Origin of the sequence: Corynebacterium sp. CCUG 71335, assembly GCF_024454075.1 — a bacterium.
Classification (GTDB): Bacteria; Actinomycetota; Actinomycetes; order Mycobacteriales; family Mycobacteriaceae; genus Corynebacterium; species Corynebacterium genitalium.
Map to the genome: position 1 here is coordinate 1 of NZ_JAGPYY010000014.1, position 56,453 is coordinate 56,453.

Consider the following 56,453-nt stretch of genomic DNA (forward strand, 5'->3'; position numbering starts at 1 on the left):
GAACTCGTCACTGAACTTCCTAGGCATGATCCAATCCTCCTCTAGAAACGATCGGAACTAAACCCAGGACACTTCACGTCCGACCGGAGATCGGTGTTAAACGGTGCGTAGTGTGCTTCCGTCTTCCTCCGGACCGCTAGTGCCCGGCATCGAGGTCAGTGATACCGAGTTTGCCGAGAAATCGGCGATGGTGGTCGCTTCGTATGTCCTCAGCGGAGCCGTTAGCACGGGGCAGGAGCTTGTCTACGATTTGTTGTCGCTCGTCTTCAGTTGCGTTTGCAAGTACAGCTGAAGCTAGGTCGGATTGGGCACTAAAGTGACCGGCTATGTCGGGGCGAATGCAGGCAACGATTTCATGCTCAATCGATTTCGCCGCCGCATCGACCTTAAGACGCATTTGCTGTGCACTAATCACTGTGTTCTCCTCGTTCGTCGTCTCTACGCGCTCGCGGCTATTGGCGTGCTACGTGCCCATTCGGTCCAGGGCTCTGTCCATACGGGGATTTACTCCCCTGAAATGCGAGTTTTTGACCCATTGCAGTTCAGGCGCCCGGCGGAAGAACTTTTTCCGGACGCCGTCTGCGATGATCATGAGCTGCGCAGAGCGCACGTGCTCGCCGCTCAGGCGCAGAGCACGGTTGATGTGGTGGATGTTGTCGGGTGATGCCGTTTCGCTGAGCAAGTCTGAATCGTCGTTGAGTGCCCGCTTCCCTTTGGGGGAGTCTTGTAGCAACTCCATGTCGTCCACGACGTAGGACACATCGATGTCCTTGATTCCAAGCGCGATGAGAAACCACGCGATATAGCGTGCGCGTGGGTCGGCAAAGGATCGCTCGGCAAAGGGGCGCAGGAGTGAGACTACTTCAGAGATCTCCTCCTTTGACGCCTCTGCTCTAAGCAACGATGAGTACGACACGTTAAGCTTCAGTTCGCCAGCGAGATCGGGTCGAACCTTCCTCACGGCCTCGTACGAAAGAGAAATTGCTGCAGCATTATTCTCGCCGGTGGAATCAATCACGCGTTGTTCAATTGGGTCAATGTTCTGATTAGCCAATCTGTCACTCCATAATTGCTCTCGAGCCGCTTGCGCCGGCAATCTCATTCTCCGTTAGCCTCACGAGCACAAGGTCCGGATTAGCTGCAATTTCATCTCTTAGCGGTTTGGACAGGTGGGTCTCCGGGGGCACCACGACATAGTATCTAGCATTCGGGTCTCCCTCACTCCTCACTTCCGTCAACGCATCCTCGAATTGAGGCCAATGGCCTTTATTCAGATTTCGATGGAATTTCGCCTCTACGATTGACCCGTTATTTAACCTCAGATCAGGGATACGTTTTTGATCGCCAACGTAGTAAGGCTCGCCTCGCGGTTTGTCTGGATTAAACTCGTTGTCGAAGAGCTGCATTGCGATATCCTCACCCAATGTTCCCTTTTGGTTGGGTGTCTTTTTGTCCAGATGCTTTTGGAGGTCTTGATCCTTGACCTGTTTATAAAGACCCAGAAAGTCAATCTCATGCGCTGCGTGGCTAACGTACGCTTGAGCAGACCCGAGAGAGGGGAAGACGCCTAAGGGATCTTGGGCGTTGTAGATTCCGGCAGACGGGTCGTAAAAGCGGAACCTGTTGTAAGCCCATCCTGATTCGGAGTCTAGGTATTGGCCGGCGTACAGCAGCGGAGAAACGTCGTCTCCGTACCATCTGCGAATTCCGTACAACGATTGTCTAGCGTGGCCGGTGATTACACCCGCATCGGGGTCAATGAGCTCCTGGGGGGAACCCGCCAAGTCGCTCATTATTAGAGAGAATCGCGACTCGATTTCACTGCCGCGATAAGTTGGTGCGTCTGATCTGCCGGCAGCGGCACTCAGCGAACAGATGTGGGTCGTCCGGGGAGGTGGCTAAGCGGAAGATAGGGGCGTCCGGTGCGTCTTCGTGGAGGTTGAATGCGCGAAAGGCGTGGTAGGTGTCGGCTTGGGTGAGGATGGTGAACTCGGCGACTTGTGCCCCGTTGGCTGTCAGTGCTTTCCGGATGGCGGGTGCTTTGTCTTTGTTTGCCACGAGCGCGTCGAAATCCTCAGTCAGGCCAAATTGGGGCAGGTATGTACCGTCCGTGTCGTAATGCACTTCGAATGCCTCTAGGGCACGACCGTTGATGTCGTTGAAATCTTGGCATTCGACGAACCCCAAGTAATCGAATGCGTCACCGTAGTCGAATGTCGCTGAACCGATGGTTGATTCGATGTCGTAGCACCTCATGGTTTGATCAACCTACTTTCTACTTCTCTCGGAGGGTAAGGCTGCGTCCGGGGCGCGTTCGCTTATCGACGGCCGACCGCTAGCTCTTATCTGGAGTTTCGGGAAGCCATGGTTCGACCGGGTTGGTGTTGGTTTTCCGGATTTTAGATTGCAGTGCTTTCAGCATTGCGGCATCGCTTGGTGTTGTGGCGGTTTCGGCGATGGCGTCCCAGTGGTGTTGGTGGCCTTTTGTGGCAAAGAGGTATTGGAGGAATTCTTTGATGGTCTCCCGGTCGGAGTCGTTGTCTTCTGTGCGGTGGTCTGTTCGGTAGAGATGGAGCATGCGGTCGAGGAGTTGCGGGCTTTGTCCGGTGAGGCGTTGAAGACTTTTGAAAATGGGGAACCGGACCGCGATGCGTGGTTCTTTGAGGTAGCAGGCGGCCAGGGTGTCGAAGTGGCTGTGGTGCCATGGTTTGCAGTGCTCGTCGATCACTTGGGCTAGGGGAGCTGCTGTCTCGATGTCTGCGTCGGCGTTGAGGTGCTCTGCTAGTGCGGCGATGTAGCTTTTGAGTTCTTCATCGGTGATGGTGTCGAATCGGCCGGGTAGTTCAGTCGGTGTGGTCATAGTGGGCAGGTTTGTTAGTTGAAGTAGACGGCGACTGCGTCACCGCGATCGCGTGCTGCGGTGTAGAAATCAGTGAGGGTATCGATTGGGTCTGGGTCGTCGAATTCGTCCGGGTCGAGGCTTTCGAGCGCTGCAGCGTATTCGGTGACTTGTTCGGGGGTGGTGATGCGCATTCCGTCGGTGAGGTCTTCGCCGTCCCAGTCGGCGGTGCCGAAGACAATACCGCTTGCGGTAGAGGGATCCAGGGTCTCTGCGAGTGCTTCTATCGTGTCTTCGAATGCGACGTCGATGTCGGTGATTGGCCGGGACTTGTTTTCGATGGAGTCTTTGATGGCGGTGTGACGCTCGGAAGCGGCTGCGCTGTTGAGGTGGGTGTAGTCGTCGGCGTGGAAGGCGATGTAGATCGGGATGATCATGAGGTTTCCTTTAGTTGTTGGTGTTGTGTTCTGGTTTTCCGGTGACGCGTTTGGCGTCGTCGAGGGTGGGGATCCAGGGATTGACACCGTGGCGTTCTAATTGGCGTTGGGATTTTCCCGCAATGAGTGTGATGAATTCGATGTCGCGGTCGGTGTCGGCGGTCTCGGCGATCGCATCCCAGTGACGCTGGCGTCCGTTTTTGATGAAGAGTGTCTGGAAGTACTCTTTCAGCATTTCGTTGGTTGTGCCGATGCTGCGGTGGTCGGTGAGGTACATCTCCAGCATCCGGTCGAGGTATTTTTCCTTGGTGCCGGCAAGCTTCTTGAGCGAGAAAAACACCTGGCTGCGGAAGGCAAAATGCGGTTCAGCGTAGTAGCACTGCTCGAACTGATCGAATAGGTAGTGGTGCTTCGCCTTGAGGAACTCATTGACCGCGCGGACGATATCCGTTTTGTTCTCAACGTCAAAATCGTCGAGTTGGAGCACTTTGTCGAGACCGTTGACGTAGTGCTCTAAGAGCTCGTCTGACATTGTCTCGTGCCTGTCAGGCACCGGTGTGTGAAGTCCCGCTAGTTCAGCGACTTGTGTCGCTGTGTCGCCCGGCATGGATGACTCCTTTTACGAATTTGGATGTCCTCGATATTGACGAGCCTAGTGTGGGTTTGTCCCGTTATGCATCTGCGCATCCTATGTACGTGGCAGCGGGCGAGTCTCGTTTATTGGGTCCAGTGAGGTGTTCCCAGAAGATGAACTCGTGGGGTGAGTCCAACGAGGGGTGCTTGTCACTGGTGGTCGCTTTTCCAGATGTCCAGGAGTTGGTTCTCTGTGTAGGCGTAGTCAGGGTCGAAAGATTCAACGGTATCGATGATTCGCTGCTCCCACCGCAGCATGATTGCTTCCCCTATGGGTGCGATCGGCCCGGTGGCACCATCGATTGCGGCATCGAGCACGATGCCGGCGATAGTCAAGCTCGGGCGCAGCCAGGTGTGGCCGTCGGAAAGTTCAAGGTATTCGCGGCACGCCTCCAGAGCTCTGAAGGGGTCGCTGAGCCATTCGTGGTTCATTTCCGCGGTGGCCCATAGGTGCAGTGCACGCGCCTCGTCGTCCGCGGGCGGGGTGCCGGCTGCCTGTGTGAGGCGGTAAAGATCCAGCGGTGGGTAGTTCGCCGCCAATGCGTCAGCGAGCCGCATAGCGCCCCATAGGGCGACGGGGGAGTGCTCGAGCACAGCGTTGGCATCGCCCGCGGTGATCGTCCGCGTGCCAGCCAGGTTCCGCGCTACGGCGTCGATCGTGGCGAGGTGAACCTCCGCGTCTTGGCTGCTGGCCAGAATTTGCTTGGCTTCCTCCCAGCCGAGTGGGTGCGATGGGGTGGGAAGCTCCGCTCCGGAGAGGTACAGGCCGATGGGGATGGTTGGAGGGACTGTGGGGTTCATCGTGTGTGCTTTCTGTTAAGCGGGCTAGCGAGGACGGAGCATGGCGTCCGTGCCCTAGCGGTCTTCAAAAGCGTTCGGCGCTGTACCTTTTACCTGTTCGAAAACAAAATCCCTATTCGAAGTCCGGGGATTCCAAGTCGAACTAGAACCCGCTACTGGTCCTGGTTATTAACGAATGCGGAGCATTCAAAGATCTTTCACCACTGCCTCGTTACAAGGACCAGCGACTTCTATCCAGCAGGCAGTTACGCGCCCCGAGTTTAACTTCAGTTGGGGCCGACAGTGGTGCCGTCGGGGAGGTAGATGGTGGAGTCTCCGCTGATTTCGACGTAGGCGAGGTTGTGTTTGCGTGCCAGTGTGGGGGCGAGTTCGTCTGCACCGGGCATTCCGGAGCATTCGAGGTAGACGCTGTGGGGGCGGAGGTCGTATTCGGCGGCGTCGGAGTCGTCTTCGTCTTCATCGTCGTCGAAGATGGGGTCGTTGAGATCGGGCATGGTGTCGGTGATCTCGGTGTAGAACGCGGCGATGTTGTCGGTGCATTCTGAGGGCTTTTCGACGGGTTGCTGGTTGCCGAAGTCGTTGTCGAGCCAGCTCATGAATGCTTCGTGGGTGTCGCACGGTACGTGGGTGGGGTCGATGACGAGTTGGTTGTAGCTCAAGACAGGTTTCCTTGGTTTGTCAACAAGCAGGAGGATAGAGGGTCTAAGCAATATTGGCCCTCTCCTCCATGCCCGAGTAGTCCATGTTTACCGGTTGCGAACAAAATCGCTTACTACAGCGCGAACATGCTCATGCTGCTGTGCGGGCGTCGGCTCGTCGGGTCGCGTGGGGCGGCCACGAGGGTTGATTAGTTTCTCGTAGTCCGCAGCATCAAGCCATTGTTGTGCCCCCTCGTAGTCCCCGGCATCGAGGATGATTAGCAGTTCCGCATATGGGTAATGCCATAACTTAAAGTAAGGGCCGTCGAGTACATTGCGTAAATCTCCTCGTTTATCGAGGAGATAGGACTCTATCTGATTGAGGCCGGGCTCCAGTTGTTCGATGGCGGAATCCCAGTCAGGCCCACAACCGGAGAGTTCGAGGGGAATTTCCTCAGTGTCGAATATCGAGCGTTCGACGGGGGCAAGAACCATGGCGGCGTGATTGCCCCTAGGCACTATCGGGGTTCCAGCGTAGAACGATTGATCCAGCTTGGCCAGCTTCGGAAGACGAATCCACGGTTCAAGGGAGGTTTTCGGGTTATGTTCACCGTAGAAGGATGCTGAAGCTTCGATTACGATCTGGAGGTCGTCCGTAAGATCTTTTACCCAGCTCGGGAACCGCCCCTTACGAACGTATCCGTGCTGCTCGAACCAGGGGTCTGCCCCAGCGAAATGCGGCGGCTTTCTCGGCGACATTTTTTAGCGGATCCTTTCTAAGAGGTTAACCAGGTTTTGGCGTGAGTTTATTTGGTCTGCATGTATGACATGGTACTGGCCAGTAATTTCATCTCCACGCCTTAGACCCAGCTTCAGCAGCTTCTTCGAATCCCTCGTCCGAACGGAAACACTGTTGCCGTTACCGAGGGCCTGTTGCGTTACCTTTTGGGGATTTGTGAGTTGACTACCCCCCGATTTGACTTCGATGAAGTGCAACGATCCATCCTTGCCTTCAAGTACATAGTCAACTCGGCTCCCTCGACCCAGCTTGCTACCAACCGGTTTGACAGTGAGCTGCTCCGCTACGCGAAGGTCGGGGGCGTGGGCTGAGATCATCGTCTTAACCCGTTTCTCGTACAATTTGCCCTTCTTGGCGTTGCAGAGAATTGTGCTTTTCAAGCCAAGCAAATCGACCCAGTAAGCGGCATGATCTACGTAGCCCTGTGCGGAGGCAATTCGCGGCTCGACCCCCAAGGGGTCTTGAGCGTTGTAAACACCGGCGTTCGGATGGTAGTAACGGAATCTGTTGTATGCCCAGCCGGATTCAATGTCGAGATACTGGCCCGCGTAGAGCAGCGGAGTTGTAATGGTGCCGTGCCATTGGCGTACCCCATATAGAGTTTGAGAGCATCGTCCGATGATTGAACCGGTTTCCGGTTCGACTAGTTCCTGAGGGGAGCCAGCAAGATCCGTCATCAACAGAGCAAAGTTGACGTCAAGGGATTGCTCACCCGACACGGCTAGCGTGGCGTTGTGTGCCGGCTGGCGGTTACTGGCAGACTGGCGCTCCTCGTGCGAAAGCGCAGATAGCCGAATCTGCCCCGTCACATGGCGTGTGTCTGGGTCTACGGTCCAAAAGTACCCGTCCCCGACCCTTCGCGGGCTGGTTGGACATTGGCCGGGGTCGGCCTGGTTCTCCACAAAACCCTGGTCAGTGGCCGACACGTCGAAGGTAATTTGTTCAGCTATTAGCTGATCGCCCGCGTGGAGAAAAACGATGCGCTGGCGAACTTCGCCTGAGTGCGTATCCACACGCTCCTTCGCTACGCGCCGACCATAGGGATCGTAAATGTAACGGTAGCCAATGCCGGGTTCGTCAGACGATGTAAAACCGATGGGTTGTTCGCCATTCCCGTAGAAGAACTGCTGAACTAGAGGTTTGCGACTGATGCGCTTGGTGGATGTCTGCGTAACACGGCCTGCGCTGTCGTACTGGTATGTCGTTCGACCTACGCGGGTGGGGAGCGTGCCGGTAAAGTCCATGCCGGTACTTGGATTGGTTGGTGGTTCGCTGGGCCTAGTGACCGTTCCCCTTTTGTCCGAAATATCGGACTTAGGGTCGCTCTTAATGTCAATGTTGGTGAGGACGCCCGCAGTGGAGAATCCGTAAGTCTCTCGTGTGCTCGTGAACTGCGGCGAGTCAAGATTCGTATGCAGGTCCCTTGAAGCGGATGGCGTGTTGGCTTGATGCACGCCATCAGAGAAGGTGCCTCCCGTGGGTTCGCGAGAGACCGATACAGCGCGTCCGGCTGCGTCTAGGTCGAAAACGGTGGCTCCGCGCAAGTGGTCAGTTATGCGTTCAAGGGCTCCGTCGGAACGCCACTCATAGTGCCGTGCTGTTAATTTCCTTAACCCGCCGGGCACATGGGAGTCCAACAAACTTAGCGTATCCGCAGTAGTTCGTCCGCGATCATCAGTTTCGATTCTGCGAATCACTGAATCTACGGCGATATAGTTTCGAATCCCCCGTTCATCTACACCGTAGCTCAACTCAGTCACCGGTTTGACCGAAGCGGAATCTTTCGGCGTGTACAGGTGCGTGCTTGACGTTATCTCACTAGCTTCATTGCGGAGATAGGTTGTGGTTAAAGAATCACCCGAAGGGAGAACGACGTGCTCGGCGGATAGCGCGTCCGCATTGTCGAATTCAACTTGGAATTTGGTGGTTTCACCGGACTTAAGGCGTAAGGTTTCAGCGATCGCACGACCATATTCGTCTAGCGTGTATTCGATGGTGGCTTGTGGCCCTTCGATTCCAAGTAGACGGCCGTAGTCGTCGTACTTGTAAGAAGTAACTCCGGCTCTATCAACAACCTCTTCGATACGGCTGCTTGGATCTAGAGATAGCTGAGTGGTTCCGGCCGGGGTGGTAGTCGTTGTTGAGAGTTCGTCGGGGTTGAATGAGTTGATAGTTGCAATCCCGTTATAGTCTCGTTCTTCTACCACCGCTCCGTCGAGGTTGTACGAGTACGACCATGAGTTGCCGTCAGCGTTTACAAGCTCTACAAGTTCCATCTGGGAGTTGTAGATGAAGCGAGTTACAGCACCCGTCTCATCCGTTGTTTCCAGCGGTTTATCAAATGCGGTGTAGGCAGTAGTTGTTTCTGCACCATCCTCATTCTTGGTACTAACTGGGTTGCCCTCCCCGTCGTAAAGAACAACCGAGGTGCTGCCATCTGGAAGCTTTGTGGTGGTGGGCCACCCTTCAGGAGTGTATTCGACCGTGGTGACCGCGCCGACAGGATCTATCGTTTCAGTGATCAGGCCTCGCACGTTACGCACAAAACTCGTCCGTCGTCCCGCGGCATCCACCGACGCAACTAATCGTCCTGCATCATCGCATTCAGTACTGGTGAACGTGCCATCAGGGTTGACAATTCGGGAAGGCACAATACCGGTGGGCCGGTATTCCTGCACATAAGCAGTTGTTGCTCCGGTCGGTGAAGTCTCCGACTGGACGATGCCGAAGGCATCTACAATGTACTCAGTTGCAAGGCCGTCCGAGGAGATTATGCGCGATGGAGCGCCCCATGATGCAGGCTCCATGTAGGAACGAGTTCCATCGGGGTGTTCGGTGGCGGTAATAATTCCATCATCGTTGTAGGTATAGGCGGTAGTCGCGCCAGCGGAGTTCGTGACAGAAGTGCGCTGATGATACTTATTGAAAGTGAAGTCCTCCACGACGCCTTCAGGGGTGACGATACGCCAGACGTCACCAGCTGAGTTCGACCGGAACACACTCGGACGGATGTCACCGAGGAGCTCGTCACGCAGCCACTCCTCGGGGATCGACCAAGAGTTATCATCGCGGAATGAAGTACGACCACGCCCGGTCAACCCCGCAAATTCCAGGCCACCTTCCAGCAAAGCCCGGTACAGTGGAAGATTTTCTAGTCGCTTCAGGTATTCGCTGATAACGCCGTCGCCGATAGTGAGCGGATCATTCTCGAATTTTGCTGCCGTTTCGATTAGGACACAGACTTTTCCGCCTTCTGGTGCATCCTCACCGAGGTCTTCAGTCCAGTAGAGAACATTAGGGAAAAACCCACCTGTACCGACTTGTGAGATGACTCGACCACAATCGTCGAATCGGTAAACATAGGAAACACCATTTCGGTCCGTCCATCCGCAAGGGCGGCCGTAATCGTCGTACTGGAACTGCAGGGCTCCGTTTCCAGAATTGATAACGCGGATCAGCTGTCCATGTGGATCGTATTCATAGGAGATTAAGCGTTCCGGGTCTTGATCGCGATGGGTGGTTGGGTTCGATACTGAAATCTCCGCGACCCTGCCCACTACTTTGTCCCAGGTGATATGCAAGACTGTGTCGTCTGACCGTCTGAGTTGTGTCATGTAACCGGTGGCAGTGTCCCAGCTGTATTCGATCGATGCACCGGTGTGATGGACGACCGAGGAAACACCTACGTCGATGCCACCTCCGAAATGGTTAGCCAGAGATCCGGTCGGAACCGTCGCAGCGACGTAAGCTCCTCCAATGGACGGTGACTCGTCAGGGATTCCGGTAGCGGGTTGAGAGTGGTCCTTAATATCTTCATCCAGGTCGAATAGCCTGAACGTGTACGTTAGGCCCAGTTCAACGGCTCGAACACGGTAAGCACCATCACCAAAAGATAGGAGCCACGGCGTATCAACGCCGCGCACCTCGGACCCATCAACCGGAGCGGGTGGAAAAGTCACAATTGCGCCCTCAGGGGTTAGCATGAGAACCTCGCCGTAATTGATCTGCAAACGGCAGTCAATACTGCTCACCCAACGCGGGCCCAGTGCCTGGCCAAATGCGTGCGTGGAGTAAGCGCAGCGCGTGACCGTCAAAGGCAAAATACCTTCGATGAAAACATCTACGTCTTCATCGATCATGGCGCCTGTAGCCATGTCGATGGGGTCGCCTCGTTTGACGATCTGTTTGAGGGCTCGTCCTGCCGTTTGCCCAAGCTTTCCGCCTGGGACCATGTTCAAAACGGCATCGACGGCAATTTCTTTCCAAGACACGGCACCCGAGGCCGCAAGCCCCGCCTTCAAGAGAAGCCCCACAGCCGTCATTGCGAGACCTAGCGGAGCGCAAACCAATGCTACGACGGCTCCGACAGCTTGGAGGATGTCAGCAATGACTTTGAGTGTCTCAGAATGCTCGACGAAAAAGTCTTTGATCGAGTCCCAGGCCTTCTGCATGTTGTTGGGATTCTCGGCGTAGCTTTCGCGTGCGAGACCGTTGATGACGCCGACCTGTGTTTCGACGTCTTGTTTGAGCGCGGCCTTGATGCGTTCGGCATCGGCGATATCGGCATCCCAAAGCGTTTTGGCTTGTTGGTAGCGGGCATACGCTTCAGCGGCTTCGCCCGCACCCGGTCCTCCCAGGACTGCCGACCCACCTGCACGGTAGAAGTCATCTACCGCGTCGTTGACTTCACGGTGGTGCCGGCGTGCGCTTTCGGTGACCCGATCCATGTCGATCTTGTGGCCGGCAAGAGCCTCGGCATATGCCCTGATCGCATCACCCACACCGGTGTGTGCGTCGCCGGTGGTGGTCAGCTGAGATGGGAAGTGCGCGTTGACGAGCTCGCGGTACTTATCCCCCTCATCGCCGAAGAACCGACTCGCATTCAGTGCCTTCATATCGCTTGAAGCTTCGATGGCGCTTTGTCCGAAGGTGCGCCACTCACCGGCGGATGCATGCAAAGTTCCGGTGTCGCCGCCGATATCGAAGTGCTTACGATAGTAGAGGTAGAAAGCTCGCAGGCGAGTCGGAATCATGAGACCGTAGATCCTTTGTTGTGTCACTGGTTGGTCACCCGCGCCGAATGGGAGGCGGGGTGACCGGTCTTTGGGCGGTTTGGGTGAAGCGGGGGCGATGAGGGGGGAGCGGTGAAGGGAGTCTTATTCGCCGGAAATGGAGCGGGCTGCCCGGTTGCGTGTTTCGGCGACGTTCGAGGTGTTGTCGTCGAGTGCTTCGCGCACCTGGCCGAGGATCATCTTGATGTTGTCGGCGGCGCTGTTCCACTTGCCGTGGATGCCTTGGTAGTGCTCTTGCTCGGAGCCTTCCCATCCGGCGGCGAGCTTGTGCATGTCCGATTCCATCTCCATGAGGGTGGATTCAATATTGTTCATCACGGAGTTGAGGTCGTCAGCGGCTTGTTCCGCATCGCTCATCTTGTATGAGTACACAGACATTGTCGTGCTCCTTTAGTTGTGTGTCGGTGGAGGTGTGGTGGGTTGCAGAGGATTGAAGCTTTGCGCGGCTAGAGGATGGGGGCTTCGTCGAAGTTCATGCCAGCAAAACGCTGGTTCAAGTTGGACGTCTGCTCTTCTTCGCCGGCCTGGTAGTCCTTGCCCGCTTGCTCCACTCGGCCAGTGAGCTGCTCGAGTGCGTCGTTGATGCGGTCCATGTTCTCGCGCCATGCGGTGGTCATGTTGTCCCAGGCGCCGACCGAGGTGCCCTTCCAGGAGTTCTTCAGCGGCTCAATCGCGGTCATGAACTGTTCAGCTTGGGTCTTCAGCTGGGCGTGGTTGTTCTGCAGCGAAGATACGTGGCTCGAAACTGCTGAGTGCTCAACCGACATCTCATTGGATGCAGCCATGATGGATCCTTTCGTAGGGGGAGGGTAGTGATTGTGTTGGGGTGTTGCGCGGGGGGTTAGGGAGTTCCTCGGGGCAACGATTGCGGTGTGTTATGCATTCTCAGATCACCTAGCTCATCTCGTTCAGCGCGTTGAGAACTTCTTTGCGCAGTTCGGTGTTGCCGTCGTTGATGGAGTCAAGGGTTTCGGCAATCTTGCCGAGCAACCCGCCGATATTCCCGGCGGCCGTTTGCCACTGCCCGACAAGATCCAGGTGTGAGTCGTACTCGGTTCCGTCCCAGCCTTCGCTCAATGATTGAACGCTGGTGTCGATGGACTCGATGCACTCCAGAATGATCTGCATCCTGGTCCGGATATCACTGCTTGCGTTGTTAGCAATGGCTGTGTCAAAGGCGAACTCGTCGGCGTTACTCACTTGGAATCGCCCCCTCAAGGTCTCCCGCCATTTGCGAAAGCGGCTTTTCAACGTCTGAGTCGAAGTTGGACACCAGCTCTGCGATTTTTCCGGAGGCTTCTCCCATGACCTGAACATTTTTGAGAAGTTCGCGGCGCGATTGGTACCACTCCTCGTGGAAATTCCTTACGGCTTTTTTGATCTCGTCACCGTGAAAGTTGTCAACGCCATCGCATCTCTTGGCTGCTTCTTCGACCGCGGACATCTGCTTTTCAAGGGATTCAAGACGTGTCTTGAAGTTCTCGAGCTCCGCAATCGGCACTTTCCAGTAGTTACCCATCAGCATGTACTCCTTCAGAATCAATCAGCACACGACGCGAGCCGCCTTCGTGCTCTTCCGTGGGTTCTTGTTGCTTTTCTTCGGCGGTTTCTTCCACTTCACTTGAGTGGCGGTTCTCGGTCTGGTGCTCAGGCGCATCGCTCGCGGGCTGGTCCGGGCGAGCGATCAAACTGCTGGTCACGCGCTTGACAATGTTCTTGGTGTCCTCGCTGGTTTCAGCCGATGGTGCGGTGGCTGAGATCACCGCGGTCCAGGTGGTGGACGCAATGGGCAAGAACGCCTGGTGGGTGTAGGCCGTGCGGCGGTCAGTCACGGGACCGGTGAGGGATTCCGAGCTGCGCAGCACATAACTTGCGCCTTTACCAGTTTGCTCCACGGAAGTGTCGTCGCCGCCGAATTGGTTCTGAGCGGACATGACGCTGGCTGTGTTCGGAGACGAGTCCACCCACCGGATGAGCAGCGTCACAGCAGCCACCACGCCGCTTTCAATTCCCGGGAAAACCAGTGCCAGCAAAGTGCCGGCTTCGCGTGCCTGCTTAGCCATGCTGAGCAGGGCCTCTTTCATCTGCCGCCGCTCAGCGCTGGACAAACGCACTCCAGGGACAAGGTCATCGTCCCGCAGCAGATTCGCCACAACTGAATCCGTGCGTGACGGGTGCAGATCCACCAGACGCCAGTTCAGCGGGAGCGACACCGTCCACGTGAACGGCGGCCGCGGCGAGTCAGGCGGTAAATCCAATGCAGGCGAGACAGAAGTAGCGCTCGATCCCATACCCCAAAACCTTCCGATCGAAACCAATCACTGTCCGGGTAGCGCCGTGCGATGCAAACGTGCGATGCATAAGCGCCTCGGCATATCGACGCAATGAAGCTTACATCAGGCTAAGGCAATATGCGCCACGAGTGAGGAAAGGTTAGCGGATTGTCAGCATGCGTTCATGTTGGTTCGCCCTGATTGGCCTCGGGGAAATTTATGACGAATTGTTCTCCGGCATCGCGACCTGCACCATTTCGACCTGGCCGGAGCGTCCGACCCATTGCGCGCGGCCAGCGGGCAGCCGCTTGAGGAAGACCTTTGGATATACAGCGCCTTCCTGCCGTTCACCGGAGTGCAGAACACCGGCGGCCCCTGCTTCGCGGATAGCCTGAATGACTGGATCGTAGCCACCGCGGGCCATGCCGCTGGAGCGCCGTGCAACGATGACGTGCAGTCCGACATCTGCCGCTTGGCTGATGAATGGAATTAGGGGGCGTAAGGGATTTCCACTGCCCTCAATGCCGTCGATGTCATCGACCAAGACATAGAGTTCGGGACCGGACCACCAGGAGCGGGAGCGCAGTTGCTCCATGGTGATGTTCTTGCCTGGCAGGCGGCTCTTCAGCTCTTCGGCGAAGGCCTTGGCGAGAGTGTCGCAGCCTTCGCGAGTTCCCGCGAAGCCGACGAGGAACTCGTTCGGCACCGCCCCCAACAGTCCGCGGCGCAAATCCCACACGCCGAACATGACTTCACCGGGCTGCTTGTCCTGGATGATCTCGGAGATGTAGGTCCGCAGAGTCGTCGTCTTGCCGGACTTGCTGTCACCCACGATGAAGATGTGGCGCTCGTCGCCTTCCGGATCAAAACGGGCAGGGGTGAGGGTGGTTTCGGTGAGTCCCAGCCGGACAGGGGCAACGCTGGGGAAGTCCCTGCGGAGCTGTGCGAGCGTGACCGATTCCGGCAACATGCGCACCGCCGGGGCACCGGGTTTCGTCCAAGCTTTGGCGATGGCCTCGACAGTGTCCTGTGGGGAGGTGGAAGTGGCGGGCGGTGCGGCATCGATCTGAGGCAATGCGATGTGGCTGTAAAGACCGTCACCGGTGACAGCGCGCCCAGTGGGTTGACCCTGCAAGCCCTCGGCGACTTTCTTGCCCATTGCTGAGTCGATGGGGTCGTTGAGTTCGAACTCCAAGCGCGTACCGATCACCGCTTGCAGTGGCAGACGGAAGTCAGCCCACCGGCCGGTGACGAAGACGACGTGCACACCGTAAGCCAAACCACGTTGGGCGATCTCGGCGATCTGGTCGGAGAGATCGTCGTAGTCCTTGCGGAGGGTGGACCAGCCGTCGACAGCAAGAACGATGTCCGCGGCAGGAATGTCGGTGAGCAAGCCTTGCTTGTGCATCTGGCGCATCTCGGCGACTGTCGAGATCTTGTACGTCGCGAACATTTGCTCGCGGTAGAGGAGGAAGGTCGTGATCTCGGCGACGGTGCGCCGCAGCTTGTCTTCGTCGAAACGCGTGGCGACGGTTCCCACATGCGGCAGCCCCTCCAAATATGTGAGGCCAGACCCTGACATGTCGATGAGGTAGAAGTTGACGTCTTCAGGGGTATGGGTTAGCGCCGCGCCTGTGATGAGGGAGCGCAACGCGGTCGTTTTTCCGGATTGCGGTGCACCCATAATGGCCAGGTTTCCGCCGGAGCCGGACAGGTCCAGCGTGAATGGGCCCTGCCACTGCTCAAGCGGTTTGTCTTTGATCCCGATTGGGATGACCATGTGCCCTGCCGAGGGAGCGATGAGGCCGCGGTCGGAGGTGACCTCGGGGCGGCCGATCACCTCATTGAGGTTCATCTGCTCCGGCAACGGTGGCAGCCACACCTGGCGGGTGCGCGGTGCCGCTGAGGTGAGTCGTTTGACCACGAGGTCCAGTGTCGTGGGAACCGCTTCTTGCTCCGTGTTCGCACGGCGATCATTGATCTGGGCGGTGAAGGTGTGCTGGCGGGCGCGCAACCACTCTTCCGTCGTGTTGACCAGGTCGAGCGGCATGGGCACCGGCGGCAGCTCGCGCTCGTGGGCGCGTTCGATGGCCTCGTAGGGGCCGGAGACGTAGGCAGCTTTGAAGCGGTCGAAGATGTCGGGGTCGACTTTGAGGAAGCCGGATCCTGGGATGGGCGGCAGCTCGTGGGCGTCCGTTGTGCCGATAGCCGCGCGGGATTCCTGAGCGGAGAAGGTGCGCAGACCAATGCGGTAGGACAGGTAGGACTCCAACCCGCGCAGGCGGCCCTCCTCAAGGCGCTGCGAGGCGAGCAGGAGGTGGACGCCGATGGAGCGGCCGATGCGGCCGATCTGCACGAACAACTCGATGAACTCCGGCTTGGCGGCCAGCAGCTCACCGAACTCGTCGATGACCACGAACAGCACGGGCAGCGGGTCGGTGAACTTGCCCTGGGCGCGCAGTTCGTTGTACTCGGCGACGTTGGCCAGGTTGCCGGCTTGCTGGAGCACGCGCTGGCGGCGCTGGATCTCGCCGAGGATGGAGTCGTGCAGGCGGTCGACAAGGCCCGCGCCGTCCTCGAGGTTGTCCACGATGGCCGCGGTGTGCGGCAAGGGTTCAAGGCCGGCGAATGTCGCACCGCCCTTGAAGTCCACGAGCACCAGCGACAGCTGGTCCGGCGGGTGGCAGATCACCTGCGAGAGAACGAGGGTGCGCAGGACCTCCGACTTACCGGAACCGGTAGCACCCACGCACAAGCCGTGCGGGCCCATGCCGGACTTGGCGGATTCCTTGATGTCCAAGTTGACGGGCTCGCCGTCGGCGCCGATGCCGAACGGCACGTTGAGGAAGTCGCGCGTCGGGCGCGGGCGCCATGCGTCAGCGATGTCGTAGGTGGCGAAGTTAGCTACCCCAAGCATGTCGTCGAGAGCGATGGTGCGCTCGAGGGTGGCGTCGGGAGCGGCGTCCTCGACCAGGCGCAGCGGGGAGATGCTGCGGGCGACTGATTCGGCGATGGCGGGGGAGACCTCGTCGAGCACACCACTGTTGCCGCCGTAGAGCACGCGCTCGGCGTAGCCTTTCTCGCCCTCTTCCGGCTCGCGGATCTCACCGCGGTCGAGCAGCTGGACAGTGAAGGAACGGTCGGGCTGCAGCAGCACGCGCACATCGACTTTCGACGGCTCGTTGTGCTGGAACTTCGACGTGGCCAACACGGTGACGCGCGAGGCTTCAAGCGAGCGCATCCCGTCGATCTGCCCCGAAATCTGCCTCCCGTGTGCTGAATCCATGTCCAGCAGGATGAGGATATGGGGCCGGTCGATGGTCACCTTGTTGTAGCGGGAGCGTTCCTTGACTTCCTCGTCGCGCTCGGTGAGCTCGTTGATCAGCTCCGCTGCGGATTCCGCGTTGAAGGAGACATTGCGTTTGCCGATCGGCCCGTCGAACTCCTCGGGGGAGAGCAGGTGGGGAAACCACAGGGCCCACAAGCTGTGGTCGGTGTTATCGGCTAGCGGCAGCGCCACGTGGAAGCGGACGTCGTCGGGGGCGTGGAAGATCGCTGTTTGGCTGATGATTGCCCGCGCCGCCTCCGTGGTCAGCTCCGGCGGGCCGACGAGCGAGACTGAGCCCCGCGCCGGGATGGCGATGGGTAGCCCGTCGATGCTGCAGGTGCGCCGCATCATGCGGTCCAAGTGCGCCTGAGAAATCGGCTCGGCGACCTGCATGGGGTTCGTCGCCGGCGGCACGTCGAGCCCGCGGGCGAACGCCCCGGTGCCGGTGCCGATACGGGTGACCATGAAATCTTCGTCGTTGGGGCGGCGTTCCCAGAGGCGGTAGGGGTCACGGATGACGTCGACAAGCGAGCGCGGATGCGGGTGGCGGGTGAGAGCCTCGACTTGCTGCGCGCGGGCGAGGTCGCGGATTTCCACCTCGATCTCTTCGAGGTGCTCCAGGAAGCGCTCCCGTTCTTCCTCTGCCTGGCGGCGGGAACCCGTGCGCTGGCGGATGAACATCAACACCGCGCCGAGGATGACCGCCACGAACATGATCGAGCCAATGGCCATGCGGATCGGGTTGCCCGACGACAGCATCATCAGCATCATGCCTGTGCCGGCTATAACCGGCATCACCAACATCATCACATTGGCGGTGCCGCCGCGTGAGCGGATCGTCGGGACGGGGGCAAGCCGCAGCGGCTTCTCCTCCGGAATCGTGCGTTGCAAACGAGCCGGACGGTGGACAATGCGGGTGCTCATCAGCCCCTCCTTAGTGGTGCTGCGGTCGCGTTGTTGTCTGGGCGAAAAGCGGGCCAGATAGCTGAGTCTACGATGAGTGTTAGATTAGTGTCCCATGAGCGATGTCTTCGTCCGCGTGAGCATCTTTTATGGAGGGCGGCAGCTCGACGTGAGTTTGCCGTACAACCGTCCAGCCGTTGACATCGTCGATGATGCCGTCGAATTGTTCGACCGGCACTCCGGTAACCCGGAAGGCGGCCCAGATTCCCTCACCTCCGCCGACACCTACACATGGGTTCTGTCATCGCCGAAGACAGGTGTGATCGACCCGCATTCCACCTTGGCTGAGCACGGCGTGGAAGACGGCAGCAAGCTCTACCTCACCCGCCGCCAGGAGGCCGCGCGCACGCCATTTGTCGACGACGCGATCGCCGAGGTGCGATCGACGGTCGGTTCCGCGCAATGGGGATGGTCCGGGCCGATGCGCACCAGTGGAGCGTTGGCCGTGGCGGCGGTGTTGATCACTCTCGTGTGTGCCCTGGCGGGGCGCGGGCTGTGGAAACAGGAACTGCCCCTTTCTGCCGTCGGGTGGGCGCAGCTCGGCATCCTCGCTGGCGGTGCCGTGATCGGGCTGGGGTTGGCGCTGTGGCGCAAACACGACTGGATGCGGTTTTTCAGCGTGCTGGTGCCGGTCGCGGCGGGAGTCATCGCGTGTGTGCTCGTGCGCGGCATGGACTCGGCGAGCGCGGCGGCGACTGGTGTCGCTGTCGTGGCCATGGGTGCCGCGCCTGCGCTGTGGGCAGTAGGCCGGCGTGAACCAGCCGGTGGGCTCGGTGGGGCGCTGGCGGCGGCAATCGTCGCTGTGGTTGCCGGCGTTGTGCTCGTAGGCACTGCGTACGGGGGAAACATCTACGCCATTGCGGCATGGTCGGCCTGGGTGCCGATCCTCCTGTTGCTCATTGCCCCCTCGGTAGGGCTGCGCTCCACCGGATTACCGGCATTGATCCGCCACAACGAGGCGGGGGACCCGGTCGAACGCGATGCGATTCGGGCCCAGGCGCGCCAGGCCGAGGCGATCAGCCGTGGAGTGGCGTGGTCGGCGGGCGCGCTCGCGCTGCTAGCCCTGGTCACGTTGACCGCGAGCCCGGTCTGGCAGCACGGTCTCATCGCGGTGGTGCTCTCATGCGCGGTGCTGCTGCGCCAAAACGGCTTCGCCGACGCGCGCATCATCACTGTTCTCGCGGGAGTGGGCATTGCTGGCCTGAGCCTGGCCGCCGGGGCCGCGGTGCGCTGGTCGGAGAATGACGGTGTCGTGGCTGATCCGGGGCCGTGGTGGCTGCCCGGCCAGGCCGGAACGTGGCCGTGGCTCACAGCCGCGGCGGTGCTGCTGATTGGTGCCACGATCTTTGTGGCTAGCTCACTGCGTCAGCGTGACGACGTGCAAGAAGCTCGCTCGGCGCGCGTGATTTCGCTGGTGGACATCATCGTCTGCTTGGCGTCCATCCCCGTTATCCTCGCCGCGCAGGGGTTGTACGAGTACTACTGGGCGACGATCTAGCGCGTAGCGAAAAGGCGAGTGACCAGGCGGTTGTACTGAATCACTGCCGCTGGATCCGTGGGGATGTCAATGCGGTCGCGCGCGCTAGCTGCCCGTGCTGCGGGCAGCGTCAGCATCCCCGCTGGATCGCTTTCCGACGGCTGCGCCCCCACCCGCACCACACTCACCCGACCTTGCTGCGCCGGCTCCGACAAGTGGTGCCCCGGCCGGGCCAGCCACGAGGTGTCGGTGTAGTAGCGGTCGGCGACCAGCACGACGTGGGTGGCAATCGAGGTGGCCGCGACAATGAGTTCCCCGTTGCACGTGTACGGCAAATCCACCACCACGACCGGCCAACGGTGGGAGGCGCGGTGCAGAGCAGTCATCAACTCCTCCGGGTCCAGCGGCTGGGGGTTGGCCGTGGTCAGCAGGGGAGTGGCGCCAGTGTTATCTGCGCACGGCTCAATCTGGGAGCGCTGCAAACCCCACGACGGCAACTGCGTCAGCCCGGCCAGATCACCGCCGCGGTGAGCGCCTAACGGGCCGCGCAGCGGCTGGTTGACACCATCTGCGTCCACCGCGACCATGGGGAGGCGGCCGGTGGCGTTGAGCACGATGGAAATCAACGCTGTCGTCGGGGTGGTCAGCATCTGGTCGCTTACGGCGGCGACGGCGATGAGGGCCGGCTGGTCGCTGATACGCCCAGCGCGGCGCTGGGAATGCGCGACGGCATCCGTCCACCTCAAGTGGCGCGTGAGCGAAGCGGGAGAGGGTGTCTTCATGGCTTTTTCGATCTGGGGTCGAGAAATATCATGCTTTGTATAGCATAAGGGAATGTTTAAGGTGTTCCGTACGTAATTCATCACCTATTGCAGGCGGCGTAAACGAACCAACCGAACGAGGAGCTGAAGTGAACGAGCGCAACGACTCTCAAGCAGGCATTCCGTCCTGGTTGCAGTTCGAACCCGGACCGGCGGGGCACACTGAACCAGCTCAGCCCCAGGTTCCCCAGAACCGGCCTGAGCAAACCGAGCAGCAACCGTCGCGGCACCGCACGGACGACGCGAACGACCAGGGCGGCTCGACGGTGGTGCCGTCCGGGCAACCGACGCCCGAGAACTGGCAGCAGCCGTACGCTGAACCGCAGACGGAGCCGCGGCAGCCGCAGAACCCGGGTCAGCCGGGGCAGCCGGGTTATGGTCAGGTCGGGTACGGGCAGCCGTCGCAAAGCCAGCCCTCGCAGCCCTCGCCAGGTGGGCACTACGCCCCGCGACCAGAGCCGGACCAGGAGGACCGTCCGGGGCGTCGGCGCCGCGCGGACGATGAGCCGTACGGGGCGCCCGGCAACCAACAAGGCGCGCCAGGGCCTGCCCCCGCGCAACCGCAACAGTCGATGAACCAGGAGCCGACTGTCGCGCCGTGGCCGCCGGAGCAGCCGGCCGCGCCGCAACAGGGGCCCGGCCCGGTGCATCCGGGTCCCGCCTACCGGCAGGGGCCCGCGAATGCTTCCGGCCAGCGGTCGCAGCAGCAAGGCATCAACCAGGGCGGAGCGAACCAGGTCGAGCTGACCCCGCCGGTGGCCTTGGATCAGCGCAACTTGGTCAACCCGGTGAAGGCGCCGCCTAAGTCCGGCTGGCGCAAGCTCGTGCACTCCGCCTCGGGCGGGTTCATCAACCCGGGCAACTCGAAGGCGGAGCGCAATGAGGAAGAGCTGCTCGCGGCAGTGCGCACCCCGCTGCGAGGCGACTACCGCATCGCCGTGATGTCGCTCAAAGGTGGCGTGGGCAAGACCACGACCACCGTCGCCCTCGGCGGTGTCTTCGCCAGCGAGCGCGGCGACCGCGTGATTGCTATCGACGCCAACCCCGACCTAGGAACGCTAGCCCAGCGCACCGCCGGTCCGGGCCCGGCGACGATCCGTGACCTGCTCGCAGCCGAGGACACCACGCGCTACCCGCAGGTCAAGGCGTTCACCACGCAGGCGGCGTCGCGCTTGGAGGTCATCGGCAGTGAGCGCGACCCCGCGGTGTCCGAGGCGTTCAGTGAAGAAGATTACCGCCGGGCTATCGACATCCTGCAGCACCACTACAACGTGATCCTCACCGACTGCGGCACCGGCCTGATGCACTCGGCCATGGCCGGTGTGCTCGACCTGGCCAACACCCTGGTGCTGGTCACCTCGTCTGCGCTCGACGGTGCGCAGTCTGCTTCCGCCACCCTGGATTGGCTGGTTCTGCACGGCTACGAGCAGTTGGCCGCGAATTCCGTCGTGGTCGTTTCCTCCTCGGTGCCGGGCAAGCCCACTGTGGATGTGGACCAGATCGTGGAGCACTTCCGTTCGCGCACGCGCGCCGTGCACGTCATTCCTTATGACCGCCACTTGGCAGAAGGGTCAGTCGTGGATCTGGACCGTGTCTCTCGGTCCACGCTGGAGGCGTACCGCGAGCTGGCTGCCTCCATCGCGGAAGACTTCGGGTCGTGGCATCGGCATGCGCGCTAAAAGGGTGCGCCTGACAGTGGTGCTCACGGCCACCGCGCTCGCGGTAGCTGGCTGCGCACCCCGGTTGGAACCCCCGGTGCCTGAGGAAATTCCGCAGGTAGACACAGTCTCCGAGTGGTCGACGGGCCGTGCTGAGCCCTACGGGATCCCGGAACGGCAGCTGCGCGCCTACGCCTTCGCCGCATGGCGCGTGCACGAAGACGGGGGATGCCAGATCGGGTGGCCGACCTTGGCTGCGATCGGCCAGGTCGCCTCCGACCACGGCCGGGCAGGAGGATCGGTCGTGCAAGAGGACGGGCGCACCTCGAAGCCGTTGCGGGGCCTGCCAATTATGGGCAAGCCGCCGGTCACTGTTCGCGACACGGACAGCGCCGTGACTGACGACGACCCGGGCAAGGACGTAGCCGTCGGGCCGATGCAGATCATGCCGTCGCGCTGGGAGCAGTACGCCAGCACGCCGGAGACGGGGCGTGAACCGGACCCCGACCACATTGACGACGCCGCGCTGACAGCTGCACGTATTCTGTGCGAAGCCGGCAACCCCACGACACCCGAAGGATGGGACGAGGGTGTGAAGCGCTTCTTCCCCGATCCCGATGCAGTGAAAGCCGTTCACCACGTAGCAAGGGAGCTGTCGCGTTAATGCAGGCTAGAAAGCTTCTCGTTGCCACGGTGCTGGTGTGCAGCTGTGGCGTGCTGGGTGCGTGCGGACAGCCTGGGGCAGCAAAGGAAAAGCCCGTCGAGCAGCAGATCCCGCCTTTGGGTGAGCTGCCTCCGTTGCCGTCGAGCTATTTCCCGCCGCCTGAAACGACGACGGAAGCGCCGCCTCCTCCACCGCCAGTGCCCACGGCCCCGGTGCAGACGGAGACCGTCACCCAGGTTGAACCTCCGCCTCCTGCGCCTCCACCTCCTCCGCCGGCCCCGGCACCACCCGAGCCTGGCCTGGAAGATCTGCTTTACCTCTTCTTCTAAGCCGCCAGCCCATGGTTAGGCGGGATTGGGACGGGCTAGGCCAGGCGGTGCAAGTACTGGTCCCGCACTGAACGCGATCGCAGAGAGAAGACCGCAGAAAGAAGACACTGATGAGCCACCGAGCACCCGAGGGGCAACCGTCATTCGCAGGCTGGGAAGCGTTTCAGCCGGCTACTGAGCGGCAGCCCGCGCGGAAGCGGGGACGAACGGGAAGCAATGCGCAGTCACAGACCCACCCGCAGACGCAATCGCAGCCCCAACGCCCGCACACGCAGCCGCTCCAGCAGCCGCAGGCGGGGCAGCAGAACTCGCCTGCGCCGGCGACTACTCCGGGCACACGGGAGCAACCGGCGGTGGCTCCAGCCGGCGGTTCCAGCGGTGACGGGCAAGCCCACCTGGCGCGCCCGCCACGCAAGGACCACCGCCTCGCAGTGCAGTCAGAGAAGCTGCGCATGGCAGCGCTCGGCACAGCGATCCGGTTCGGCGAGCAGCAACCGAGCGTGAAGCCGCGCGGATTCGGCATCCTGCTCGGGTCACTCGCCATCGGGGCGGTCATTCTCGGCGGCACCATCGGCGGATCCGCGTTGATGCAGTGGATCGCGAACCGATAGTCGGCAATGACCGGGGCGGCTGCAAGCACGGCAGTCACTAGCGCGGCAACCGCAATAGCGTCAGCGCCACTAAGGTGGCGAATATGGAACTCAACCTCACCGGCGCTGGCTGGGACGATGTCACTGTTTCTGCTGCGCTCACTGGCCGTGTCCACGCGGAGCAGGGGGACCCCGACCGCGTCTACGAACTGATGAGCGTGACCAAGCTGCTCGCCGCCTACTCCTTCCTCATGGCGGTGGAGGAGGGGGTCTTCGAACTGGACACCCCCTGCGGGCCGGACGGGTCCACGGTCCGGCACCTGCTGGCGCACGCTTCCGGAGTGGAGATGGATTCGCGCGAGGCGAAGAAGGCGCCGGGGCAGCGCCGCATCTATTCGTCGGCAGGCTTCGAGATCCTCGCCGATGCACTCCAGGACGAAACAGGCATGACGCTCGACGAGTACTCCCGGGCGGGCGTCTTCGAGCCGCTGGGAATGGGGTCAACGGAGATTTACGGGTCTGCGGGGCATGGGGGTCGGTCGTCGGCAAGCGATCTTGTGGCGTTCGCGCAGGAGCTCATCGCCCCACAGCTGCTCGGCGAAGAGACGCTGCGGGAAGCCTTCACCAACCAGTTCGGCGACTTGCGCGGCGTCGTGCCCGGCTACGGGATGCAAAAGCCGTGCCCGTGGGGCCTGGGGTTTGAGATCAAGGGGGAGAAGTCCCCGCACTGGACCGGCGACAGCATGCCGGGTGACACCGTCGGGCACTTCGGTATGTCCGGGACATATATGTGGGTGGTGCCGGCATGGTCGGCGTCGACAAGCGCGGGGACAGCGATGGTCATGCTCGCGGACAAGGAATTCGGGGATTGGGCAAAGCCGCTGTGGCAGGAGACGAATACGCGGATCTTTGACCAGCTAAGCTAGCCGAATGTATTTCGGAGGCATTGACAACGCAGTCGGCCAAGCCATCGCGGTCCTCGACCTCATTGGCGTGTTCCTCAACGCTGTCATCGGCGGCACAGTCGCGCGCCGCATGCGTTTTGACGCCGTGGGCTTCATGCTCATCGCCATCATCTCCGGCATGGCCGGCGGCATGATGCGCGACGCGATGATCGGCAATACTCCCGTCGCGGCGCTATCGGACCCCTGGTACATCTCCATCGCGCTCATCGGCGCGTTGGTTGCATTCCTGGCCAACCTGCGCGGGTACGTCTGGGAGCTCACCCGCTTCCACGGGGACATGGTCATCCTCGGCGTCTGGTGCACCACCGGCACTGTCACCGCGTATTCGGCGGGGGTGGCGTGGATCGGCTGCATCCTCATGGGCATCATCACCGCGACCGGCGGCATGGTTATTCGTGAGGTGCTCATTGGGCGCATCCCGCGCATCCTCAACGACCAGCAGATGTACGTTGTGCCTGCCATTGTCGGCTCCGTTACCGCGCTGGTGCTCTACTCGTTCGAGCACCCCTCCGCTGCGCTGGTGTGCGCCCCGCTCATCGCGTTCGCGCTGGGTACCGCCGCCTACTGGGCGGGTTGGTACGTCCCCGCGAGCTCCGAGCTGGGTACAATCAACCGTCTGTTCGCGCGGCTCGAGCCCGATGCTTTTCGACGTTGGCGCCTCTCCAAGGAACACGCCCTCCTGGATGACCCCATTAACGACGACGGAATGATGCCCACCAAAGGCGAGGTCCGCGAGGCGTTAGAGGCGGTCGATCCGGCGACTCGAGAAGAGTTCCTTGCCGCTCTGTACCGCGTCTACATCGACCGGGACGGCGAGGACTCGGCCGGCGGCTGGGCCCGCCGAGCCGAGTAAAACCGAGTAAAACCCTCAACTAGCACTTGAGTAAATGGGGGTGTCAAGTGCAGGTTGAGGGTTGCCAGTGTGGCTAGAGCGCATGAAGAATTGCACCGAGCCGTTTCGAGACTCTTGAAACGTTTGAGGACGTAGGGGAAGACGATCCTCGTCTTACGTGCATGCGCGCGTCAATGAAAGGACTTTCCCTATGACTGTCACACTTCTGGACTCAGCCCTGTCTGCACCAACCCTCAGCCCGGTTGCGCCACGGGAGCGGGCTGTCCTCTCCATTAGCGGAATGCCCCGCCACCTGCGCCTGCGCGTAGAAGAGCTCATGGCCGAGCACCTCAGTCCTGCTGAGCTTTCCGAGTTTTCTCTCGATGCCGCCGGTCTCGACGATGCCGACCTTCATGACGCCGCGATCTGGGACACCCGCTGGTTCACCCGGTGGACGCGCGACCCGGGACGTGCTGGGGTTGCACCGACCGTCAGCTGCCGCGAGATCATTGACGCCCCAGCCAATGAACTGGCCACCTTCCGGGCTGCGCTGACCGAACTTGCCGGTACGTTCCGGTTCTCGGCAAGGGTCTAGCGCTGCTGGGCACTCCGGTATGGTTGCCGGGGTCCTTCCTGCCGCGTGTGTGAACGATTCAGCCCGAGACGCCCCATTAGTCGACGTGCACATTGCTGTGAACTGGACTTATAAAGACCGGGGCATGGGTTGGTGCGCTACATCGTTCACACCGGGCCGAGAGGCATCGGGGCGTTCACCCTAGGGTGAGGAGTTCTGGTCGAGGTGGGCGGCGGCGTCGCTAAGCGTGGCCCAGCTGTTCCACAGCTCTTCGTCGATCTGGACACCGAACTGCTCTTCCGCGCGGACGGCGAGCTCGATGCGGGTCAACGAGTCGACCCCGAGACTGTCCAGGGTGTCTGTGCCTTTGACCTCGTCCGCGTCGTCGATAGCGCCGACCTGAACCAGCAGTCCCGCAAGCTGGGCCATGGTGTCGCCTTCGAGCGGGGTCGGCTCGTCCGACGTGGTGGCGTCGAGGCCGAGCTTGCCCAAGTCCAGACGCTGTGAAAGTTCCATGACCCCATTCTAGATACCATTCCCGTATGCCTAACTACCTGCGCGCCCTTAGCCCCGGCACCCAGCGCACGCTCATCGCGATGCGTCGCGAGCTGTACAGCGGCTCGGGGCACCTCGGCCTGACCGGCATGCGCACCGGCGCCACGAACCACGACGGTCTGAATGTTCACTGGTACGAGTGTGGGCCGGAATCGCCTGAGGCACTGACGGTCTTGTACGTTCACGGCTTCAACATCTCTTCGCAGTCTTTCTACATGCAGGTCAGGGCTTTGCAGCACCTTCCTGTCCGGCAGCTGCTGGTGGACTACCGGGGACACGGGCTCACCGCCGACCAGGGCGCAGATTTGTCCGTTGATGCCGCCGCAGACGACATCATCGCCGTCGTCCGAGGCCGGGGGATCACCGGGCCGGTCATTGTGGTGGGGCACTCGCTTGGCGGGCCGGTGTCGCTGTCGTTGATGCGCCGGTATGCCGGTGAGCTCAATCTGGCCGGTAGCGTGCAGATCTCGTCGTCAGTGGACCCGTTTACCGACCGCGGGATGCCCCAAGCCCTCGGCGGCACGGCTGGCGCGGCGCTCTACCGCATGGTGCAGGCACTGCCGATCCTGTCGGAGAGCGTGAGGGTCGTGGTCACCGAGACGCTTGCGCCCGTACTGGCGGTCGGTTTCTACGCGCCGGGAATGTCCTGGGATGTCGTGGAATTCCACGCGGCCATGATCCAGGAGACTCCGCTGGACACGTACTCGGGATTTTTTGATGACCTCCGCGACCACGACGAGCGCGCCGCTGCCGACGTGCTCGCGACCATCCCAGGCTTCATTCTCGTCGGCGACATTGACACAGTCACGCCGGTCTCACAGTCGCAGGAACTCCACAAACTGTGGCCGCAGGCAAAGTTCCAGGTGCTGCCCGGTTCCGGGCACATGCCGCCTCTCGACGCACCCGGTGCTGTGACCACGGCCATCCGCCGCCTCGTCGACCCGCTTATCGACAAGTCTGAAGACCAGGCACCCTAACTAGCTGAAAACCATATCCGCGCGGAGATCCGCGCCGGGGCGGCCCCACGCGCGGTACTCGCGGATGTAGTCCTGGGCGAACATCCACGGGTCGACGCCGGCCTGGGTGGGCAGGTCTTTCCGAGCGCGCACCAGGTAGCCGGAGTCCATGTTCATCAGCGGGATGTCAGCTTCCAGGTCGGCGGGGAAGCGCGGGGTGGCCTGGGTGTAACCGTCATTGTCCATCATGGACCACAACCGGCACATGTACCGGGAGACCAAGTCTGCCCGCAGTGTCCACGACTGGTTCAGGTAGCCCACCGTGAAAGAGAAGTTGGGCAACCCGTCGACCATCATTCCGCGGTACGCGACGGCATCCGGGACGGTCTTTTCTTCACCGTCTACGAACAGCCGGGCGCCGCCAAAGACCTGGATATCGAGTCCTGTTGCGGTGATGATGATGTCGGCGGGGAGGGAAGGGGCGTCGACAAGCGAAATGCCGTCGGGCGTGATCTCCTTGATTTTCGCGGTGACAACGCGCGCACCGTCCTGCATAGCCTTGAAGAAATCGCCGTCGGGGGATTTGCAGACGCGCTGGTCCCAGGGGCCGTACGGCGGGTTGAAGTTCTTGAAGATCTCGCGGAACGGAATGTACGCGCGGTTGAGCGCCATGAAGTAGCCGCGGGCGGGCCACGGGAAGATCTGGCACATCCAGTACTGCGCCATATCGCGGACGATGTGCATCGCGCGGGCGGCCGAGAGCGCCTGCTTTTCCGGCATGATCTTCGTGGTCACGGCGGTGAAGTTGTCGCGGTTGAGCAGGGGAGCAACGTAGGTCGGGGTGCGCTGGAGCATGGTCACGTCTGCACCACGGTCATGAAGCGCCGGCAGCAGCGTGATCGCCGTGGCACCTGAACCGATGATGACGACCTTTTTGCCTGCTAGGTCCAGGTTTTCCGGCCAGCGCTGCGGGTGGATGAGCGTGCCCTCGAACGTGTCCGCGCCGGGAATGTCCGCCGTGAAGCCGCGATGGTGCTTGTAGTAGCCGGAAGAGAAGTGCAGGCGTTTCGTCCAGATCGTGCGCTCAGCCGTCGGCGCGTCCGTGTGGCCTTCGGGGATGTCCTGACCGTCCTCGCGGGTGTGCATGGTGACTTCCCACAGGCCTTTCTTCGAGTCGAAGTTCGCCTGCTCCACCCAGGTGCTCAACGTCAAGCGGTCGAATACGCCCTCCTCACGCGCAACATCCTCGACATACTTCTGGATGTTCTCGCCGCTGCCCAAGCTACCCTTGTGCGGCCAGCGCTTGAACGGGAATGAGAACGTCGCCATATCCGAATCCGAGCGAATACCGGGGTAGGTGAAGGTCACCCACGTACCGCCGACCTTCTTATTGGAATCGACGATCTCCCAGTTCCAGTCAGGAAAATTCTCGTTCACATGGTGCGCTAGGTCGACACCGCTCAGTCCAGCGCCGACGATGAACAGGTCCAAAGGATTCTCGGGGCTCATGGTTCAAGCCTAGATGTTTCTTTTGGCTATCGAAGCGAGTCTGGTTGTGAAACATCGCGCAGCAGTTCATGCACCGTTTTGCGATACTGAGCCCATGGATGATGGGGAGCTGCTGGGTGCTGCGGTGATTCTCGCCGTCGCCGTGATCGTGCCGAGCCTTTTGGCGCTTTTTCCTTCGCTCATTCGCTATGGCACCACGTCGGCACCGCTTTGACTACGGGAGTGCTGTACTCCCTCTACTTTTCGCAACCTCACAACGACTACAGCACCACGCAAGCCGCCGGTGCCCTCATCCTCATCATGCCTTTTGCCGGGTGGCTCTTTGTCTACCCGTTGCTGACGTTGTGCTCGGTAGCAGGGATCGTTGCAGGAAGGAACCGTATGCAGGACGGACGGACCGGTCCGCAACCTCCGATGTTTGACCACCGACGATGAACAGGGCTAAAGGGGCAGAAGTTTTCGGTTCGCCGTCGCCCCGGGACGCATCGCTTGTCGACGATCCCTCACCCACACCCCCAGCGCCACCAGGACGAGAACAACGGGAAAGGCGACCCATGGAACGAGGGCCGCGATCTGCATGATCCAGAAGATGTCTGCGGATCCGTTCTGACCGTGGTTCCGGTACACCTCATAGCTGCAGTAAAGCAGGAAAGGCGAGGCGAATCCGACGCATACACCGCCGGCAGCGGCAGCAGATGGGGTCCATGTCCGTGGGGATGTGGGCAGCATTAGACCCAGGCAAAACCACATGCCCAGGAAAACAATGAGCGGGATGGGAAGGGCCAGAGTCTCCACGAATTCTGGAAGCGCTTGGAAGTCAACCATTTGGACAGCGACCAGAAACGCGACTGAGAAGGCGAGCAAAAACACACCCGAGCCCAAGCCCGCCAGAATAGGTCGCGTCAAGCCGGTCAACGGCGTTCGTGTTGCGCGGTGTCGTAGCACTGCGACGACTATTACGACGGCAAGCGGCACCGCGAGCAGAAGATGGCCCAACAGTGCCGAAGCCACCGCATTTCCAACTGCGCTCATGCACCGACACCGACACTGTGCAGATCTAATCGGGCTTCCAGGTTCATGCTCTCACCCTAAAGGTTGGAAGGGTGATGAACGGTGTTTCGCCGCTAGCCTGAACCGTTGCGTCTGCGTCAGCGCTTAACGGGGGCGCTTTTCGCAACCGACTCCATCGCCGTCGCGGTCGAGGTGGCTACCGTAGCCCGGCTCACCAGAGTTAATCGGGCGGCCGAGTTCGTTCCAGACTGCTCGGCAGTTCGGGTAGTACTTGGACGGTTTGGGAGCGGGTTTGGGCGCAGGCTTTGGTGCCGGGGCAGGTGCAGGCTTTGGGGCGGGAGCTGGCGCTGGCTTAGGAGCGGGAGCCGGTGCAGGTTTCGGAGCGAGAGCTGGCGCAGGCTTGGGAGCTGGACCCGGAATAACACCAGGCAGCGGGTTGGGGATCATTCCATTCTGGATTGCCCAGAACGCGCCGCCAGCGATCGCGGCCAGAGCAACGATCGGGACAAGGACGATGGCTGCGATTTCGCCGTCAGACAATTGACCGCGTTCGCTTGACGACGATTGGTCGCCCTCGCTAGACGTCGACTGGTCACGTTCGCTGGAAGTCGATGACTCGTCGGTGTCGGCCGAGCCGAGGGTCGACTGTTCGGGATTCACGGGTTCTGCTACAGCAGGAGACAGGCTCGCAACACCCACCGTTACGGCTGTTGCCAGAGAAATGACAGTTTTCTTCATGGGAAAAGAATCTAGCATTTTCGCTATTAGTGCACTTGGAAAGTAGGTTCCGCGCCGCTTATGGTCTTCGACCTGCGCTTATAGACGGCCGCAGCTGAATTTATTATCGTTTGCAACAACCTACCTTTGCCCCCAACGTGGGCGCTGTGGCTACGGCGGCTCCGGTGGTCCGGGTGGCAGTGGTGGACCCGATTCGCCCGGCTGGTCCGCGACGAGGGCGGCTGCGGACCAGGTGCGCGGCGACTCTGATAAGAACTTGCCCGCAAAGAAGAAAACCGCCCCGAACAGTATGAGCACGGAGATCATGCCGAGGACAAAGCTGAAGTTGAAGAAAAACGCGCCAAGCATGACGAAAGGGAAACAGGCCACTAGGCCTCTCCCGGCGCCGATGGTCAGAGCCTTTCCGGCCTCGGCGACAGGTGTTTTCGCGGCTATGTAGCGCGCAAACCCCGCGGTAGTCCCCAGGGCAACCGGAATCATCCCGATCAGCAGTGCGAGCCCCGCCGCACCCCACGCCCCATCGGTCCCGCTCGTGGAAGATTGAGCAATCACAAATGGTGCCATCGGGTCCCTGTATCTGTATCGCGCCACCGGGGTCGTTTCCAACGTGTTGCCCGGCCTGCACCGGCCCACGTCCCCGGAAATACTATGGCCCATGAGGCTAAAGCGACACCTAATAATGCCGCGAAGGGGTTGTAGAACCCGATCGAGCCAATGCCGGATGTCAGTTCGAAGTGGTAGTGCAGGAACAATGCAGGGGAACCGAACCCGAGGCAAGCGCCAGCAGCAAGGGCCGAGGCGGCTGAGATCCAACGGTTAGTCCCGGGTACTGAATGACCCGCCACGTTGCTAGCAGCGATCCATATGGCCAGTGGCACTACGACGACGAGGAACGCCAAGGGTGATTCTAAGTGTCGTGGGTCCATCAATCCGATGGCCCACACAAAGAAAAACCCGGCTACACACACAAGGACTCCAACCCCAAGGCCGAGCAGCAAATGCTTCTGAATGTTCTTCAAACCACCGTGTCGCCACGCCGCAATCGCGACGATAGGGAGCAGGGGCACAGCGAGCACCACATGGCTCAGGGCCAGGGCGGCAGCCCCATCCGACAAACCATTCATGCTGGCCCAGCATACGGAGTCGGGGCTGGTCCGGCGGGTTCTGGACGGAAGATGTAAATGGTGATCGCGGCCGTGAATAACAGCAAGGGGAACAGCGTCAGCCACACGCCGAATGCGCCCATGAACGCTGCGAAGACGAAGTCGCCTGGAGCTGAAGTCGGTGGCGCGCTTTTCGTCCCAATGGCTACCCAGATGGTCACAGCACCGATGCATGCGAAGCTGGCGGTCGCGGCAAACAGCCCGGCCGCCGACCAGGTCCGCGGTGAATTCCGCAGCAGCCACCCCGAGGCGATGCCTGCAGCCAGAGCTGCAAGGAATCCGATGGCCATGAATCCGTATACCAGTAGCGGCGCAAACGTAATGAAGCCCAGTAGTCCCACGGCGGATCCCAGCGCGAAGGGCTTCCGCAGCTGGCTCACTGGGACGCCTGTTGTGTGGTACCGGATCGCAGCGAGCATGAACACCAACCCAAGCGGGCCCAGCAGGATGCTGAAAATCATGGCGAGCTCAACCATGTGTCCAGGTTACCTGCCGTCTAGGATCCATAAGGATTCTCGCATTTTCGTGCCGTCTGGAAGGGCTTCGTAAAACGCCAGCTGGCGTGTTGCGGCAGTGGCTCCAGTTACTTGACGTGTGGACGGCACGAAAATGCGAAAGAGCACATGCGTATCGACGGCAGCGGGCCAGGCTGCCACGCGGCGTCGATAAGCGAACATGCGAAAGGGGCCGCCCAACGGCGACCCCATGCATGGTCTGGATGGTGAAGCGGGCTAGATCGCTCCCGTGAATCCCAAGAAGAACGCGATGATCCCAGCGACGATGTTGAAGGCGAAGATGCCAACAGCCACCCACGCGCACCAACGCTCAGTCTTCGGTGCGTTCTTGGACACGAGGGCGTAGATTGCCAGGCCGAAACCGACGAACAGGCAGATGATGGCGAGCGGAAGTGTCCAGGATGCAAGGTTGGAAAGCGGGATGCTGATGATGGACAAAGCCATCGCGGCGCGCGCGTACCAGTTGGCGTTGTCGAAGCGGCCCGGCTTCTGGTTCTCCTGCGGGGCAGGGGCCTGGCCGCCTGCCGGGTAGGAGCCTGCGGGCTGGCCCGCCGGCTGCTGGTGCGGGTTCTGGTTCGTGTACGGCTGGGAGGTCGTCATGGTAGGTCCTTGCAAAGCTTACGGGATATTAAGACGGTTCTAAGCTAAACCGCCCCCGCGCGATTGGCAAACGCAACCGTAACTTCAAACACGAACGCCCGCGCACAGAATGGGCAGCGGGCGTTCGCGCGATCGAGGGTGGTCATTGACCCGGTACGTTGGCCCGGACTACTCCATCCCGCTCTCCGGGCTGTAGTCGGAGTCGGGCTTGGCGGCCGTCGGGTCGTCGATCTTGAACTTCTTGGCTGCGTCGGCGGCCACGGAGATGTCGATCTTGCCCTCGTCAGCCAGCGCGGTCAGAGCCGCAACCACCATCGACTCAGCATCGATGTTGAAGTAGCGGCGGGCAGCTTCGCGGGTGTCGGAGAAACCGAAGCCGTCGGCGCCGAGGACAACGTAGCGGCCCGGGACGTACGGGCGGATCTGCTCGTGCAGGTCCGTCGCAAAGTCCGAGGTAGCAATGTACGGGCCCTCGGTCTGCTTGAGCTGCTTCGTCGCGAACGGCTCGTCGTGCTCGCCGGACGGATCCTGCAGACGAGCCTTGTTCAGGGCAGCACCGTCGCGTGCGAGCTCCGTCCAGGAGGTCACGGAGTACACCGCTGCACCGACGTTGTACTCGTCCTGCAGGATCTGCTGTGCCTGCAGCGCCCAGCGCATGCCCACGCCGGAGGCGAGGAGGGAGACCTTGTTCTCCTTGTCTTCAGCGCCGCGGTCGTACAGGTAGATACCCTTGTGCAGGCCCTCAACATCGAGGTCGTCCGGGCGGGCCGGTTGGTGGGTCGGCTCGTTGTAGACGGTGAGGTAGTACATGACGTTCTCACCGCCGTCGGGGCCGTACATCCGGTCGATGCCCTTGTTGACCAGGTAGGGGATCTCGTAGGCGAACGACGGGTCATAAGGAATGACCGACGGGTTCGTCGACGCCAGGATGGGGGAGTGGCCGTCGAGGTGCTGCAGGCCCTCGCCCATCAGTGTGGTGCGGCCAGCAGTTGCGCCGACGATGAAGCCGCGGCCCATCTGGTCGGCGGCAGCCCAGAAGTTGTCGCCGGTGCGCTGGAATCCGAACATCGAGTAGAAGATGTACATCGGAATCATCGGCTCGCCGTGCGTCGCATAGCTCGTGGCGGCGGCGAGGAAGCTTGCCGACGATCCATCCTCGTTGATGCCCTCGTGCAAAATCTGGCCCTCCGGCGCTTCGCGGTAGGACAGCTGCAGGTCGTGGTCGACCGGGATGTAGTTCTGGCCTTTCGGGTTGTAGATCTTCAGAGTCGGGAACCAGGAGTCCAGACCAAAGGTACGGGCCTCGTCTGGGATGATCGGCACCACGCGGCGGCCGATCTCCTTGTCGCGCATGAGCGCCTTGAAGGTACGAACCAGCGCCATGGTGGTGGCTACATCCTGCTTGCCGGAGTCCTTGAACACGGCCTTGTAAGTCTTGTCCAGGTCCGGTACTTCAAGCGGTGTGTACTGCGCGCGACGTTCCGGCAGGTAGCCACCGAGCTCTTCGCGGCGCTTCTTCATGTACTGGATCTCTTCAGAGTCCTCGCCAGGGTGGTAATAGGGCGGCAGGTTCGGGTCCTTCTCCAGCTCTTCGTCGGAGATCGGAATGCCCTGCATGTCGCGGAAGAGCTTCAGGTCCTCAGCGGTGAGGTTCTTGATCTGGTGGGTGGCGTTGCGGCCTTCGAAGGTGTGGCCCAGACCGTAACCCTTAACAGTGAAGGCGAGAATGACAGTCGGCTTGCCGTCCTTCGTCTCCAGCGCCTTCTTGTAGGCGGCGTAGACCTTGCGGTAGTCGTGGCCACCGCGGCGCAGGTTCCAGATTTCCTCGTCGGTCATGTCTTCGACGAGCTTCTTGGTGCGCTCGTCCTGGCCGAAGAAGTGCTCGCGGACCCATGCGCCGTCGTTGGCCTTGAACGTCTGGTAGTCACCGTCCGGCGTCTGGTTCATGATGTGGACCAGAGCGTTGTCCTCGTCCTTCTCCAGCAGCTCATCCCACTCGCGGCCCCAGATGACCTTGATGACTTCCCAGCCGGCGCCCTTGAAGAAGGCCTCCAGCTCCTGGACGATCTGGCCGTTGCCGCGGACGGGGCCGTCGAGACGCTGCAGGTTGCAGTTGATCACGAAGGTCAGGTTGTCCAACTCGTAGTTGGCGGCCATCTGGATGCAGCCGCGGGATTCCGGCTCATCCATCTCACCGTCACCGAGGAACGCCCAGACGTGCTGGTCAGCAGTGTCCTTGATGCCGCGGTCCTGCAGGTATTTGTTGAAGCGTGCCTGGTAGATCGCGTTCATCGGGCCCAAGCCCATGGACACAGTCGGGAACTCCCAGAACTCCGGCATGTCGTGCGGGTGCGGGTAGGACGGCAGGCCGCCCTGCTCGCGGGAGTGCTGCTGGCGGAAGCCGTCCATGTCATCTTCGGACAGTCGGCCCTCCAGGAACGCACGGGCGTAGATACCGGGGGAGGCGTGGCCCTGAACGAAGATCTGGTCGCCGTGCTGCGGGTGGTCTTTGCCGCGGAAGAAGTGGTTGAAGCCCACTTCGTAGAGCGCCGCTGCGGACGCGTAGGTGGAAATGTGTCCGCCGACCTTAATGCCCGGGCGCTGAGCGCGGTGCACCATGATGGCAGCGTTCCAACGGATCCAACGGCGGTAGCGCTTCTCCATCGCCTCATCGCCGGGAAACTCCGGCTCGAGCGTGGTCGGGATGGTGTTGACGAAGTCCGTCGTTGTCAGCGACGGCAGGGGAACACGTTTTGCGTCGGCACGCTCCAAAAGGCGCAGCATGAGGTAGCGCGCACGCTCAGGATCAGAGTTCTCCAGGAGCCCGTCGAAGGAATCCATCCATTCCTTCGTTTCCTCCGGGTCCGGGTCGTGCATGTAGGAAGCAACTCCATCGCGAATGATCGCGTGCTGGGAGTCGTTCCCAGCAGTTACTTCTACGTCGTTTTCAGCCATGTCCATACCTCCGATACGGGATTCTTGCTGCACGTCACGGCGCCTTTCCCGGGTTGCGGGGGCACCGCACGTCTACATCTTCTAGCGTAGTTCTTTTTGTCTATGCACGCCGTGGCGCAGCAGGAACGGTATCCTGGCAATATTGTTAGTCACCGTTTGAGGAGGAAAGCACACAGTGGGCGCCGGTAGCGCTGAGAATTTCGTAGATAAGCTGGGCATTTCCGGCGACGACATCGTCCAGGAGCTCGGGTGGGACGACGATTGTGATTCGTCGATCTCCGAGGCTATTGAGGACCGGATCGGCGAGGCGCTTCTCGACGATGAGACCGACGAGCTCTGCGACGTCGTCCTTCTATGGCACCGCGCTGACGATGAGGACCTCGTCGATGCGCTGGTCGACGCTACTCGAAACCTTTCCGAATCTGGTCGAATTTGGCTGCTCACCCCGGGTGCGAACCAGGCTGGTGAGGTCCACCCCGGCGACATCTCTGAGTCCGCACAGCTCGCTGGACTCGTGCAGACTAAGGCGGACCGCCTGGGGAACTGGCAGGGGTCTTGCCTGCGCTCTGCGGGTGCCCGCAACTAGCCCTGTGAGATTCCACACCCCTGCTGAAAAGCCCCTTTAAGCACCCCCAAATCTCTACCCCCGAGCATGCACGAGAGCCGTTGGCTCGCGACGTCTCGTCCAAGCGAACCTTTAAGGGCCTCGCACCTCACCCCAGCCTCGACGAAGACAAGACCACCGAGACATAGGCGAGAAGAAAGCGCCCATCGCGTTGTGCGGATGGGCGTGATTTCTCCTTTTGTGGTGCGCCATGACGGGCTCGAACCGCCGACCTACTGGGTGTAAACCAGTTGCTCTTCCAGCTGAGCTAACGGCGCGCGTGTCGACGATGCTAGCACGCAGGCGCGTCACCCAACAAAACCCTAGAAACCTTTGAAAACCCGAGAGAGCTCTAGAAGCGCTCTTCGGTTTCTTTCTGAGCCCACGGGTTCTTGCGTGAACTTCCGTACCGAGCTCGGGCAGGAGCTGCTGTCGCCGCCGGGGCTTTGGGTTCGGTCTCGGTCGTCCCAGAGGCTGACGACGAATCCGGCGCAGGGGCGGGGGAGTCGTCGGCGATGGGATTGACCAGTTCGGCGAGTTCTTCTTGCTCCTGGCGGTAGCGGCGGCGCTCGCGCACCTCGGAATAGAGGAAGTAGATCAGGCCGGCCGGTGCCATGATGCCGAAGGCGATCCACTGCAACCCGTAGGACAAGTGGTTGCCGCGGTCGAGCTGCGGCAGGGGGACGGGGTTGAGAACGCCTGGTTGGTCGGACAGCAGCTGGGCGTAGGGCTCGGCGAAATCCGAGCCTGACTCGGTCAGCTCGGCAATCTGAGCGGGGCTGATGGACTGCACCATGGTGTAGCCCTGATCCTGGGTGGCTCCTTCGGGGTGGGGGTCCTCCGGGGTGCGGATCATGGCGTTGAGGGTGACTGTCTCGGTCGCGGGCGGGGCGGGCAACTCGGGAACAGTCGTGCCGCCGTCTTCGGCAGGCACCCAGCCGCGGTTGATCAGGATGACGGTGCTGGAATCGTCGTCAAGCTGGAAGGGCACCAGTGACTGGAACGCTGGGGCTCCGTCGACGGGCCGCAGGCGAAGCAGAACCTCGTCATCGGGCACGTAACGGCCGGTCAGCGAGATCCGGGTCCATTCGTCGGCGGGGTCGTAGCCGCCGTCGAGAAGCGTGGCGGCGGGGACGGGGTCTGCTTCGAAGGCGGTCTCAATGCGCTCGTTGCGCTCGACGATGTCGTGGTCCTTGTTCAACTGCCACGGCGACAGCCATGTGATGGCGAACCAGGAAAATGCGAGCGCCAGAATGAACGCGATGACCCAGCCGGGAGTCAAAAACGACTTCCACACGGAACCGGTTCGGGTCTTTGGCGCACTCACGCTTTCAAGCCTATTAGCCCGCGGGCACGGGGCCGAATCCGCGCAATCAGGCTTCGCGCTCGCGGACCCATTCCACGATGCCGGGCGCGGCGGCCTCAATCTGCTCGCGCGTGGTGGTGAAGCCTTCCGGCCCGCCGTAGTAGGGGTCCGCCACGCCGGCGTCGGCGGGGGAGGAGGGATCGAAGGAACGCAGCAACCGGATCTTGTCCTCGGGCACGCCGCGGACGACCAGCTCAGAGATGTGGCGGGTGTCCAGAGCCACGATTAGGTCGGCGTCCAGCTGAGCGGCGCCGAACTGCTGGGCGCGGTGGGAGGAACCGTCGTAACCGTGGGCGGTGAGCTCGTCCAACGCACGGGAGTCGGCAGGGTTGCCCACATGCCATCCGCCGATGCCGGAGGAGGTGACTGTGACGTGGTCGAGTCCGGCGCTGACAAGCGCATCGCGAACAATGACTTCTGCCATGGGTGAGCGGCAGATATTGCCTGTGCACACGAATTCAATGTGCGTCATGGAAGTTCCTTACAATCGTGTCCAGTTCTGCGGGCGTGTGCGCGAGAAAATCGGCCTGCTCCCACTCGGAGGAAGTACCGTAACCCCACGCAACAGCGGCAGTGGGAATGCCGAACGTGGCCGCGCCCTCGATATCGTGCGCGCGGTCACCGATCATCAGCCCAGTGCCGCTGGGGATACTTACCTTATCAAGAACATGGGCAATCACGTCGGCTTTGGCGCGCCGCGGGCCATTTTCCTGCGCGGCACCGAGGAAGTCGAAGTAATCCAGCAGGCCTTCCCGCTCGAGGATGGCGCGAGCAAAGCCTTCGCCTTTCGACGTCGCCGTCACCAACCGGAACCCGTCCGCGCGCCAGCCAGCGAGGAGATCTCCGATCCCGTCGAACACCGTCGCTCGTTCCCACCCGCCGGCGCGGGTGAAGGACATGTAGGCGTCGAAAGCCTCGTGCAGCTGCGCGCTGGAAAGCCCCAGGGAGCGCAACGTTTCCTCCATCGGCGGCCCCGGGATCCGGGCAATGAATTCATCAGAAGGGTGGTCGACCCCGACTGTGTCCAGGGCGTGGAGGAAGCCGTCGCGAATGCCGGGGAAAGAGTCGATCAGGGTGCCGTCAACGTCCAACAAGAGGGTGGTCATGCCACACAGCCTAAACTGGAGCGCATGACTACCGTCGGCGATGTTGTTCACGCACTCGAGACCGCCTACCCGCCGCGTCTCGCAGAAAGTTGGGACGCGGTGGGCCTGATCTGCGGGGATCCGGCAGAGCCCGCCCGCAAGGTCGTGTTCGCCCTCGACTGCACGCAGGCCGTCGCAGAGCGCGCAGTGGAACTCGGCGCTGACCTGCTGGTGGTCCACCATCCACTGCTCATGCGCGGGGTGACCTCGGTGGCTGCGAACACGCCGAAAGGCAAGGTCGTGCACACGCTCATCCGCGGCGGTTGCGCGCTGTTCGCTGCGCACACGAACGCCGATTCTGCGCGCCCGGGCGTTTCTGACAAGCTCGCCGAACTCGTCGGCATCACGCCCGGCCGCCCCATCAAAGTCGTCGACCCAGCCGCGCAGGACCTGTGGGGCGTTCACATTCCGCCCGGCGACGTCGACCGCGTCATGCAGGCGCTTTTCGACGCAGGCGCCGGCCACATCGGCAACTACTCCCACTGCGCCTTCGAATGGGACGGGCGGGGCGGTTTCACCCCGGAAGAGGGCGCGGACCCGACAGATGGCGAGGTTGGTGAGCACTTCACCGGCGAGGAAACCCGCGTCCAATTCGTCGCACCGTCTTCACTACGCGGCAAGCTCACAGCGGTACTGCGTGGGGCGCACCCGTATGAGGAGCCGGCATTCGACATCGTCACGCTCGAGTCCACCGTGGACCTGGAGACGGCGACGGGGCTGGGGCGCGTCGGAAAGCTCGCGGAGCCGATGACTCTGCGCGCGTTCACGCAGCAGGTCGCTGATGCGCTGCCGGAGACTGCGTGGGGCGTGCGCGCTGCCGGTGACCCGGACCAGATGGTGCAGACGGTGGCAGTGTCATCGGGTTCGGGCGACAGCTTCCTGGACGCTGTATCCGCGCTCGGCGTGGATGTGTACGTCACCTCTGACCTGCGCCATCACCCTGTCGACGAGCTTCTGCGCGCCGGCGGGCCTGCCGTGATTGACACTGCGCACTGGGCCAGCGAGTTCCCGTGGACGAGCCAAGCCAGCGAGGTTGTCGCGGAGGCGTGCCCAGAGGTAGAAACGGAGATCATCACTCTGCGCACCGACCCGTGGACTATTTCCGCGCACCCGAAGAGTTAGGAGACAACTATGCACCTGGATCCCGACAAGCAACGCGACCTCCTGGCCCTCGCGCAGGCGGAACGCTCCGCCGCGCACCCCAGCAGCTCCCCGGAACAGCAGGAACTCGACGAGCTGCTGGCGAAGCGCCCGTCCCTGGCCAACGCCGCGGCCGCCGCGCAGCTCGCGCTTGATGACGTCGAAGCAGACATCCTCCGCATCCAGGAGGACGAGCGCAAACTGAAAAAGCGCGAGCTCGACGACAAGCACCAGCTCTCCGCGGAGACCGACCCGGAGCGCCGCGAGGACCTCAAGCGCGACCGCTACGCCGCGAAGTCCCGCATTGCGGACCTGCTGTACGAACTCAAGGAAGCCCACGGCGAGGTCAAAGCCCTGCGCGGTAACCGTGACCTGCGCGCTCAGACCCTCGCGGAGCTGGATGATCGCATCGAAGCCGCCCGCCGCGCCGTCGACGCCCTGCCGGAGGAAGAGCCGGTGGACATCGATGCCCTGCGCGCGTCGTTGCCGGCCGACGTTCTCGGTGTCTACGCCACTGTCGGTGCCGCGCACTTCAACGGCCGGACCTGCGGTTCCTGCTTCCTTCAGCTCCCGCCCGCGGAGCGCAACGAGGTGCTCGCCGTCCCCGAGGACGAGCTTCCCACCTGCCCGAACTGCGGAACGTTGCTCATCCGATGAAGGTCACCCTCTACACCGACGGCGGTTCCCGCGGCAATCCGGGAGTCGCCGGTTCCGGCAGCGTGCTTTACGACGCCTCCGGTGCAACGCTGGCCGAAATCGCCTACGTCGTAGGTAAGAAATCCTCCAACAACGTCGCCGAATACTGCGGTCTGCTGCGCGGGTTGGAGGCCGCGCGGGATCTTGGGGCCACCGACGTGGACGTGTTCATGGACTCCAAGCTGGTCGTCGAGCAGATGGCCGGCCGGTGGAAGATCAAACACCCGGACATGAAGAAGCTGGCTTTCGAGGCCCGTGACCTGGCCGCCGGGTTCGACTCCGTCACCTACACCTGGGTGCCCCGTGCGAAGAACAAGAAGGCTGATGAGCTGTCCAACGTGGCGATGGACGCCGCCGCAGCCGGACATGCGCCGGGGATAATTGATGCGACAACAAGTGGGGAAGGTGCTGGTGAAAAAAGCGACAAGCCTGGTGCCTCCCATACCGTCGGCGGACCCGCCCACTGGTCTGGCACATCTGCCGCAGACGCGCCGCGTACCCGTTTCGTGTTGCTTCGGCACGGTCAAACGGAACACTCCGCACGCAAGGCGTACAGCGGTTCCTCGGATCCGGCTCTCACGGAGACCGGGCAGGAGCAGGCGCGCCGGGCAGCGGCAGCATTGGCCGCGATGGGCACGATCGACGCGATCATCGCTTCACCGGCCACCCGCGCTCAGGAAACTGCCGCCGCTTGCGCGGAAGCTCTCGGTATGCCCGCCGAGAAGATCGAGACCGTCGAGGGGTTCAGGGAGGTCGACTTCGGTTCCTTCGAGGGGCTGACTCGTGCGGAGGCCGAGAAGCAGTTCCCCGATGAATTCGCAGCCTGGATTGGGTCCGCCAACCAGGCGCCGCCGGAGGGGGAGTCCCTGGCCAGCTTGCACCGCCGGGTCACGCGGGCGCGCCTGAAGGTCCAGGAGAAGCACGAGGGGAAGACCGTGCTCGTGGTCACGCACATGACCCCGATCAAGTCTGTGATCAGGCAAGCGCTTTCCTCGGGGCCCGACACCTTCAAGCACATGTTCCTGGACTTGGCATCGATCTCCGTGGTCGACTTCTATGGCGACATGGGTGTGCTGCGCTCTTTTAACGACGTCGCACACTTCCGCTAAAGCAACCCCTGTGGACCCGGAATACTGCTGGGCGCTTTCCGGAATACTGCTCGGTTAAACACCCTGGTCAAAAGCATGCGTTCTAGCGCATATGTCTGAGCGGTATTCCAGCCCCACGGCCCCGGCTCCGCCTGCCCCAGGAGAACTTCCGTAAACTGCCCGCCCAGGGGTACAGTTACGCCTTGCGAGTGAGTCGGCTGGGTGATCGCGGCTCCGCGAACCATTCCGCAGGAAGAAGGCGCGGGTCGAGGAAAGTCCGGACTCCACAGGGCACGGTGGTTGCTAACGGCAACCCGGAGCAATCCGCGGGAAAGTGCAACAGAAAGTAGACCGCCTACGCTGCGCACGGCATCGCCGGGTGCAACGCAGGTAAGGGTGAAAGGGTGCGGTAAGAGCGCACCGGCGTGTGCGGTGACGCACGCGGCCAGGTAAACCCCACTGGGAGCAAGGCAAGAACCCCTGCCTTTTGGCAGAGGTCGTCGGACGTGATGAGGCTGCCCGCCCATGTTCGAAGGTAGCTGCTCGAGACGCTCAGTAATGAGCGTCCTAGATGGATGATCGCCGCCCTGGGCTGCGCTCAGGGAACAGAATCCGGCTCATAGGCCGGCTCACTCGCCCCGTTTCTCACGCGGATGACTCGGCCAAGATTTAGTTTGCAGCGGGCTGGAATCGTATTCAGAAAACACCAGGTCAAATTTCCTGGCCGTGACAAGCATGCAAACTATATCTGGAGAGGTGCGCGGCGTGTGCAAGACACCGCAAGTGAACCCCGCGCTCAAGAGTGTTTTCTGCAACAATTGGCCGCTATGAAGCTTTACGCCGCCCCTCTCGACTTCCGTGCGATTGCCGCTGAGTTCGACGTCCCTACGGAGTTCAGTCCCGAGTTGCACGAGGCTGCCGCCGATGCGACTGACCGGCATGCGGGGGAGCGTATCGACGCCCGCGACATCCCCCTGGTCACCATCGACCCGGCGGGGTCCATGGACCTGGATCAGGCGGTGTGCATCGAGAAGCATGGCTCCGGCTACCGCGTTTTCTACGCGATTGCGGATGTGGCGGCGTTCATTGAGCCGGGAAGCCCCCTGCACGAGGAGTCCCTGGTGCGCGGCCAGACGATCTACCTGCCCGATGAACCTGCCCGCCTCCACCCGGAGGAGCTCAGTGAGGGCAGTGCGTCGCTGCTTCCGGACGTCGATAGGCCAGCGGTGTTGTGGACGTTCGACCTTGACGCCAACGGCGAGCTTGCCAGCACGCATCTCGAGCGGGCGGTGGTGCACTCCGTTGCGCGACTCGACTACGACGGGGTCCAGGCAGACCTCGACGCCGGCCGCGTTCACCCATCTATCGCGCTGTTGCCGGAGGTCGGCGAGCTGCGCGCAGCGTCGTCACTCCGACGCAGGGCGATCAACTTGCGCGTGCCGTCGGTTCGCGTCGTCGAGCTTGACGACGGTCAATTCGAGCTGGTCATAGAACCTCGCCACAAAGTCATGGACTACAACTCGGAGATCTCCCTGCTCACCGGCATGGCAGCCGGAGAGATGATGCGTGAAGCATCGGTGGGCTTCCTGCGCACGCTGCGTCCCGCAGAGGAATCGGCCGAGAGCACGTTTCGCACTGAAGCGCGTGCACTCGGCTATTCGCTTCCCGACGGCGCCAACATCGGCCTCTTCCTCCACACCGTCAACGCCGCCACGCCCCGGGGAATGGCCGTGATGCGCGAGGCCCAGAAGTTGCTGCGGGGTGCCGGGTATGTCGACCTGACCGAGAAGGAACCAGAGGTTCATGCTGGCATCGGCGGACACTACTCGCACGTCACCGCACCGCTGCGGCGTCTTATTGACCGCTACGCCACCGAGGTCTGCCTGGCCCTTTGCAAGGGCGAGCCGGTTCCGGAGTGGGTGGAGCAGGATGCCCCGCGCGTGATCAAAACCATGGGCCGGACCTCCCAGCTGGCGAACTCAGTGGACCGGGCGTGCCTCAACCTCACCGAGGCCACAGTGCTGCAGCCGTGGGTGGGCCACAACTTCAACGGCGTCATCCTGCGGACTGACCAGGAGAACGACGAGGCCAGGGTGTTCGTCATCGACCCGCCCGTGCTCGCCGATTGCCTCGGCCACCCCGAAGAGCCCCGCGAGGCCGCCATGTCCCTCATTCGTGCGGACGTGGAGGAACGCGAGGTCGTGTTCGCCTGGCCGGCGGACTAGCTTGCAGCCTGCGCTAGGATAAAACCTTCGCGGCTGAGCCCTGTTGCACGTCCATCACGTCCAGCCCATCGTCGATAAGGTCGGCGATCGCGTTGCTCGCCTTCTCCGCCGGCACGTATGCGAGCACTGCCTGAGACATGCCGGCAGCAGCCGGGCGCGCGGCTGTGGCCCCGCGCAGCTCCAACAGCTGGATCAACTGGTCGGGCACCGATAGGCCCGGGGTGGGCAGGGGCTGGTCGAGGACGGCGAAAAAGTCGTCGATACGCATGCTGCGCAAGGCCTTCGCTGCGGCAGCCGCTTGCTGCGTTTCCGCCTCGCTGAACGTCACCCACGCGCGCGCAGTTTCCGGGGTCGGGGCGGAGTCCGCACCGTAGACTTGGCGGCGCGCGTTCACCCACTCGACCACACGATCCACCGCTTCGGGGAGCTGGCGCAGGGAAGGTACACCGAAGTTGGCGCAGGCGTCGTCGATAAGCGTGCGACCTTCTGTGATTGCCTGATCGGCGAAAGACTCATCGGACGGAGCTGCGACCGAGAAAATTGCGACGCCCGCGCGGCTGGGGTGAGGCGCCTGGGTGAGCGAACCGTCCGAATAATCGATGACGCTCACCGATTCCTCCGCCCCGCGCAGCGCCGCCGAGTGGCGGGCACGCAGCACCGGGACCGGCGAGAACGTCTTCGCGGATTGGCTGGCGATCTCCGCGATGCGGGTGCGCAGTGGGGCCGAGTCGATCTCTTCGTCGTCGGCGAGCAGGGCAAGCCCCAGCGCTGTATCGGCTGCGTGCAGCGCGCCAAGCCCCGACCCCAGCGGAATGTCACTGACCACGGTGATGTCCATGCCGGCGGTCTCACGCGACAGCATCTGCCTACCGACGAACGTGTGCACCAGCCCACCGAAGCGCACCGCGTAACGGCTATCCGTGTCCGGAGATTCTGTCAGCTCCGCGACCTCCGACGTCGTGGCCGTGTCCTGAATGACCCTCGAAGCAAACTCGGCGTGGACTGAGATCGTGTCATCGGTGCGCGGGCTCACTGCCACGGCCGCCCGGTGCCAAGCCAGTCCGGCAATGGTGATCCCACCGAAGTGGTCCGCATTCTCACCCACCACGATGAACGTGCCTGGCGCATCCGCCGTGTGCTTCGGATCCCTGCTGGTGACTTCGCGGTGGACCTTGGCGATGCGCTTTGAGGCGGGGGTGAAGTCAGCAGTCCATTCGGCCATGACAGTCCTTTCCGAGGGGAGGATTTCTCACACAACAGTACCAACCGCGCATGTAGCCTTGAGGTGATCCCGGCGGCACGCCGGAAAGTGTTCGGCGCGAAGCCGGACAGATACTGAAAGGACCCCTTATGAGCGACGAAAAGTTCTACTTCAACCCCTCCACCGGCGAAGTCACCCAGGGCAAAGTCGGCGGCTGGGATGACCGAATGGGCCCCTACGACACCCGCGAGGAAGCACAGCGCGCACTCGACACCGCCGCCGAGCGCAACAAGCGCGCCGAGGCCCAGGACGAGGCCGACGACAACTGGGGCGAGCCCGCGTCCTGGGAGAAGTAAGCGGTAAGGGGGTCCGGTAGGGTTGGCCTGGCCGGGCGGCGCTACTTCTTCTTGCCAGACTTGACCGGCTTGACCTTCTTGAAGGCCTTCTTCACCTCAGAGATGGCGTCCGGGTACCCCTTGAGCGCCTCGTTGCCGCGGGAGATCTCCCGCTGGAAGAGCATGCCGTAGGCGAAGGTGTCCTCGCCACGGGTGCGAGCCTCGCCGGCGATCTGCTGGATCCGGTCACGCGAGGTCACCGCGTCCTGGAAATCACCGAGGACCTCCTGGAGCTGCTTGCACGCCTTCGACAGCTTTCCGGCGTTCAACCCACTGTCCTTGGCGGCGTTAGCGGAGTAGCGCAGCTTCTTAGCGGCTTTGCGCACATCGTGGACGTACTCTTCACGGTCGTGAAGGGGCAGGGAGGTGTCCTGGTAGTACTTCTCGGCCTTCTTCTGGCGCTTCATCAGCTTCTTGTAGCCGGTGGCGAGGTGGTCGTAGAGGATCTCCTCGGGCTCGGCGCCCTCGGACTCGTCAGCTTCAGCCTCCACCTCGGGGAGCTCGAAGTCCGCGGCCGCGGAAGGGGACTCGGCGTCGAATTCGGCAGCGTCCGAACCCGGTAAGGCGTCCGGCGCACCTGCGCCAGGCACCGGCTCCCCACCGAGTTCTGGCGACAGGGGCGGGTTGGCCAACAAGGCGTCGATGTCGTCGAGAAGCTGGAGGTAGCGGTCGGAGTCGAGGGTGCGCACGATGCGGCGGTGGGCACGCTCGTACTCGCGGCGCATGTCGCCGCGGATATGCTCGTCGGCATCCGGGTCCACCATGCCGGTGTCGTCCGATTCGAGCAGGCCGACGAAACGCTCCTCGACGACCTCGGCGTCGCGGGCGGTGCCCAGCAGGGAGGCCAGCTCCTTGAGCTCGGACTCAAGGTGGGACAGCTGCGGGCCGGCAAGAATGCCTTCGAAAGTCTCCATCAGGGAGCGCAGCTCACGGGTGGCTACGCGCATCTGGTGGACGGAATCCCATTCGTCGTTGCGGACGCGGGGATCCCACTCGACGAGCTTGTCACGTTGGGCGCGAAGCGAGTCGACGACGGCCTTAGCGGGGGAGTCGCTGGAAAGCGGCGTGACGGCGGGCGGAACCGGCGCGTTGTTCACGGAGGTGCCCAGGGCGGTGGCGAGCTTGGAAGCCGATGCGGACTTGCGTGCACCTGCGTTGATCAGCACCGTTGTGGCCTCGTGGATAAGTGCGCCGCCGTCTAGGGACTCGGCGAGGGCCGGGCCGAGCTCGACCTCCCACTCGCGCCAGGAGGTCTGCTGGCCACCGGGCAGCAAGGACCATGCGGTGACGCGGTCGTCGCAGAACTCGGCGACAACGCCGCCGTCCGCACCCAGCAGCTGTGTCTCGGCGCGGTTGTTATCGATCTGCGCGATCGGTGCGAGCGGCTCACGGCGGACAATAGCGCGCACGGCGGAGAGCAATTGAGCCGGCGGCGTGGACAGATCCTCCAGCGGCGCGTGCAGTTCCAAGCGGCCGTGGGCGGCGGGCAGCTTCAGGTGCCAGCCGTCGTCGTTGCCGCCCGAGCGCCGGCGCAGGGTGATCTTCGCGCGTGTGAGGCGCAGGTCCGCGGTGTCGTAGTAGATCGCGGACAGGCTGTGGTGCGCGGTGTGGCCGAGCGTGTCCACGCCACTCAGCGAAGACAGGTCCGGCGCTGCAACGGAATCGTCGACGGCGAATTTCGCCTCGACCTCAAGAAATGTCTCAGAACCCAGTCCAGAACTCATGGTGATATCGCCTTTCGAGCAACTTTCGTGCGAACGGAGGAATTTACCTCTAGTTTACCTAAGGACCATGCGGCCCGGGGAAACCTAGCGCGCGTCCCCGCTACGCTGGTTGCCATGAACAGCCAACAAGAAAACGTCCTGCGCGACGTCGAAGAACGCGACATCCGCTTCATCCGTCTGTGGTTCACGGACCTGTTCGGTTCGCTGAAGACAGTGATGATGTCGCCGGCGGAGTTGGAGACCGCATTCGACGAGGGCGTCGGCTTTGATGGCTCGTCCATCGAGGGCTTTTCGCGTATCTCCGAGTCGGACACGTTGCTGCTGCCGGATCCGTCGACGTTTCAGCCGCTGCCATTCGACATGGATGACGGAATGCAAACAGCCCGGATGTTCTGCGATATCTCCATGCCGGACGGCAGCCCGCTCTACGCCGATCCGCGCCAGGTCCTGCGCCGGACACTGAACAAGGCTGCCGATGACGGTTTCGAGTGCGTGGCCAGCCCGGAGATCGAGTTCTTTGTGCTCACCGAGGGCAGCGATGACAAGGAGCCGAAGCCGGTCGACGACGGTGGTTATTTTGACCAGGCGAAGCGGAATGCGGCGCCGCAGTTTCGTCGACAAGCGATCTCCGCGCTTGAATACATGGGCATTGTGACGGAATTTTCGCACCACGAGGGCTCGCCGGGGCAGCAGGAAATTGACCTGCGCCACACAGACGCGCTGACCATGGCGGACAACATCATGAGCTTCCGCTACGTGGTGAAAACCGTCGGTGAGGCGAATAATGTGCTGGCCACGTTCATGCCGAAGCCGTTCCGCGAGCACAACGGCTCGGCGATGCACACCCACCTGTCGCTGTTCGAGGGCGACTCGAACGCCTTTCACGATCCGGACGATGTGTACTCCCTGTCCAAGACCGCCCGCCAGTTCATCGCCGGCGTCATCGAGCACGCCAGCGAGATCTCCGCGGTGACCAACCAGTGGGTGAACTCCTACAAGCGCCTCCAGTTTGGTTCGGAGGCGCCCACGAGCGCGACGTGGGGCGTGTCCAACTCGTCCGCAATGGTGCGCGTGCCCACCTACCGCCTGCACAAAGAAGCTTCTCGACGCATTGAGGTCCGCACCATCGACTCCGCCGCCAACCCCTACCTCGCGTTCGCCGCAGTGTTGGCGGCCGGGCTGGACGGCATTGATAAGGAGATGGAGTTGGGCGAGCCCGCTGTTGATGACGTGTTCTCTCTGACTCGCCGAGAGCGCCGCGCGATGGGGTACAAGGACCTGCCCGGCTCCCTCGACGAGGCACTGCGCGAGCTGGAGAAGTCCGAGTTCATGGCAGAAGTCTTGGGCGAGCAGGTCTTCGAGTTCTTCCTCCGCTCCAAATGGGACGAGTGGCACCAGTATGAAGACCAGATCACGCAGTGGGAACTGCAGACCAATTTGAATCTCTGATCGCTCTGTTGCAGAGCTCCAGAGATCCAAAGGAGGTAAGAAGAAATGGCCCGCAAGACCTCGCCGTCACCTGCGCAACTATCCCTCAGCAGCACGAATGCCGCCGAGGATCTGGAGCGGCTCGGCTGGACCGACAACGACGTGCTCTACACGCTCGGCGCGGCCGGTAGCCCCGACCTGACGCTCAACACGGCGTACCGTCTCGCGGAAGCGCTCGGTGATTCCTATGAGGAGCTGCGCCAATCGCTTATCGACGATAAAACCCTCCGCGTCCGGCTCTTCGCCCTCCTAGGAGGATCAACCGCGCTCGGCGACCACCTGGTAGCCCACCCCGAGGAGTGGAAACTCCTGGCGGAGCCGTTGCCGGACAGCAGGGAGATCTTCCACGCCATGCTCTCTGCCGTGGATGCGGTACCGGAAGACGGCGACCCGACTGCGACGCAAGAGCTGGACGCGCCGGGCACCTACCGCGCTGCTGAGGCCGGCAACGACGCGAAGCGGGCACTGAAGGATGCCTACCGCACGCTGATGATGCGGGTCGCCGCCGCTGACTTGGCGGGAACCTTTTCCTCCTTCAAGGGCGTCGGCGGGGACCAGGAGGAGCTGACGTACCGGGAGGTCACGGAGCTGCTCACCGTCATTGCCGATGCTGCGCTGACCGCAGCCTTGGCGGTGGCGATGCGCTCCGTCCACGACGACGAGAAGGCCGACGGCAAACTGGCCGTCATCGCGATGGGCAAGTGCGGCGCCCGGGAGCTGAACTACATCTCCGACGTGGACGTCATCTTCGTGGCCGAACCGGCTGACGCGAAGGCGACGAAGGTGGCCAGCGAGTTCACAGCCATCGGCAATTCGGCATTCTTCGACGTCGACCCGAACCTGCGGCCGGAAGGCAAGTCCGGTGCCCTGGTGCGCACCCTCGATTCCCACGAGGCGTATTACAAGCGCTGGGCGGACACGTGGGAATTCCAAGCCCTGCTCAAGGCCCGCCCGATGACGGGCGACATGGAGCTCGGCCAGGAGTACCAGGAACGGTTGCGGCCAATGGTGTGGGAGTCGAGCCAACGCGACTCCTTCGTCGAGGATGTCCAGGCCATGCGCCGCCGGGTGCTGTCCAACGTCCCGGAAGACATGCGCACCCGCGAGCTCAAGCTGGGTTCAGGCGGCCTGCGCGATGTCGAGTTCGCCGTGCAGCTCCTCCAACTCGTGCACGGGCGTATTGACGACACCTTGCGCACCCAGAACACCATCGAATCCATTGAGGCACTTTCCGCCGGCGGGTACATCGGCCGTGAAGACTCGGCCCGGCTCATCGAAGCCTATGAGTTCCTCCGCCTGCTCGAGCACCGTCTGCAGCTGCACCGCTTCCGTCGCACCCACACGCTGCCCGCGGAGGACGACGCGAAGAACCGCCGCTGGCTCGCCCTGACCGCAGGGTTTGTCTCCACCCCGAAGACGCCGGCTGTCGAGGCGATGGAGAAGCACCTCAAGGGCGAGCGCAAGAATATCTCCGACCTGCACTCACGCCTGTTCTACCGTCCGCTGCTCAACGCCATTGCGGGGATGAGCATCGGTGAGGCGTCGCTGACCAAGGATGCTGCCGTCGCTCAGCTCAAAGCACTCGGCTACACCCACCCGTCGCGCGCGTACGAGCACCTCACCGCTTTGGCCAAGGGGACGTCGCGTAAAGCGAAACTGCAGGCCATTCTGCTTCCGACTCTCATGACCTACCTCGGCGACACCGCCGACCCAGATGCCGGCCTGCTCAACTACCGCAAGCTTTCAGAGGCGGCGAACGACAGGTCGTGGTTCCTGCGGATGCTTCGCGACGAAGGCGTTGTCGGTGAACGCCTCATGCACATCTTGGGGACATCCCCTTACGCGGCGAATTTGATTATCAGTGCGCCGGACGTCGTCAAGCAGTTGGGCGACGGTGCCTCGAAACCGAAACTCTTGGACACGAACCCGGACCGTGTGTACAAGTCGCTCATCGCGGCCACGAAGCGCCACGCCGACCCGGACAAAGCCGTCAACGTGGCGAGGTCGCTGCGGCGCGCGGAACTGGCGCGCATCGCGTCGGCGGACCTGCTGGGCATGATGAGCGTGCGCGAGGTGTGCATGCAGCTGTCGTGGGTGTGGAACGCCGTGCTCGAGGCAGGGTTGCGGGCGGAGATCCGCGCTGACTTGATCGAGCGTGAGCTGGAGGAACCGTTGGCGCAGATCGCCGTAATCGGCATGGGGCGCCTTGGCGGTGAAGAACTCGGGTACGGGTCCGACGCAGACGTCATGGTCGTTGCCGAACCGAGCGAGGGTGTCGCAGAGACAGACGCGTTGGCGTGGGCAAAGAAGATCATCGACCAGATGCGCAAACGCTTGGCCAAACCGTCCAGCGACCCGCCGCTCGAAGTCGATCTGGGGCTGCGCCCTGAGGGACGTTCCGGCCCGGTGGCGCGAACCATCGCCAGCTACGAGCGCTACTACGACGAATGGGGCGCGGTCTGGGAGAAACAAGCCCTTTTGCGGGCCACTGTGTGCGCGGGAGATGTCGAGGTGGGGAAGAACTTTCTCACAGCCATCGATAAGTTCCGTTACCCGGAAGGTGGGGCCAGCGACGCGGAAATCAAAGAGATCCGCCGCATCAAAGCGCGCGTGGACAACGAGCGGTTGCCGCGCGGCGCCGACCGCGCCACGCACACGAAGCTCGGCCGCGGTGCGCTGTCCGATATTGAATGGACAGTCCAGCTGCTCACGATGATGCACGCCGATGCGTACGAGGAGCTGCACAACACCTCCACTTTGGAAGTGCTCGACTTCCTGGTCACAGATGAGGCGAACGGCATTATTGAGAACACGCAGGCGCGGAAGCTCACAGACGCCTGGCTCATGGCCACCGCTGCACGCAATGCGTTGGTCCTGGTCACGGGCAAACGCATCGATCAGTTGCCCGGTCCGGGGGCGCAGCTCAACCAGGTTGCAGGTGCGGCAGGATATGACCCGCAGGACGCGCAAGCGTTCCTGGACCGCTACCTGAAGGTCACGCGCCGGGCCCACCGCGTGGTGGAGGAAGTTTTCTGGGGCGAAGAACCGTCCTTCGAGTTCGAGTAGCGTTGAGCCCATGGCTATGAATCTCTCGATCGATCTGCAGGACGCGACCGTCGGCGACCTGGTCGCGCTCATCCGGGCGGCGCAGGCGGCGGGTGTGGACAACGCCACGAAGTTGGAACTGGAAGACACAACGCTGCTGGTGAACATCGTCGCCCCGGCAGTGGGTTCCGCGAACCTTGCCACGGCTGAGGACTTTGGGGGTGCGGACGGACCGTCGGGCCGCCACTCGCGCGGACACGAACCGCTGCCAGTGCTGGGGGACAGCGCGATCCGCAGCGTCATCGACATCCTCACCGGCAGGCAGGAGCCTCCCCGCTAAGCGTGTCCTGTGCGGCGGGTAAACTTCTTTAGCGTGGATTACATCTCAACGCGCGACACGTCGAAAACCCCGTACAAGTTCACCGACATCCTGCTTGGTGGCCTCGCCCCGGACGGTGGCCTCTACGTGCCCGTCGCGTACCCGCGGATTACGCCCGAGCGTCTTGCGCAGTGGCGCACCCTGTTGGACGAGGAGGGTTACGCCGCTTTGGCCGCCGAAGTGGTCAAACTGTTCGTCTCCGACATCCCGCCGGTGAAGATCGAGGAGCTGACGGCCAACGCGTACCGCACCCCGGTCTTCGCCGATGAGGAAATCGTGCCCGTCACGTCGTTGGAAGACGACATCTACCTGGCGCACCTGTCGGAGGGACCCACGGCCGCCTTCAAGGACATGGCGATGCAGCTGCTCGGCGAGTTCTTCGAGTTCGAGCTGGCGCGGCGCGAGGCCACCCTCAATATTCTCGGTGCGACCTCCGGCGACACCGGTTCTTCTGCCGAGTACGCCATGCGCGGCCGCGACAATATCCGCGTGTTCATGCTCACTCCAGCAGGCCGCATGACCCCCTTCCAGCAAGCGCAAATGTTCGGCCTGGATGAGCCCAACATCTTCAACATCGCCCTCGACGGTGTCTTCGACGACTGTCAGGACGTAGTCAAGGAGGTCAACGCCGACGCCGCGTTCAAGGAGAAGTACTACATCGGCGCGGTGAACTCGATTAACTGGGCCCGCCTGCTCGCGCAGACGATCTACTACATCTCCACCTACCTCAAGGTCACGGAGGCTCCCGGGGAGGGCCAGGAGCCGCAGCAAATTTCCTTCTGCGTTCCCACCGGGAACTTCGGCGATATCTGCGCAGGTCACATTACGAAGCAGATGGGGTTGCCCGTCGACAAGCTCATTGTGGCGACGAACGAGAACGATGTGCTCCACGAGTTCTTCACCACGGGCCAGTACCGTCCGCGCTCTGCCGCGGAGACGCAGGCGACCTCCTCGCCGTCAATGGACATCTCCCGCGCATCCAACTTCGAACGCTTCATCTTCGATGTGCTCGAGCGCGACGCAGATCGCACGAGCGACCTATTCGCGGTGCAAGCGAAGGCTGACGGCTTCGAGCTCGATGACTACCTCATGGAGCAGATCCGCGCCGATTACGGGTTCCTGTCCGGAAAGTCCACGCACGCAGATCGCTTATCGACGATTCGTGCCACCCACACCGACCACGACGTCATGATCGATCCGCACACCGCAGACGGTGTCTTTGTCGCACGCGGTGTGGCGGACCGAGTGGACACCCCGATTGTCGTGCTGGAGACCGCGCTACCGGTGAAGTTCTCCGAGACCATCGTGGAAGCGACTGGGGTGGAACCGGATGTTCCGGAGCGCTTCGCGGAAATCATGGATGCGGACCGCCATGTCGTGGATATGCCGAACAACGCCGAGACCGTGAAGCAGTACATCGCTACAATCGCCGACAGCAACGCAGCCGAGGACAACGAGTAGAGGAGCACTCATGGCGCAGGAACAGTTCGCAGGCCCCGACCACTACACCGAGTTCGACCCGGAGAAGTTCGTCCGCGACCTGAAGGTCCAAAAGTCCGTGGATGAGGACGACAAAGGCGGAAAAGCTGCGAGCGAGAAAGATGCCGCTGGCATCGACGACACCGCCGCGAACGCCGATTCTGACTCCGCCGATCAGGTGTAACCACCACGGGTTGACCCAACGGTGACGCAACCATCTATGCATCCGTCTGAGCCCCCGCGGGAGTACCCCGTGCAGGGGAGCGACGAGCTGCCCGTTCATTACCAGCTGCAGCCGCTGCCTCAGCCACAGCCGCATCCGCAGCGCCGGTCGAGCGACAGCGGTTTGACCCTGTGGTCGGCGCTGATCGTCATCATGACGTTCGTTGTCGCCTCGGTGGTGTGGCTCGGCGTGAGCACCTCGGATTACCCGACTCTCACCGTCGAGGAGCGCCAAGCGCGCGAGGATGTCCGGACCCCTGGGGGGCCGGCGGCTGATGCGCCCGTAGAGGAGCTGCCGGGGACCCCCGTCATCCAGCCGGCGTTCGCTCTGTGGGCCCCGGGCACAAAGATCCAGTCCACGCAGCATTACCCCCAGCCAGGCGAAGTTTTCACGGCGCAGTCATGCACTGTCGCGTTCAGTTTCAGCGCCGACGACGGCCGCAACTTCGCCGTCACCGCGGGCCACTGCGGGCGCGAAGGCGACCTGGTGTGGCCGACGAACGCGGAGACGGTGCACGACTTTTCTGTTGAAGCGGGCCGTTATATTTACTCGGGGCTGTACAGCGATGAAAACGGTGACATCGATGTGGGGATCATTGAGATCACTGACCCGAACCGCTTCATGGATCTCGTGGGTGACCCGATTGACACCGGCCTGTACGAAGGCAAGATGGAGCCCGGCGAGCGCATCTGCAAAACCGGCGGAACCACTGGGTTAACCTGCGGAGAGTTCAAGGCGACGGAGCGCATCCAGGTAATCCGCACGGAAGCGGATGTGGAGCGTGAAACCCACGGCGACATCGCCAACGTGTGCGCCCTGCCCGGTGATTCCGGCGGCCCGGTGTTCTACATCGTCGGTGACCGCGCCACGATCATCGGCGTGGTCTCGGGTACTGAAGCTGGCCGTGCGCACGAGGAGTGCGACATCCCCGGCGCAGAGACCAAGATGATGAGCTACTCCAACCTCAACCAGGTCATGGAAGTGATTCGTCGCGTTGTCCCCAACGCTACGTTTTCAGATCAGCGCTGGTGAGATTCGCCCGTGAGCTCTTCTGTCGTTGCGTAGTCGGGCTTCCCGCGAGATTTGACCACACGGTGCACTTCGTTGGGGCTGTAGGTGTACAGGTTGATCTTCTCGATCGCGCGGGGCCGGCGCAGCGGGTTCCACGTCTCGTGGATCTTCTCGGCGACGTCATTAGAGTCGACGAACCAGTTCATGGTCACAGCGTTCTTGTGGCCGCGGTTGGGGTGGTTGGCAAAGTCGATTGAGTCCGCTTTGCCGTCGAGAGCAAAGGTGAGCATGCGCTCGATCGTCTCCGGAGGCAGCGAGGTGTAGCAAAAGCCGTTGAAGGTCACGCGGGTGTTATCTGGGGTTTCCAGAGCCATTGCGTCCAGGCAATTCTGCTCGAGCAGCCGGCTGATATGTCCTGTTAGCTCCGGCATCATGCCGAGCGCTTCCTCGGACACAGTGCCGGTGACTGCGACGCCGGTGTAGGTGCGTGCCGTCGCGGCGTCCTGGATGAGGTAGGAGCGTATCGACGATTTCACCTGCTTCTCATCCGTGCCCGGGGGCGCCGGCTTGGGTTCTCGGGTGACAGCGACCTTGTCCTCCTCGCCCGGACCGGTCACCGTGGTCACCGGGGTGGTCGTGGACTCGGTGGTAGTGGTGCTGCTTCCACTCGTCCCCGTTGTCGCCGTAGCGGAAGCTGCACGTTCTTCGGCGCCGGACTCGTAATTGAACAGCCCAATGGTGAGGACCACGCAGATAACAAGCAGGGCACCGAACCCGACGATGAAGGCTGGGGTGGGCAGGCTGCGCAGGTCTCTCATAGTGCTTTTAAACTTTAGCGCCCTTTGCCCGCAACGTAGACTTGGCGGTATGCCCATTCCAGATTTCATTGTGGAGACTCGCAAGAAGATCGGCCATGACCCCATGTGGATCCCCGCTGTGTCGGCGTTGGTCCTGCGGGATTCCACGGACGGTTCCGCATGGGCAGTGCCGGAAATTCTGCTGGTCAAAAGGGCAGACAACGGGAAGTGGACTCCAGTGACGGGGATTTGTGATCCCGGTGAGGAACCGCAGGACGCCGCTGTGCGCGAGGTCATGGAGGAAACCGGTATCGAGGCTGCTCCCGCGGCGCTGATTGGTGCTGGTGCCATTGGCCCGATCACCCATGAGAACGGCGACCAGGCGAGCTACATGTCCATCGCGATCCGCCTTGAGCCTGTCGACGCCGCCGCGGCCCCGCACGTCGCCGACGACGAATCGACGGAGGTCGGCTGGTTCTCTGTCGCCCATATGCCGGTCACGGACCCAAAGTGGCGCCTTGTCATTGCCGACGCGATCGCGCAGCGCAAGCACCCAGCTAATTTCTCTCCGCGCATGGGATTCACCAAGCGGTGATGGCTGCCGGCTCTCGCGTCCAGTTCGGGGTGGATGTCAGCGAGCACCAGGATGGCATCAGCCTCGTGCGTGCTGCAGCCGAAGGCATCGAGTTCGCAGTGGTGCGCACCACGGACGGCACGTACAAAGACCGCACATACCGCTCGCATATCGACGA

The 56,453-nt window shown here is 62.1% G+C and carries 55 protein-coding genes, 1 tRNA gene and 1 other RNA gene (1 of these 57 running past the window's edge); 24 read left to right on the plus strand and 33 right to left on the minus strand.

What is annotated here, in order from left to right:
- Window positions 1–136: 136 nt before the first annotated feature.
- The 17 genes from KBX19_RS09795 to eccCa form a co-directional block, all read right to left on the minus strand.
- Window positions 137–415, minus strand: a complete 279-nt coding sequence (locus tag KBX19_RS09795) for a hypothetical protein (RefSeq protein ID WP_255998710.1) — start codon at window positions 413–415, stop codon at window positions 137–139.
- 48 nt (window positions 416–463) lie between these two features.
- Window positions 464–1,054: a hypothetical protein gene (locus KBX19_RS09800; protein ID WP_255998712.1), complete on the minus strand. Its 591-nt coding sequence runs from the start codon at window positions 1,052–1,054 to the stop codon at window positions 464–466.
- A gap of 4 nt (window positions 1,055–1,058) precedes the next feature.
- Window positions 1,059–1,793: an RHS repeat domain-containing protein gene (locus tag KBX19_RS09805; RefSeq protein WP_255998714.1), complete on the minus strand. Its 735-nt coding sequence runs from the start codon at window positions 1,791–1,793 to the stop codon at window positions 1,059–1,061.
- A gap of 25 nt (window positions 1,794–1,818) precedes the next feature.
- Window positions 1,819–2,256, minus strand: a complete 438-nt coding sequence (locus KBX19_RS09810) for a hypothetical protein (protein ID WP_255998715.1) — start codon at window positions 2,254–2,256, stop codon at window positions 1,819–1,821.
- 79 nt (window positions 2,257–2,335) lie between these two features.
- Window positions 2,336–2,860 (minus strand): hypothetical protein, encoded by a 525-nt coding sequence (locus tag KBX19_RS09815; RefSeq protein WP_255998716.1) that lies wholly within the window; start codon window positions 2,858–2,860, stop codon window positions 2,336–2,338.
- 14 nt (window positions 2,861–2,874) lie between these two features.
- Window positions 2,875–3,276, minus strand: coding sequence for a DUF1877 family protein (locus KBX19_RS09820; protein ID WP_255998718.1), 402 nt, complete (start codon window positions 3,274–3,276; stop codon window positions 2,875–2,877).
- A 10-nt stretch (window positions 3,277–3,286) separates the two neighbouring features.
- Window positions 3,287–3,883 carry a hypothetical protein gene (locus KBX19_RS09825; RefSeq protein ID WP_255998719.1) on the minus strand — a complete coding sequence of 199 codons (597 nt, stop codon included), beginning with the start codon at window positions 3,881–3,883 and terminating at the stop codon, window positions 3,287–3,289.
- A gap of 176 nt (window positions 3,884–4,059) precedes the next feature.
- On the minus strand, window positions 4,060–4,710 hold the full coding sequence (locus KBX19_RS09830; RefSeq protein WP_255998721.1) for a hypothetical protein: 651 nt from the start codon (window positions 4,708–4,710) through the stop codon (window positions 4,060–4,062).
- Window positions 4,711–4,976: 266 nt separating this feature from the next.
- Window positions 4,977–5,369 (minus strand): hypothetical protein, encoded by a 393-nt coding sequence (locus tag KBX19_RS09835; RefSeq protein ID WP_255998723.1) that lies wholly within the window; start codon window positions 5,367–5,369, stop codon window positions 4,977–4,979.
- A gap of 87 nt (window positions 5,370–5,456) precedes the next feature.
- Window positions 5,457–6,107, minus strand: a complete 651-nt coding sequence (locus KBX19_RS09840) for a hypothetical protein (protein ID WP_255998724.1) — start codon at window positions 6,105–6,107, stop codon at window positions 5,457–5,459.
- 3 nt (window positions 6,108–6,110) lie between these two features.
- Window positions 6,111–11,180 carry a DUF6531 domain-containing protein gene (locus KBX19_RS09845; RefSeq protein ID WP_255998725.1) on the minus strand — a complete coding sequence of 1,690 codons (5,070 nt, stop codon included), beginning with the start codon at window positions 11,178–11,180 and terminating at the stop codon, window positions 6,111–6,113.
- Window positions 11,181–11,303: 123 nt separating this feature from the next.
- Window positions 11,304–11,597, minus strand: coding sequence for a WXG100 family type VII secretion target (locus KBX19_RS09850; RefSeq protein WP_255998727.1), 294 nt, complete (start codon window positions 11,595–11,597; stop codon window positions 11,304–11,306).
- A 68-nt stretch (window positions 11,598–11,665) separates the two neighbouring features.
- Window positions 11,666–12,004: a WXG100 family type VII secretion target gene (locus tag KBX19_RS09855; RefSeq protein WP_255998729.1), complete on the minus strand. Its 339-nt coding sequence runs from the start codon at window positions 12,002–12,004 to the stop codon at window positions 11,666–11,668.
- Between the two features lie 109 nt (window positions 12,005–12,113).
- On the minus strand, window positions 12,114–12,419 hold the full coding sequence (locus KBX19_RS09860; RefSeq protein WP_255998730.1) for a WXG100 family type VII secretion target: 306 nt from the start codon (window positions 12,417–12,419) through the stop codon (window positions 12,114–12,116).
- A complete protein-coding gene (locus tag KBX19_RS09865) occupies window positions 12,412–12,738 on the minus strand; it encodes a hypothetical protein (protein WP_255998732.1) in 327 nt (108 codons plus the stop codon). Before KBX19_RS09865 ends, KBX19_RS09860 begins: the two co-directional genes overlap by 8 nt.
- Entirely contained in the window at window positions 12,731–13,510 is a 780-nt protein-coding gene (locus KBX19_RS09870; protein ID WP_255998734.1) for a hypothetical protein, read from the minus strand. Before KBX19_RS09870 ends, KBX19_RS09865 begins: the two co-directional genes overlap by 8 nt.
- Window positions 13,511–13,709: 199 nt before the next feature.
- Window positions 13,710–17,744 (minus strand): type VII secretion protein EccCa, encoded by a 4,035-nt coding sequence (gene eccCa / locus KBX19_RS09875; protein ID WP_255998736.1) that lies wholly within the window; start codon window positions 17,742–17,744, stop codon window positions 13,710–13,712.
- Between the two features lie 94 nt (window positions 17,745–17,838).
- On the opposite strand from eccCa, the gene KBX19_RS09880 reads away from it, so the two are divergent.
- Entirely contained in the window at window positions 17,839–19,281 is a 1,443-nt protein-coding gene (locus KBX19_RS09880; RefSeq protein ID WP_255998737.1) for an EsaB/YukD family protein, read from the plus strand.
- On the opposite strand, the gene KBX19_RS09885 is transcribed toward KBX19_RS09880, so the two are convergent.
- Window positions 19,278–20,042, minus strand: coding sequence for a hypothetical protein (locus tag KBX19_RS09885; RefSeq protein ID WP_255998739.1), 765 nt, complete (start codon window positions 20,040–20,042; stop codon window positions 19,278–19,280). The two genes, KBX19_RS09880 and KBX19_RS09885, sit on opposite strands and share 4 nt — an antisense overlap.
- A 128-nt stretch (window positions 20,043–20,170) precedes the next feature.
- Between KBX19_RS09885 and KBX19_RS09890 the strand changes: the two genes are divergently transcribed.
- From KBX19_RS09890 to KBX19_RS09920, 7 genes are all read left to right on the plus strand, one after another.
- Window positions 20,171–21,760, plus strand: a complete 1,590-nt coding sequence (locus KBX19_RS09890) for an AAA family ATPase (protein ID WP_255998741.1) — start codon at window positions 20,171–20,173, stop codon at window positions 21,758–21,760.
- Window positions 21,750–22,403 carry a hypothetical protein gene (locus KBX19_RS09895; RefSeq protein WP_255998742.1) on the plus strand — a complete coding sequence of 218 codons (654 nt, stop codon included), beginning with the start codon at window positions 21,750–21,752 and terminating at the stop codon, window positions 22,401–22,403. Before KBX19_RS09890 ends, KBX19_RS09895 begins: the two co-directional genes overlap by 11 nt.
- Complete coding sequence (locus KBX19_RS09900) at window positions 22,403–22,732, plus strand: hypothetical protein (protein WP_255998743.1); 330 nt, start codon at window positions 22,403–22,405, stop codon at window positions 22,730–22,732. Before KBX19_RS09895 ends, KBX19_RS09900 begins: the two co-directional genes overlap by 1 nt.
- Window positions 22,733–22,842: 110 nt before the next feature.
- Window positions 22,843–23,343, plus strand: coding sequence for a hypothetical protein (locus tag KBX19_RS09905; protein ID WP_255998744.1), 501 nt, complete (start codon window positions 22,843–22,845; stop codon window positions 23,341–23,343).
- An 83-nt stretch (window positions 23,344–23,426) separates the two neighbouring features.
- Complete coding sequence (locus tag KBX19_RS09910; RefSeq protein WP_255998746.1) at window positions 23,427–24,248, plus strand: serine hydrolase; 822 nt, start codon at window positions 23,427–23,429, stop codon at window positions 24,246–24,248.
- Between the two features lie 4 nt (window positions 24,249–24,252).
- Window positions 24,253–25,140 carry a trimeric intracellular cation channel family protein gene (locus tag KBX19_RS09915; RefSeq protein WP_005289387.1) on the plus strand — a complete coding sequence of 296 codons (888 nt, stop codon included), beginning with the start codon at window positions 24,253–24,255 and terminating at the stop codon, window positions 25,138–25,140.
- A gap of 190 nt (window positions 25,141–25,330) precedes the next feature.
- Window positions 25,331–25,714 carry a hypothetical protein gene (locus KBX19_RS09920; protein WP_050748795.1) on the plus strand — a complete coding sequence of 128 codons (384 nt, stop codon included), beginning with the start codon at window positions 25,331–25,333 and terminating at the stop codon, window positions 25,712–25,714.
- A 180-nt stretch (window positions 25,715–25,894) separates the two neighbouring features.
- Here KBX19_RS09920 and KBX19_RS09925 read toward each other — a convergent pair whose 3' ends face one another.
- Window positions 25,895–26,209, minus strand: coding sequence for an acyl carrier protein (locus tag KBX19_RS09925; protein WP_255998748.1), 315 nt, complete (start codon window positions 26,207–26,209; stop codon window positions 25,895–25,897).
- 26 nt (window positions 26,210–26,235) lie between these two features.
- Between KBX19_RS09925 and KBX19_RS09930 the strand changes: the two genes are divergently transcribed.
- Complete coding sequence (locus KBX19_RS09930; protein ID WP_255998749.1) at window positions 26,236–27,225, plus strand: alpha/beta fold hydrolase; 990 nt, start codon at window positions 26,236–26,238, stop codon at window positions 27,223–27,225.
- Here the strand turns inward: KBX19_RS09930 and KBX19_RS09935 are convergent, their stop codons facing one another.
- From KBX19_RS09935 to aceE, 7 genes are all read right to left on the minus strand, one after another.
- On the minus strand, window positions 27,226–28,713 hold the full coding sequence (locus tag KBX19_RS09935; protein WP_255998750.1) for an NAD(P)/FAD-dependent oxidoreductase: 1,488 nt from the start codon (window positions 28,711–28,713) through the stop codon (window positions 27,226–27,228).
- A 441-nt stretch (window positions 28,714–29,154) separates the two neighbouring features.
- Entirely contained in the window at window positions 29,155–29,745 is a 591-nt protein-coding gene (locus tag KBX19_RS09940) for a hypothetical protein (protein WP_005289401.1), read from the minus strand.
- A 123-nt stretch (window positions 29,746–29,868) separates the two neighbouring features.
- The gene (locus KBX19_RS09945) at window positions 29,869–30,384 is read right to left on the minus strand and encodes an excalibur calcium-binding domain-containing protein (RefSeq protein ID WP_005289402.1); all 516 of its coding nucleotides are present in this window, start codon (window positions 30,382–30,384) and stop codon (window positions 29,869–29,871) included.
- A 228-nt stretch (window positions 30,385–30,612) separates the two neighbouring features.
- Window positions 30,613–31,026: a hypothetical protein gene (locus tag KBX19_RS09950; RefSeq protein WP_255998752.1), complete on the minus strand. Its 414-nt coding sequence runs from the start codon at window positions 31,024–31,026 to the stop codon at window positions 30,613–30,615.
- A 556-nt stretch (window positions 31,027–31,582) separates the two neighbouring features.
- Complete coding sequence (locus tag KBX19_RS09955; RefSeq protein ID WP_005289406.1) at window positions 31,583–32,101, minus strand: hypothetical protein; 519 nt, start codon at window positions 32,099–32,101, stop codon at window positions 31,583–31,585.
- A gap of 255 nt (window positions 32,102–32,356) precedes the next feature.
- The gene (locus tag KBX19_RS09960; RefSeq protein ID WP_255998754.1) at window positions 32,357–32,740 is read right to left on the minus strand and encodes a hypothetical protein; all 384 of its coding nucleotides are present in this window, start codon (window positions 32,738–32,740) and stop codon (window positions 32,357–32,359) included.
- A 168-nt stretch (window positions 32,741–32,908) separates the two neighbouring features.
- Window positions 32,909–35,701 (minus strand): pyruvate dehydrogenase (acetyl-transferring), homodimeric type, encoded by a 2,793-nt coding sequence (gene aceE / locus KBX19_RS09965; RefSeq protein WP_370687021.1) that lies wholly within the window; start codon window positions 35,699–35,701, stop codon window positions 32,909–32,911.
- A gap of 169 nt (window positions 35,702–35,870) precedes the next feature.
- On the opposite strand from aceE, the gene KBX19_RS09970 reads away from it, so the two are divergent.
- Entirely contained in the window at window positions 35,871–36,281 is a 411-nt protein-coding gene (locus tag KBX19_RS09970) for a DUF3052 domain-containing protein (protein WP_005289414.1), read from the plus strand.
- A 220-nt stretch (window positions 36,282–36,501) separates the two neighbouring features.
- On the opposite strand, the gene KBX19_RS09975 is transcribed toward KBX19_RS09970, so the two are convergent.
- From KBX19_RS09975 to KBX19_RS09990, 4 genes are all read right to left on the minus strand, one after another.
- Window positions 36,502–36,577, minus strand: a tRNA-Val gene (locus KBX19_RS09975).
- A 74-nt stretch (window positions 36,578–36,651) separates the two neighbouring features.
- Window positions 36,652–37,626 carry an SURF1 family protein gene (locus tag KBX19_RS09980; RefSeq protein ID WP_370687020.1) on the minus strand — a complete coding sequence of 325 codons (975 nt, stop codon included), beginning with the start codon at window positions 37,624–37,626 and terminating at the stop codon, window positions 36,652–36,654.
- Between the two features lie 46 nt (window positions 37,627–37,672).
- Entirely contained in the window at window positions 37,673–38,137 is a 465-nt protein-coding gene (locus tag KBX19_RS09985; protein ID WP_005289417.1) for a low molecular weight protein-tyrosine-phosphatase, read from the minus strand.
- Entirely contained in the window at window positions 38,124–38,771 is a 648-nt protein-coding gene (locus tag KBX19_RS09990) for an HAD-IA family hydrolase (protein WP_255998756.1), read from the minus strand. The genes KBX19_RS09985 and KBX19_RS09990 overlap by 14 nt, the downstream gene beginning before the upstream one ends.
- Before the next feature lie 24 nt (window positions 38,772–38,795).
- Here KBX19_RS09990 and KBX19_RS09995 point away from each other — a divergent pair, with 24 nt between their 5' ends.
- The 5 genes from KBX19_RS09995 to KBX19_RS10015 all read left to right on the plus strand — a co-directional run bounded on the left by KBX19_RS09995 (window position 38,796) and on the right by KBX19_RS10015 (window position 43,959).
- Complete coding sequence (locus KBX19_RS09995) at window positions 38,796–39,932, plus strand: Nif3-like dinuclear metal center hexameric protein (protein ID WP_255998757.1); 1,137 nt, start codon at window positions 38,796–38,798, stop codon at window positions 39,930–39,932.
- 9 nt (window positions 39,933–39,941) lie between these two features.
- A complete protein-coding gene (locus KBX19_RS10000) occupies window positions 39,942–40,607 on the plus strand; it encodes a C4-type zinc ribbon domain-containing protein (RefSeq protein ID WP_255998759.1) in 666 nt (221 codons plus the stop codon).
- A complete protein-coding gene (locus KBX19_RS10005) occupies window positions 40,604–41,755 on the plus strand; it encodes a bifunctional RNase H/acid phosphatase (protein ID WP_255998761.1) in 1,152 nt (383 codons plus the stop codon). The genes KBX19_RS10000 and KBX19_RS10005 overlap by 4 nt, the downstream gene beginning before the upstream one ends.
- Window positions 41,756–41,944: 189 nt before the next feature.
- An RNA gene (gene rnpB, locus KBX19_RS10010) (RNase P RNA component class A) lies at window positions 41,945–42,370 on the plus strand.
- Between the two features lie 191 nt (window positions 42,371–42,561).
- Window positions 42,562–43,959, plus strand: a complete 1,398-nt coding sequence (locus KBX19_RS10015) for an RNB domain-containing ribonuclease (protein ID WP_255998763.1) — start codon at window positions 42,562–42,564, stop codon at window positions 43,957–43,959.
- 13 nt (window positions 43,960–43,972) lie between these two features.
- Here the strand turns inward: KBX19_RS10015 and KBX19_RS10020 are convergent, their stop codons facing one another.
- Window positions 43,973–45,181, minus strand: coding sequence for a galactokinase (locus tag KBX19_RS10020; RefSeq protein WP_255998764.1), 1,209 nt, complete (start codon window positions 45,179–45,181; stop codon window positions 43,973–43,975).
- A gap of 128 nt (window positions 45,182–45,309) precedes the next feature.
- On the opposite strand from KBX19_RS10020, the gene KBX19_RS10025 reads away from it, so the two are divergent.
- A complete protein-coding gene (locus tag KBX19_RS10025) occupies window positions 45,310–45,516 on the plus strand; it encodes a hypothetical protein (protein WP_005289430.1) in 207 nt (68 codons plus the stop codon).
- Between the two features lie 41 nt (window positions 45,517–45,557).
- Here KBX19_RS10025 and KBX19_RS10030 read toward each other — a convergent pair whose 3' ends face one another.
- Complete coding sequence (locus tag KBX19_RS10030) at window positions 45,558–47,279, minus strand: CYTH and CHAD domain-containing protein (RefSeq protein ID WP_255998767.1); 1,722 nt, start codon at window positions 47,277–47,279, stop codon at window positions 45,558–45,560.
- Between the two features lie 114 nt (window positions 47,280–47,393).
- Between KBX19_RS10030 and KBX19_RS10035 the strand changes: the two genes are divergently transcribed.
- From KBX19_RS10035 to KBX19_RS10060, 6 genes are all read left to right on the plus strand, one after another.
- Window positions 47,394–48,728 (plus strand): glutamine synthetase family protein, encoded by a 1,335-nt coding sequence (locus KBX19_RS10035; protein WP_255998769.1) that lies wholly within the window; start codon window positions 47,394–47,396, stop codon window positions 48,726–48,728.
- A 45-nt stretch (window positions 48,729–48,773) separates the two neighbouring features.
- On the plus strand, window positions 48,774–51,833 hold the full coding sequence (locus tag KBX19_RS10040; RefSeq protein WP_255998771.1) for a bifunctional [glutamine synthetase] adenylyltransferase/[glutamine synthetase]-adenylyl-L-tyrosine phosphorylase: 3,060 nt from the start codon (window positions 48,774–48,776) through the stop codon (window positions 51,831–51,833).
- A gap of 10 nt (window positions 51,834–51,843) precedes the next feature.
- Window positions 51,844–52,152 (plus strand): hypothetical protein, encoded by a 309-nt coding sequence (locus tag KBX19_RS10045; RefSeq protein ID WP_255998773.1) that lies wholly within the window; start codon window positions 51,844–51,846, stop codon window positions 52,150–52,152.
- 33 nt (window positions 52,153–52,185) lie between these two features.
- The gene (thrC, locus tag KBX19_RS10050; RefSeq protein ID WP_255998774.1) at window positions 52,186–53,652 is read left to right on the plus strand and encodes a threonine synthase; all 1,467 of its coding nucleotides are present in this window, start codon (window positions 52,186–52,188) and stop codon (window positions 53,650–53,652) included.
- Window positions 53,653–53,662: 10 nt separating this feature from the next.
- Window positions 53,663–53,854 carry a hypothetical protein gene (locus tag KBX19_RS10055; protein ID WP_005289442.1) on the plus strand — a complete coding sequence of 64 codons (192 nt, stop codon included), beginning with the start codon at window positions 53,663–53,665 and terminating at the stop codon, window positions 53,852–53,854.
- A gap of 69 nt (window positions 53,855–53,923) precedes the next feature.
- Complete coding sequence (locus KBX19_RS10060) at window positions 53,924–54,925, plus strand: trypsin-like serine protease (RefSeq protein ID WP_255998775.1); 1,002 nt, start codon at window positions 53,924–53,926, stop codon at window positions 54,923–54,925.
- On the opposite strand, the gene KBX19_RS10065 is transcribed toward KBX19_RS10060, so the two are convergent.
- Window positions 54,913–55,722, minus strand: a complete 810-nt coding sequence (locus KBX19_RS10065) for a hypothetical protein (protein WP_255994764.1) — start codon at window positions 55,720–55,722, stop codon at window positions 54,913–54,915. The genes KBX19_RS10060 and KBX19_RS10065 overlap by 13 nt on opposite strands.
- A gap of 49 nt (window positions 55,723–55,771) precedes the next feature.
- Here KBX19_RS10065 and KBX19_RS10070 point away from each other — a divergent pair, with 49 nt between their 5' ends.
- Window positions 55,772–56,296, plus strand: a complete 525-nt coding sequence (locus tag KBX19_RS10070; RefSeq protein ID WP_005289449.1) for an NUDIX domain-containing protein — start codon at window positions 55,772–55,774, stop codon at window positions 56,294–56,296.
- Window positions 56,296–56,453, plus strand: the 5' end (the start) of a protein-coding gene (locus KBX19_RS10075; RefSeq protein WP_255998777.1) for a glycoside hydrolase family 25 protein. It continues 448 nt past the right edge of the window; only the first 158 of its 606 coding nucleotides appear in the window; the start codon lies at window positions 56,296–56,298; the stop codon falls past the right edge of the window. The genes KBX19_RS10070 and KBX19_RS10075 overlap by 1 nt, the downstream gene beginning before the upstream one ends.

Excerpts from the sequence above, each read along its gene's own strand:
- KBX19_RS09805 (WP_255998714.1), bottom strand. The coding sequence starts at position 1,793 with ATGAGCGACTTGGCGGGTTCCCCCCAGGAGCTCATTGACCCCGATGCG.
- KBX19_RS09810 (WP_255998715.1), bottom strand. The coding sequence starts at position 2,256 with ATGAGGTGCTACGACATCGAATCAACCATCGGTTCAGCGACATTCGAC.
- KBX19_RS09815 (WP_255998716.1), bottom strand. The coding sequence starts at position 2,860 with ATGACCACACCGACTGAACTACCCGGCCGATTCGACACCATCACCGAT.
- KBX19_RS09820 (WP_255998718.1), bottom strand. The coding sequence starts at position 3,276 with ATGATCATCCCGATCTACATCGCCTTCCACGCCGACGACTACACCCAC.
- KBX19_RS09825 (WP_255998719.1), bottom strand. The coding sequence starts at position 3,883 with ATGCCGGGCGACACAGCGACACAAGTCGCTGAACTAGCGGGACTTCAC.
- KBX19_RS09830 (WP_255998721.1), bottom strand. The coding sequence starts at position 4,710 with ATGAACCCCACAGTCCCTCCAACCATCCCCATCGGCCTGTACCTCTCC.
- KBX19_RS09840 (WP_255998724.1), bottom strand. The coding sequence starts at position 6,107 with ATGTCGCCGAGAAAGCCGCCGCATTTCGCTGGGGCAGACCCCTGGTTC.
- KBX19_RS09845 (WP_255998725.1), bottom strand. The coding sequence starts at position 11,180 with ATGATTCCGACTCGCCTGCGAGCTTTCTACCTCTACTATCGTAAGCAC.
- KBX19_RS09850 (WP_255998727.1), bottom strand. The coding sequence starts at position 11,597 with ATGTCTGTGTACTCATACAAGATGAGCGATGCGGAACAAGCCGCTGAC.
- KBX19_RS09855 (WP_255998729.1), bottom strand. The coding sequence starts at position 12,004 with ATGGCTGCATCCAATGAGATGTCGGTTGAGCACTCAGCAGTTTCGAGC.
- KBX19_RS09865 (WP_255998732.1), bottom strand. The coding sequence starts at position 12,738 with ATGGGTAACTACTGGAAAGTGCCGATTGCGGAGCTCGAGAACTTCAAG.
- KBX19_RS09870 (WP_255998734.1), bottom strand. The coding sequence starts at position 13,510 with ATGGGATCGAGCGCTACTTCTGTCTCGCCTGCATTGGATTTACCGCCT.
- eccCa (WP_255998736.1), bottom strand. The coding sequence starts at position 17,744 with ATGAGCACCCGCATTGTCCACCGTCCGGCTCGTTTGCAACGCACGATT.
- KBX19_RS09880 (WP_255998737.1), top strand. The coding sequence starts at position 17,839 with ATGAGCGATGTCTTCGTCCGCGTGAGCATCTTTTATGGAGGGCGGCAG.
- KBX19_RS09885 (WP_255998739.1), bottom strand. The coding sequence starts at position 20,042 with ATGAAGACACCCTCTCCCGCTTCGCTCACGCGCCACTTGAGGTGGACG.
- KBX19_RS09895 (WP_255998742.1), top strand. The coding sequence starts at position 21,750 with ATGCGCGCTAAAAGGGTGCGCCTGACAGTGGTGCTCACGGCCACCGCG.
- KBX19_RS09900 (WP_255998743.1), top strand. The coding sequence starts at position 22,403 with ATGCAGGCTAGAAAGCTTCTCGTTGCCACGGTGCTGGTGTGCAGCTGT.
- KBX19_RS09905 (WP_255998744.1), top strand. The coding sequence starts at position 22,843 with ATGAGCCACCGAGCACCCGAGGGGCAACCGTCATTCGCAGGCTGGGAA.
- KBX19_RS09910 (WP_255998746.1), top strand. The coding sequence starts at position 23,427 with ATGGAACTCAACCTCACCGGCGCTGGCTGGGACGATGTCACTGTTTCT.
- KBX19_RS09915 (WP_005289387.1), top strand. The coding sequence starts at position 24,253 with ATGTATTTCGGAGGCATTGACAACGCAGTCGGCCAAGCCATCGCGGTC.
- KBX19_RS09920 (WP_050748795.1), top strand. The coding sequence starts at position 25,331 with ATGACTGTCACACTTCTGGACTCAGCCCTGTCTGCACCAACCCTCAGC.
- KBX19_RS09925 (WP_255998748.1), bottom strand. The coding sequence starts at position 26,209 with ATGGAACTTTCACAGCGTCTGGACTTGGGCAAGCTCGGCCTCGACGCC.
- KBX19_RS09930 (WP_255998749.1), top strand. The coding sequence starts at position 26,236 with ATGCCTAACTACCTGCGCGCCCTTAGCCCCGGCACCCAGCGCACGCTC.
- KBX19_RS09935 (WP_255998750.1), bottom strand. The coding sequence starts at position 28,713 with ATGAGCCCCGAGAATCCTTTGGACCTGTTCATCGTCGGCGCTGGACTG.
- KBX19_RS09940 (WP_005289401.1), bottom strand. The coding sequence starts at position 29,745 with ATGAGCGCAGTTGGAAATGCGGTGGCTTCGGCACTGTTGGGCCATCTT.
- KBX19_RS09950 (WP_255998752.1), bottom strand. The coding sequence starts at position 31,026 with ATGGCACCATTTGTGATTGCTCAATCTTCCACGAGCGGGACCGATGGG.
- KBX19_RS09955 (WP_005289406.1), bottom strand. The coding sequence starts at position 32,101 with ATGGTTGAGCTCGCCATGATTTTCAGCATCCTGCTGGGCCCGCTTGGG.
- KBX19_RS09960 (WP_255998754.1), bottom strand. The coding sequence starts at position 32,740 with ATGACGACCTCCCAGCCGTACACGAACCAGAACCCGCACCAGCAGCCG.
- aceE (WP_370687021.1), bottom strand. The coding sequence starts at position 35,701 with ATGGACATGGCTGAAAACGACGTAGAAGTAACTGCTGGGAACGACTCC.
- KBX19_RS09985 (WP_005289417.1), bottom strand. The coding sequence starts at position 38,137 with ATGACGCACATTGAATTCGTGTGCACAGGCAATATCTGCCGCTCACCC.
- KBX19_RS09990 (WP_255998756.1), bottom strand. The coding sequence starts at position 38,771 with ATGACCACCCTCTTGTTGGACGTTGACGGCACCCTGATCGACTCTTTC.
- KBX19_RS09995 (WP_255998757.1), top strand. The coding sequence starts at position 38,796 with ATGACTACCGTCGGCGATGTTGTTCACGCACTCGAGACCGCCTACCCG.
- KBX19_RS10000 (WP_255998759.1), top strand. The coding sequence starts at position 39,942 with ATGCACCTGGATCCCGACAAGCAACGCGACCTCCTGGCCCTCGCGCAG.
- KBX19_RS10005 (WP_255998761.1), top strand. The coding sequence starts at position 40,604 with ATGAAGGTCACCCTCTACACCGACGGCGGTTCCCGCGGCAATCCGGGA.
- KBX19_RS10015 (WP_255998763.1), top strand. The coding sequence starts at position 42,562 with ATGAAGCTTTACGCCGCCCCTCTCGACTTCCGTGCGATTGCCGCTGAG.
- KBX19_RS10020 (WP_255998764.1), bottom strand. The coding sequence starts at position 45,181 with ATGGCCGAATGGACTGCTGACTTCACCCCCGCCTCAAAGCGCATCGCC.
- KBX19_RS10025 (WP_005289430.1), top strand. The coding sequence starts at position 45,310 with ATGAGCGACGAAAAGTTCTACTTCAACCCCTCCACCGGCGAAGTCACC.
- KBX19_RS10030 (WP_255998767.1), bottom strand. The coding sequence starts at position 47,279 with ATGAGTTCTGGACTGGGTTCTGAGACATTTCTTGAGGTCGAGGCGAAA.
- KBX19_RS10035 (WP_255998769.1), top strand. The coding sequence starts at position 47,394 with ATGAACAGCCAACAAGAAAACGTCCTGCGCGACGTCGAAGAACGCGAC.
- KBX19_RS10040 (WP_255998771.1), top strand. The coding sequence starts at position 48,774 with ATGGCCCGCAAGACCTCGCCGTCACCTGCGCAACTATCCCTCAGCAGC.
- KBX19_RS10045 (WP_255998773.1), top strand. The coding sequence starts at position 51,844 with ATGGCTATGAATCTCTCGATCGATCTGCAGGACGCGACCGTCGGCGAC.
- KBX19_RS10055 (WP_005289442.1), top strand. The coding sequence starts at position 53,663 with ATGGCGCAGGAACAGTTCGCAGGCCCCGACCACTACACCGAGTTCGAC.
- KBX19_RS10065 (WP_255994764.1), bottom strand. The coding sequence starts at position 55,722 with ATGAGAGACCTGCGCAGCCTGCCCACCCCAGCCTTCATCGTCGGGTTC.
- KBX19_RS10070 (WP_005289449.1), top strand. The coding sequence starts at position 55,772 with ATGCCCATTCCAGATTTCATTGTGGAGACTCGCAAGAAGATCGGCCAT.